We start from the raw sequence: 57671 nt of genomic DNA on the forward strand, positions 1-57671 counted from the left end.
GATGTTGAAGTCGGTCATTCGCTGGCGGCTGCGCGGGGGTCCACCGACGAGGTCCGAGCAGATGGCGGCACTGCACGCGCCGCTTCGCCAGGCCATCGTCCACCTGGTGCTGTGGATTCTGGGCGGCATCATCTTCGTGTTCCTGACCATCACCGAGATGCCCGGACTCGCGATCGCCGTGATCGTGACGGTCTGCATGGCCGCGACCACGACCTTCGGGTTCACCTACATGCTCGGCGAGCGCATTTTGCGTCCGGTCGCCGCCCAGGCCTTGAGCGAGGGCGAATTCGATCGGACCATGGCGCCTGGCGTCGGAACCCGGCTGGCGATGACCTGGGGTCTCGGCACGCTGATGCCCGTCGCAGGCATCATCTTGCTGTGCTCGACGCAGCTCACGACCGATCTCGAGTTCTCCCCCGACTCGCTCGCGTGGGCGATCCTGCTCATCTCGATCATGGCGATCGTGCAGGCCTTTGCGCTGTCGATGCTGACGGCTACCCAGATCTCCGATCCGATCCGCCAACTGCGACGCGCCATCGAGCGGGTGCAGCGCGGCGCCACCGACGTACGCGTCGAGGTGTTCGACGGCAGTGAGATCGGCCGGCTGCAGGTCGGCTTCAACCGCATGATGAAAGAGTCCGACGAGCGTCGTCTGCTGCGTGAGCTGTTCGGTCAGCACGTCGGCGAGGATGTGGCCCGGCGCGCGTTGAAGTTCGGTACCGAGCTGGGCGGCGAAACTCGATTCGTGGCAGTTCTGTTCGTCGACATGGTCGGATCCACCGGTGCCGCGGCCGAGCGCCCGCCGGGTGAAGTGGTCGAACTGCTCAACGAGTTCTTCCGTGTGGTCGTCGACGTCATCGATCGTCACCATGGTTTTGTCAACAAGTTCATGGGTGATGCAGCGCTCGCCATCTTCGGTGCACCACTCGATCGACCCGACGCTCCGACGGCAGCCCTCGCTGCGGCTCGCGAGCTGCGGTTCAAGCTCAACGACATCACCGGCCTCGACGTCGGAATCGGTGTGAGCGCGGGGCTCGCGGTCGCCGGCAACATCGGTGCTGCCGAACGTTTCGAGTACACCGTGATCGGTGATCCGGTCAACGAGGCGTCACGGCTCACCGAGCTCGCGAAACTTCGGCCCAGCCGGGTGCTGGCGTCGACGAGCGCGTTGTACTTCGCCGACGAAGAGGAACAGGCCGAGTGGGAACTCGGAGAGCAAGTCCAACTGCGTGGGCGCCGACGACTGACGCATCTGGCGTGGCCGGAAAAGTATCCAGAGGTCGATCCGGATCAAATTGGTTAGGGTGAGTCGATGGCTCAGCCTGGAAACACCCCACGGCGACTGAGACGACCACGCTCGCCCGTGGCCGAGACCAGTCGGGTCAGAGGGCGCTTCTGGTGGCTGAAGTGGCTGCTCGGGGTGGCTCTGATCGCTCTTCTGATCGTCGAAGGTGCAATTCTGTGGTCCAAGCTCAGTGAGTCCTGGCAAGCCTTGACCGAAATCCATTGGGGTTGGGTGGCCGCGTGCGTCGCGGCGCAACTCATTTCGCTCAGCGGATACGCGTCCGTTCAGCAACGTCTTCTCAATGCCGCCGGTGTGATTGCCGGTCACCTCAAGAACCTCTCGGTCATCTACGCCAGCACCGCGATGGCGCTGACGTTGCCAGCCGGCCAGGTCTTCTCGACCGCATTCACCTACAAGCAGACTCGGAAGTGGGGCGCTACACCAGTTGTCGCGTCTTGGCAGTTGGCGGTGTGTGGAGTGATCGCTGCGGCGAATTTGGCGCTGTTGGGTGCCGCGGGCGCGTTTGCCTTCGGCACCAAGGTCAGCCCTATAACGCTCACGATCTCGATCATCGGCATGGCGGCACTGTTCCTGGCGTTGCGATACATAGCCCAGAATCCCGGCAGTATCGAGCGAATCGGGCATCGAGTCCTAGCCCGCTACAACCGAATTCGCAAGAATCCGCTCGGCCACGGGATGCGACGCTGGTCCGAGATCCTGAAGCAACTGGATACGGTCGAGCTCAGCCGCACCGACTCGGTCATCGCATTCGGGTGGTCGGCCATCCATCGTGTCGCCGATGTCGCTTGTTTGGGTTTCGCATGTTGGGCTGTTGGCGCGGAGCCCTCTTTTGCTGGGCTCCTGATCGCTTTCGCCGCCGCAAAAGCAGTCGGCAGCATTCCGCTGGTTCCCGGCGGGCTGGGTTACGTCGACGCTGCTCTGGTCACCGCGCTGACGATCGCAGGGGCCGGCGGAGCGCAGGCAATCGCGTCGGTGTTCGTGTATCGGATGGTCAGCCTCGTCATGGTCGCTGTCGTCGGTTGGATCGTCTTCTTGATCACTTTCCGTGCAACCCACCACGAAGACCTCGAGATGGACCTCGAGTTCGAACGCCGCGAACAGCCGGGCGTCTAGCGTCGCAACGCTGCCGCCATGTCGTCGAGGTGTGCCCGGCTGATCCGAACGGCTGCCTCCGCGTCGCCGGCTTCGATGGCGTCCACCAACATTCGATGTTCGTCCGCGTCGGGCTGGCTGTGGGGATGCAGGTCCAGAACCGCGATCAACTCGATCAACGCAGCCCGCAGACGCGGTACAAAGGTCTCGAAGAGTTCCGACAGCACGGGATTGTGTGCCGCGTCCACCACTGCTCGGTGGACGGCGATGTCGGCGTCGACGAACGCTGCGTCGCCAGAGTGCGCTGCGGCAGTTCTACCGTCGAGCGCTTGCCGCAGAGCCGCGACGTCAACGGCATCGCGCCGCTGCGCAGCGAGGCGAGCTGCTTCGATCTCGACCGCGTTGCGCACCTCGACGACGTGAAGGATCGCCTCGGCTTCGAGCACTCGGGGCCACTGATCCGGAGGCGTCGTACTCCGTAGGAAGACCCCGGCGCCCTGCCGCGATTCGAGCATGCCGAGGCCCGCGAGAGTCCGCACTGCTTCCCTGATAGTGGACCGCCCGATACCCAACTGCGCAGCAAGAGTGGTTTCACCTGGAAGTTTGGCGCCGACTTCCCATTCACCGCTCACGATCCGCGCGCGTAGCAACTCCGCGGCCTGGTCGGTGAGCAGCCGACGCTCGACGATCGGGGACACGTGAACTCCTCAGGTTGTCTGATAAGTAATTTCGTTCTAGTGTAGCCCGCATGGCTACAGGAGCACTCCTTCTCGACTGCCGCGGCGGGGCCTGAAAGACCGGCACCCCTCCGCGGGGTTTCGCCATGCCGGTCTCTCGACTCGACCGCAGGAGAAACCAAAGATGAGTACTACCCGCGCCAACCGCTGGAACAACCAGAAGCCGTCACCCATGCCGTCCGAGCGCTATCGCGCCGCGTGGGATCGCGTCGACATTCCGACTTTCGAGCGGACGTGGCCGTCCAATCGCACGACCGCGGCGCCCCTGTGGGTGCCCGTCGATCTGCGTGACGGCAACCAAGCCCTCGCAGAACCGATGGACCCCGAACGCAAGCGTCGAATGTTCGAACTGATGGTGGCAATCGGCTACAAGGAAATCGAGGTCGGCTACCCCTCCGCGAGTCAGACCGATTTCGATTTCGTTCGCGACCTGGTGCGCTTCGATCTCGTTCCCGACGACGTCACTATCGTCGTATTCACTGCCGCGCGTACGGATTTGATCGAACGGACGTATCAATCGATCGAGGGGCTGCCTGACGCGGTCGTCCACATGTACACGGCGACTGCGCCGACGTGGAGAAACGTCGTTCTCGGCAAGGAGCGAGAAGAGTTGCACGACATGATTTTCCGCGCCGCGCAAGACGTTGCTCGTGGCGGCGAAGGCCACGACGGCTGGCGATTCGAGTTCTCACCCGAGGTCTTCAACCTCACCGAACCCGACTACATCCTGCAGGTCTGCAACAGTCTCACCGAACTCTGGGACGCCAGTCCCGATCGCCCGGTCATCCACAACCTCCCTGCCACAGTCGAAATCGCCACCCCCAACATCTATGCCGATCAGATCGAATACATGCACCAGAATCTGGCCCGACGCGATTCGGTGATCCTCTCGGTCCACCCGCACAACGACCGCGGCACCGGCGTTGCGTGCGCCGAACTGGCAGTGCTGGCCGGCGCACAGCGCGTCGAGGGATGCCTGTTCGGCAACGGCGAGCGGACGGGCAACGTCGACCTGGTCACACTGGGGCTGAATCTGCATGCACAGGGCGTCGATCCGGAAATCAACTTCTCCGACATCGACAAGATCCGTCGAACGGTGGAGTACTGCAACCGAATTCCCGTCCACGAGCGCCACCCGTACGGCGGCGATCTCGTGTACACGGCATTTTCCGGAACCCACCAGGACGCGATCAAGAAGGGCTTCGCGCATCACTACGAGAGCGCGGAGGCTGCCGGCGTCGATCCGGGATCGGCGCCGTGGGCGGTCCCCTACCTGCCGATCGACCCCGCCGACGTCGGCCGCGACTACCAGGCGGTCATTCGTGTGAACAGCCAGTCGGGCAAGGGCGGAATCGCATATCTGCTGCAGACCGAGTACGGGGTCGAACTCCCCCGGCGCCTGCAGATCGACTTCGCCTCGCGGGTGCAGCTCGAAACCGACGACTCGGGCACCGAAATGACTGCCGACAAACTGTGGAGACTGCTGCTGCGCGAGTACGGGTACAACGGAGGAGTGCGTCGGTACTCACTGGAACACACCGCCGACGGTGATCAGTTGTTCGTTGCCATCGATCGCAACGGGCGCGAGGTCACCGCCGCGGCCAGTGCGTCCGGCCCAGTCGAGGCATTGAGCAAAATCCTGACCGAACAGGGCTCGGCTGTCGAGGTCGTCTCGCTCACCCAGCATTCACTGCCCCGCAACCCGAATTCTTCCGGGAGTGCGAATTCGGCAGTCACCATTGCAGAGTGCGTGGTGAACGGTGAAGGACGCTGGGGCATTGCGGTGCATCAGTCGGTGACAGCGTCGGCGCTTCACGCGGTCTATGGCGCAAGCACAAACACTGTGATGCAGCTCACATGATCTTGCGGAAGGATTTCCCGGGGTCCATAGTTGAAGCTACAAGAACTTGAACATTCAACTACTTATTCAGGAGCTTCCATGACCACCGCAACCTTGCCCGCATTGACCGCCGGAACCTGGGTCATCGACACCGTCCACTCCACTGTCGGATTCTCGGTTCGCCACCTCATGGTTTCCAAGGTTCGTGGAACGTTCGACGAGTTCTCCGGAACGATCACCGTTGCCGAAGACGGAACCCCTGCCGTCGAGGCCGAGATCTCCGTGGACTCCATCAACACCAAGAACGAGCAGCGCGACGGCCACATCAAGTCCGCTGACTTCTTCGACGTCGAGAAGTTCCCGAAGGCCACCTTCAAGTCCACCGCAGTGCGATCCAAGGGCAGCGACTTCGTCCTCGCCGGCGACTTCACGCTCCACGGCGTCACCCGCGAGGTCGAGCTGAACCTCGAGTTCAACGGCGTCAACCCGGGCATGGGCCAGGGCCCCGTCGCCGGATTCGAGGCCACCACCGTCATCAACCGCAAGGACTTCGACATCTCCATCGAGATGCCCCTCGAAGGCGGCGGAGCAGTTGTCGGCGACAAGATCACGATCACCCTCGAGATCGAAGCCGGCCTCCAGGCCTAACAGCACTGTGCGCCTTTATTAACCGCCCGCGGTTAATAAAGGCGCACAGTCGTATGGTGTGAGCGTGAAGAAGTACGCACCATTCCTGCTGATCGACGCCATTCTTGTCATAATCTTCTGCGCGATAGGGCGCCGTACCCACGAAGAAGCCAATGCGCTCGCCGGTCTGGCGAAGACATCCTGGCCCTTCCTGACCGGCCTGGTGATCGGATGGGCTGCCACGTTCGCGCTCTACCGCGACAAGTTCAACGCCGTTCTCCTTGTTCCCACCGGCGTTGTCGTTTGGCTCGGCGCCGTCGTCATCGGGATGATCCTGCGAGTGTTGAGTGGCCAGGGCACCCAGTTCAGCTTCATCGTCGTCGCGACGCTGGTCCTCGGCGCGTTCCTTCTCGGTTGGCGCGCACTCGCTCCGCTGGTAGTGAAAATCCGCACCAAGTCGTAACCAAACTCCACGGCTCGGAACCACCCGAAATGCCCGAGCACGTAGGACACTTTTCGGATGAGCAACACTACGGAGCCCGTCGAACGTAGCGAGAAGGAAGACCGGGGGTTCTTCGGCCAACCCTTTGCGCTGGCGAACCTGTTCGGCGTCGAGATGTGGGAGAGGTTCTCCTTCTACGGGATGCAAGGCATCCTCATCTATTACCTGTACTACAGCGTCAGCGACGGCGGCCTCGGCATCAGCCAGGCGGCAGCGACCAGCATCGTCGGCGCGTACGGCGGCACCGTCTACCTGTCGACGATTCTCGGGGCGTGGGTGGCCGACCGACTGCTCGGCTCCGAGCGCACGCTCTTCTACAGTGCTTCGCTGGTGATGGCCGGCCACATCGCACTGTCGGTTCTTCCCGGCATGTGGGGTGTCGGCGTCGGCCTCGTCATGGTCGCCTTCGGCAGCGGCGGCTTGAAGGCCAATGCGACCTCTCTGGTCGGAGATCTCTATTCCGAACAGGATGTTCGCCGCGACGCCGGATTCTCCATCTTCTACATGGGCATCAACATCGGCGGTCTTGTCGGTCCGCTGCTCACCGGAGCCGTCCAGGACGCCTGGGGATTCCACGCCGGTTTTGCTCTCGCTGCCGTCGGCATGGCGCTCGGCCTGATCCAGTACACGCTGGGCCGCAAGCATCTTCACGGAATCGGTGCCGAACCAGGCAACCCGTTGCCCGCGGACAAGCGCGCACTCTACATCGGGATCGGCATTGCCGCGATCGTCGTCGTCGCGGTCGCCTCCGTCACCGGCTTGATCACGGCGGACAACATGTCCGACGTCGTTGTCGGACTCACGATCGTCGCGTCGGTCGGTTACTTCCTCCTCATGCTCACCAGCAAGAAGGTCACCAAGGTCGAACGCAGTCGAGTCTTTGCGTTCATCCCGATGTTCATCGCGAGCGCGGCCTTCTGGTCGCTGTTTCAGCAGCAGTTCACCACCGTGCCGGTGATCTCAGACAAGCTCCTGGACCGCAATCTCTTCGGTTGGGACTTCCCGCCGACGTGGGTACAGTCGATCAATCCGGTGTTCATCATCATCTTTGCCGGGGTGTTCGCAGCGATGTGGACCAAACTCGGTGACCGTCAGCCGTCGTCGCCGATCAAGTTCGCGCTCGGTACCGGCACGATGGGTCTGGCGTTCCTGGCGTTCATCCCGATCACCGGGGGCGGACCGAACAGTGCACCGCTCCTCGGCCTTGCCGGTGTGCTTCTGCTCTTCACCTTCGCCGAACTCTTCCTGTCCCCCGTCGGCCTTTCCCTTGCAACCAAACTCGCGCCCGAGCATTTCCACACTCAGATGGTGGCGTTGTTCTTCTTGTCCGTTGCATTGGGTTCTTCGATGGCGGGAACCTTGGCCGGTTACTTCGACATCGACGACAGTCGCCCGTTCTTCCTGATCATCGGTTTCTCGTCGATCGGAATCGGAGTGATTCTTGCTCTTGCCTCGCCGTGGATCAAGAAGCTGATGCAGGGCGTGAAGTAGACGGGCTCACTTCACCCACAACCACAGAGCCAACACGAATCCCGCTATCGCTACTGCCACACGCAGTACCGATGGCGGGATTTTCTTGACGACGGGCGGGCCACACCAACCTCCGGCCAACGCGCCGAGCGCCATCGCCAACGCGGCCACCCAATGCACCTGTCCGGAGAAGGCGAAGATGAGTGCAGCCACAAGATTGGCGATGCCGAGAAAGAAACTCTTCAGGATCGTTGCACGCCACACCGTTTCGGAAGTGAGGATGAGCGTCGCAGCCAGGAAGATGACTCCGGCACCGGCACCGAAATAGCCGCCGTAAACCGCGACGGCGAACAGTGCTGCGGAGTAGATTCCGGGGCGGTCACCGCCGCCGGACAACTCACGAATCTTCGGTTGCAGCAGCAGCGCGAGCGAGGCGAACACGACCATCGCCGGCACAACGGATTCGAACGAGCCTTCCGGTGCCAGCCACAGGATGAGGGCACCGATGATGCCACCGGCCGCCGAATAGAGAGACCAGCGAACAAGTTTCGGACCGGTATCGGCAACTTCACGGGACGAGTTCGCCAACGCTCCGACGCCGACGGCCACCAACGCGACGGTATTGGTCATGTTCGCGCTGACCGGTGAGAGCCCGACGCTCAGCAGCGCCGGATACGAAACGATCGATGCAAGACCGGTGACAAAACCGACTAGACCGCTGAAGAATCCCGCTACGACGAGGAAAAGGAAATCGAGCAGGTTCACGAACCAGGAATCTACTCGCGGTGCCCGGTACTACTTGTCGGCAGGCTTGCCGAGTTCCTGGAAGAGCTTGTCCGTCATCTGCATTGCTCGATCGCCGCCGTCGGCGTCTGCGACGAACACTGCGAATGCGAAGTCTCCGCGTGATCCGTAGAACCAGCGATCGTCACCGCTCGCTGCACCGGCCGCCATCATGTCCGGGTACCCAGCCAGTCCGCCGGCGCCTCGCATGGCGTCACGCAGACGATTGTTGACGTCGCCGGGCAATGCCGTCGGCGTGACGTCGGCGGTAGCCGGTTGTCCGAAGACCATCATCGGCATCGGGGCACTGCCGCGGGCGATCGATGCCGCGAGCATCGCCATTCCGAACGGAGTTACCGTCGGCGCGCTCGCGTCGTTGGACGTCTTGTTGGCCATGACGTTGTTCATCGCCTGGTCCACGCCGGGGCGGTTCGCGGCAAGCACTGCTGTCTGCTGTTCGAGTCCCTGAATGTGGAAGCCGTTGCCGAGTCCGAGTTGCTGCCCGGTGTCGGCCAACTGCTCGGCTGACACGGCGCCGGGGTCGACGCCGTTCTGCATCGACGATGCGAGACGGACCAGATCGAGGGCACCGCCGGCCGGGCGCAACCCGGTGAAGGCGATCGGGCCCTGTTCGATGGCCTGATTGTTCTGTGCGGCAGCCAGAATGGCGCCGTCCGACGGGCGGATCGCGACGATGGCCGCAGGAGTACCTGCACTGACGACAGCTTCGATCGCGGCGAGTTGAGCGTGCGAGTCGAGGGTCGCGGCGACGTCGGGGCCGGGAGGTCCCTGGAAGCCGGCTTGCTTGATCGGGAATCCGTTGGGCTCGACCAGATTGACCGCCCAGCCGGCGGTGGCGTCGCGATTGGCCTGCCACACGGTCCGCAGTGGGTCCAGCAACGGCGAGTTGATGCGACGGTCGGAGGCGATCAGCTTGGGTGTCTTGACCACGACGACACCGGGGATCGCAAAATCGCTTTCCAGGTAGGCGTAGTCGGGATCGCGGAGCAGTACGGCGGTGACGGGCTTGCCGGGGTTTGCGGCGAGGTCGGCCAACATCGACTCCGAAGTGACCAACGGTGCGACAGGTTCGAGCACCGTGGCGAGGCGACGAGTGGTGTCGACGGGGTCCGGCATGGTGGCCGGGTCAAGAGTGATCGCGTTGATGGTCTGCTCGTTCATGAGCAGGGTGCCGGTGCTGTCGACTACCTTCGGCGGCGCTGCGTCCGTGCGGGTGTACGAAACGGTGCGACCGTTGCCGAGGTCGGGGACGAGGACCGACGGGTCCCAGGACACACGCCAGCCGACCGACAGATCACGAACCTCACCCTGCGACTGGTAGCTCCAGTCCTTGCCTTCGCCGAAGTTCCAGGACGCGTCGAGTGTGAAGAGTCCGGAGTCGCTACCCAGATCCATGACCTGAGCGACGTCGAAGTCGGTGGACTTGGCGGCCAGTCCGTCGAACATCTGCTGGATCGACGGCCGCGCCGCGTTGGGGTACGACGTGAGCGCCGCGGCAGCTTCGGCGTCGTGGTTGTTGAGGGCGGTGACGAAGTCCTCCACCACCGAGGCGGCGTCGGATTTCTTCTCCCCACCGATGACACACGACGCGAGCGCCACTGTCAGAACGACAGCAGTTATCGACGCAACGACATATTTTCCACGACGGTTGTGCTGTCCTCCGGGCCCCATGCATGTAACTCTTTACTTCTGTCACACGAGTAACAAGCACGGGATGCCTACGAACGTGTCACGGTTGAGCTACGACGGTGTGATCCAACTGCAACGGAAAACAGGTTTCAGCGCAGAAAAGTGCCCGCTACCTGCACTGCAGGCGAAGAGCTGTCCGCACCCGCGATGAATACCGCAAATGCGAGGTCTCCCTTGATTCCGACAAACCACCCATGTGCCGGGCCACCCTCGGTTTCGGCCGTGCCGGTCTTGCCGAGAAGCCCCGGAATGTCCTGCAACGACGTCGCCGTACCGCCGGTGACGGTCTCGCGCATCATCACCCGCAACTGTTCGGTCACCTCCGCGGGAGCCGGTGCAACGGTCTGATCTGCCACGCCGGGCTGTCCCTTGACCAACATCGGCGCGGGTGTCGTTCCGTTGGCGATCGAGGCCGCCACGAGAGCCATCCCGAAGGGCGTGGCGGTCACCGTGCCCTGTCCGATCGCGGACTCGACGCGTTCGGCGGGGGTGTTCGCGTCAGGGACGTTGCCCGTCACCGTCGTGAGTCCGGGGGTGACGTAGTCGACGCCGAGCCCGAACTGCAGCGCCGCTTTGTGCAAAGCATCGGCGGGCAGACCGACGGCCATCCTCGCCATTGTGGTGTTGCACGACTTCGCGAACGCGGTGTGCAGCGGAACCGATCCGAGGTCGAACTCGTCGTCGTTGGGAATCTGACGGCCCTCGATGTTCTCGGTACCCGGGCACGGCAGAACGGTGTCCGGTGTAGCGACGCCGGCTTGCAGGGCCGCGGACGTCGTCACGGTCTTGAACGTCGAACCCGGTGGGTACAGGCCGGTCAGAGCGATCGGGCCCTGTGCGTCGGCGGGGGCGTTCTGGGCCACCGCCAACACCGCTCCGGTCGACGGCTGCAGCGCAACGATCGCCGCCTGTTGTGTCACCCCGGCGAGCGCATTCTCGGCCGCGAGTTGCATCGGTCGGTCGATCGTTGTCGCGATGTTCGGAGCAACCGGCCCGTCTTGGCCGGCGACGGTGGTGACGGTTCCGTTCTGCTTCACCTGCTGTACCGCCCAGCCCGCGGACTTGTCCTGCCCCTCCTGCCACAGATCGGACAACCCACTGAAAGTCGGCGACGCCAGAGTTTTGTCCACCGAGAGCAACCGAGCCTGCGGCGCCAAGCTCACTCCGGGAATCGCCGCCAACCTCTCCTCGATCGGTGCAAGATCCTCGGCCCGCAAAGTGATTGCGGTGACCGGCTTCCCACTTGCCGACGCAAGATCGCCGCTCAGCGATGCCGCCGTGATCGTCGGTGCGACGGGCGAGAGAAGGGCCGCCACGGCTGCCGTGTCCACCGGGGGCACCGCGGCGGAATCGAGATTGACCAGCGTCACCACCTGCTGCTCCATGATCGGCTGGCCCGCCGCGTCCAGCACCGACGGCGGAGCACCGGTGGTGGGTGTGTAGCGCAAGGTCGTCGAGGAGGTCAGGTCCGGAGCCAACAGCGCCGGGTCCCACTGAATCAGCCAGTTGTCCCCGCTTTTCGACGCGTTTCCCTGCGTCGAGTAGTTCCAGTCCTGACCTTCACCGAACTTCCACGCCGCATCGAGTGTGAACGTCCCCGCAGAATCACCGGACTCGGTGGCGTCGGAGACGGTGAATGTTCCCTCGTCCTTGCCCAGCCCGTCGATCAGAGCCGAAATCGCAGTCGACGCCGCCGCCGGATCGGTGGTCAGGGCTGCCGCCGCTTGCACGTCATCGGACGTGAGCGCGGAGGCGAACTCCTCTGCCACTGATTTCGGCTGGTCAGGGCCAGAACTGCAGGCAACTACCGATCCTGCGGCCAATACCCCCAGAGCCACGGCAGCCACGGGACGACGGAAAGTTCGGAAGCTCTGACGAGCGTGTGAAAGGCGCACGACTCCGATCATGCCCGAATTTGTGGCGCCAGTTCGACTATCGGTGTAATCATGTAATCAGTGCAATAACCGCACGCCACACTCCACCAGCTCTCCGAGGAGAACGCCATGAAGAACTCACAAAACTCCGGCGACCGCAGGTTCGGCCGTCCCGGAGGTTGGCAACAGGCGTCGGTTCCCGACGCGAGTGATGCGTCCGACTGGTTTGCCGGTCGACTTCCAGATGACTGGTTCACCGGAACGGCCGACGTCCAGGTCGACCGCGAAGAAATCGTCGTGATCGGTGAACTCCCGGCAGTCGACGGTGGCGAGGCCGCCGCGGACGGAAGGATCTCACGCTTTCGCGAAACCACGCGCGCCGACCGGATGCGCATCGCCGACGAGGCCGAGGCTCGCTACGGGCGCAAGGTCGCCTGGGGTGTACGTCTGGACGAAAAGACCGTCCTGTTCACACATCTCGCAGTTCCGGTGATGACACGACTACGTCAGCCCGAACGCAAGGTTCTCGACACTCTGGTGGACGCGGGTGTTGCTCGTTCGCGAGCGGACGCCCTCATGTGGACAGTCCGGTTGGCGGGCAAGCACAGCGAACAATGGCTCACCGAACTCCGCGAAGCGATGTCGAAGGTCGACGACCTCCGATCCGAGGGTCCGAAAATCTGAAGGCCCGAAAATCTGAGCACCGAACACTGACGAGACCGACAGCACAGAATAATTCGATTGCACGGGACCGTTCGAGTGTACTAACCTGGAACACGAATCATTCCCGACAGAACAGGAAACGGGCCGTTGCTCCTCTAGAGGTTCATCACGCGAAGGCACTCGCACCCATCAGCACTTGCTGAGCCGGGCGCACAGTCCAAGCACCCTCTGGAGTACTCATGACCCAATCCCATCTTTCTCTGTCGCTCTCGGATCTCACCTTCATCTGGCCGGACGGCGAATCAGTCTTTTCCCACACCAATTTTGTATTCCCCAGTGGCCGTGTCGGTCTCGTGGGACTCAACGGATCGGGAAAGTCGACTCTGCTGCGATTGATCGCAGGAGAGCTCTCACCGGAATCCGGATCCGTGACCGCTTCCGGCGAGGTCGGCTACCTCCGTCAGGACATCACACTCGATCCGAGCGTTCGGGTGGATGACATCCTCGGTATCCACGAACTCCGAAACGCTTTGCACCGCATCGAAACCGGCGACGGCTCCGAATCCGACTTTGCGCTCGTGGACAACAACTGGGATATCGAGGAGAGCGCTCTCTCCACCTTGCATCGACTCGGCCTCGAGAAGGTGGTTCCGGATACCGCAGCATTGAGCCGAACTGTCGGCACCCTCTCCGGCGGAGAGACCGTCTTACTCGGCCTGACCGCAACGCTGCTGAAGAATCCACAGGTACTGCTCCTGGACGAGCCGACCAACAACCTGGACCGTGACGCTCGATCACGAGTTCATGCTGCAGTCCAACAGTTTCCGGGAACCGTGCTGATCGTCAGCCACGACCGGGAACTGCTCGACACCGCGGAGTACACGATCGAACTACGTCGGGGGGATCTACGCGTGTTCGGCGGCAACTACTCGCACTACCAGGAGGTCGTGACCGCTGAGCAGGAAAACGCACTCGCCACCGTTCGCGACGCCAAGGCCGATCTGGCAAAGCAGAGCCGCGAGCTGATCGACGCTCGAACGAAACTGGACCGACGTAAGCGCTATGGGCAGAAGATGTTCGAGAACAAGCGGATGCCGCCGATCATCGCGCAGACACGAAAACGTCAGGCCCAAGTTTCGGCGGGAAAGCTGGCCCTCAACCATATCGGGAAGGTGGACGAGGCCAAGTCTGTCCTGTCGGAGGCAGAGGAACTCCTTCGAGACGATCGCGAGATTCGTCTGGATCTGCCTGCTACAGAGGTTCATCCGGGGCAGCAGGTTGCGCGGCTCGACGAGGTGACGTTGCGGAGCGGCCAAGTGGTATCGCTCCAGATCACCGGGCCGGAGCGGATTGCGATAGTGGGACGCAACGGAATCGGCAAGACGACGTTGCTCGATGCACTCGCCGCGTCGACTCCGTTCGTAGCCTCTCGTGCGCTCCCCCAACGTCTCGACGTGTTCGACGAGGACCTCTCGGTGGCGGACAACGTCGCGTTGGCCGCGCCACACGCGACAGCCGAGGAAATTCGCGGGCAGTTGGCACGGTTCCTTTTCCGGGGAACGGATTCCGACGTATCGGCATCCGCACTCTCCGGCGGTGAACGATTGCGTGCGGCGTTAGCCACGATCCTGCTGGCCGAGCCCGCGCCCCAGCTGCTTCTTCTCGACGAGCCGACCAACAACCTGGACCTACCGAGTCTCGCCCACCTCACGCAGGCACTTTCCGATTTTCGCGGCGCCATGGTGGTGGTGAGTCACGATCTGCCGTTCCTTCGCGGCATCGGCATAACGCGGTGGATCAGCATGGACGAGAATGGTATTCGAGACATCGATCCCGAGTAGGCCGACGGTTGACGCTATCGGTGCTCGACGGTCTGGCCTACCGTGGGGCGATGTGCCTTCACCTCGACGCAACCGCCGCGCTGTCGCTCGCAGGTTGGGTTCGCGAAGAACCTACTCGATCGGCCTCTGCCCCAGTTCCGCAACCACTGGTCGGCGGTTGTGACCAACTCGTAGTGTGGGCGAGTTCCTTCTCCGTACTTGCCAGTTCCGACGACCAGGTGTGGTTTCTCTCGGCGGAGAACTATGCCGGTGGCGTTGGCGTCAGCGATGAGGCGTTTCCCTGGAATGCGTTCCGGCACGAGAGCCTGGCGGTCGCTTCCGGGCCGGCGGAACGCGCGGCGATCAACGCCTTCTGGTCCACTCACCTCCCGGTCCTGCTGTCGGTCCGCAATGGGTACGAATACTTGGCGCTCGCACCCGACGGTCAGGTTGTCCGTGGAGGAGAGCCGGAGTTCGAGGAGGTCACCATCGTCGCCGCTGATTTCGAGGCTCTGATTCGGGGCATAGCCGCAGGCGTCAGCACTGCAGACCCCTCCACCGATGCATTGCTTGGAACAGTGGGTACTGCCCCGCCGGGCAGTGACCGGTAGCTCTGGGGGAGGCCGAGTTGACGGCCCGACTGTTCGTGAGAGTCCACGCCATCCGTCGAATGGGACCGGACGACTACTCGAGTTCACGTGCGTAGCAACTGGCACCCATACTGGACGGGTGTTGCACGACGTGAGAAATCCGGTGGACGGTGCGCGGATCACCTATCAGATCGTGGGCGATGGCCCACCCCTGTTGATGGTGCACGGCACAGCGTTGTCGCGCTCCATCTGGCGTGGCTTCGGGTACGTCAAGGCACTTCAGGAGCAATATCGTCTGATCCTCGTCGACATGCGGGGTCACGGACGCAGTGACAAACCACACGACTCCGATTCGTATGCAATGGATCTGGTGGTCGGCGATCTCCTGGAGATCCTCGACACGGAGTCTCCGTTCGAGCCGGCACACGTCCTCGGATACTCGTTCGGCGGACGTTCGGTGATGTCGCTGACAGTCGAGCACTCCGAACGGGTGCGATCGCTGACCGTCGGGGGCGGTAGCAGCCGACCGATGACGGGCGCGTTCGACGCATTGTTCTTCCCGGGTTGCATCGACGTACTCGAAAGCGGCGGTATCGAGGGATTTCTGACCGGTTGGGGCGTGAGGCGCGGCAAACCGGTGGATCCTCAGACCGCGACTGCCTTCCGAATCAATGATGCCATCGCGCTCGCTGCCTACATGCGCCGCGCAGAGAAGGAGCACGGCATCGACGACGCCGTGCTGCAACGGATCACCACACCGGCGTTGTTGTTCGTCGGATCGAGAGATCGCGAGCGCCTGCCGGATACCGAGCATCTCGCGTCGCTGATCCCGGACAGTGCCTTGACTGTGATCGAAGGGGCTGACCACGCAAGCGCAGTCGCAGACTCCGATGCTGTACTGCGTGCGCTCATTCCGTTCCTGAGCCGACAGTAGTCCGCCTTCAACCTCTCGCTACTGCGATGTGAGCACTCTCGACTCCAACGCGGTCACCGGTGGTTGCCGCAAGTCCAAGCGCCTCAACAACTGGGCATTCGCGGCAACGACCACAGTGGATACCGACATCAGGATTGCTCCGACCTCCATCGGCAGCACGAACCCGACGGGCGCCAGTACTCCCGCAGCGAGGGGAACCGAGATCGCGTTGTATCCCGCTGCCCACCAAAGGTTCTGAACCATCTTGCGGTAGGTGGCGCGGGAGAGCTCGATGACCGAGCTCACCGAACGCGGATCATCGCTGGCCAGAACAACTCCCGCCGACGCGATCGCCACGTCGGTTCCGGCACCGATCGCGATGCCCACATCCGCCTGGGCGAGTGCCGGCGCATCGTTGACCCCGTCACCGACCATCGCCACGCGGTGGCCCGCAGCCTGAAGCCGAGATACCTGCGCTCCCTTGTCCTGCGGAAGCACTTCGGCGAAAACTTCGTCGATCCCGAGCCTGCGAGCCACCGAATGGGCCACGGCCTCCGCGTCTCCGGTGACCATGGCCACCCGCACACCGCGAGCATGGAGGGCGTCGACGGCCAATGCTGATTCCGGGCGAATCTCGTCGGCCAATGCCAATGCGCCGATTACCTTCTCGTCACGCACTACATGCAGGACGGTCGACCCGTCACTGAGCCACTCTTCGGTCCCCGGGATCGCGGTGGCCCCGACCGATCGCAGCATCCCCGGTCCGCCGACACCGACGTGTGCACCGGCGACGTCCGCAGCAACCCCGATCCCGTTGTGCGCCTGAAAGTCGGAACCCGAAGTGAATTCGAGCGACAACTCCCGCGCCGCCGCGACGACGGCGCGCCCGAGTGGATGTTCGCTGTCGAACTCGACGGCAGCCGCTGCGCTGAGAACGTCGTCATCGGAATACCCGTCGACACCGCGTACACCGACCACTGCGGGCTCCCCCTTGGTGAGAGTGCCGGTCTTGTCGAAGAGAACGGTGTCTACGTTACGCATCGCCTCGAGGGCCATGCGGTCGGTGATCAAGATCCCAGCCCGAGCCGCCCGTTCCGTCGCGATCGAGACGACCAGTGGAATCGCCAACCCGAGCGCGTGCGGGCAGGCGATCACCAGAACGGTGATCGTCCGGGTGACTGCGCTCTCCGGGGTGCCCCAGATACTCCAGGCGATCGCGGTCAGCACTGCCGCGCCCAGTGCGTACCAGAACAGCAGAGCAGCGGCCTTGTCCGCCAACACCTGCGCGCGACTCGACGAGTTCTGGGCTTGTTCGACCAGGCGCCGGATACCGGCGAGCGCGGTGTCTTCTCCCACGGCGGTGACTCGAAGCCGAAGTGCCGAGTCGGTGGCTACCGTGCCGGCCACCACCTGATCTCCGACAGTCCGGCGGACGGTCTTCGACTCGCCTGTAATCATGGATTCGTCCATGTCGGCGCTTCCCTCGACCACCGTTCCGTCCGAGGGAACACGGGCGCCGGGACGAACTATCACCAGGTCGCCGGTCGCCAGAGCTGCGGTGGGCACGGTTTCCACCGATTCCCCCACCACCCGTTCTGCCTCGTCGGGCAGCAAAGCGGCAAGTGAATCCAAGGCGCTCGATGTCTGACTGAGCGAACGCATCTCGATCCAGTGGCCCAACAACATGATCACGATCAGAAGCGCGAGCTCCCACCAGAAATCGAGAGTGTGATCCACCCAGTGCAGACTCGCAGCCCATGACGCGAAGAAGGCCACGGTGATCGCGAGCGCGATCAACAGCATCATTCCCGGCTGCCGAGAACGGATTTCGGCAACAGCGCCGGTGAGGAACGGCTTGCCACCCCAGAAGTACATCACCGTGCCGAGTACCGGTGAGATCCATTCCACCAGAGAGTTTTCCGGCAGTGTGTACCCGACCAGATCAGCGAACATCGCGTCTACCGCAACGACCGGAACCGCGATGACCAGCATGACTGCAAACAACGTCCGGAACTGTGCGACGTGATCCCCGTGACCACCGTGTGCCCCATGCTCCATCTGGCCATGGCTCATCTCGCTATGGTCCATCTGGCCATGGTCCATCTGACTGTGATCCATGTGGCGGTCATCCCCTCGCGTGTGATTGCAGCACAGCACCGGTCAAGCCATCAGCCTCGAACGTATGCCCAGGTAGCCACCCGAGCAAGGTCACGCGGCCAAGGCCTCCTGTTCAACTCCCCTTCAACATCGCTTCCATCTGAGTGATTTCCGCCTGCTGACCGGCAATGATCGCTTCTGCCATCTTCTCCGCCGACGGGTCGAGCCCGTTGTCGAGTTCGGTCTGGGACATGGTGATGGCACCCTTGTGGTGCTCGATCATCATCGTCAGCCACAACTTGTCGAACTCCGCGCCACTGGCATCGGTGAGGGCGGTCATGTCGTCGGCCGACATCATTCCCGGCATCTCGGCCATCCCGACGCCGTGTCCCGCGTGCGCCGACTCATCCATGCCCTCCATCGAACTCGACGAAGGCTCGGGGCGTCCCCACTCCGTCAACAATTCGGTCATCTGAGCCATCTCCGGGCATTGCGCTGCCTCTATCTGCGCTGCAAGAGAGAGAAGTTCGGCATTGTCGGTTCGACCGTCGACCATTCTGGCCATGTCCAATGCCTGCGCGTGATGCGGGTACATTCCTTCGAGAAACTCGATGTCGGCGGCATTGACACCCGCAGGAATCTCCGACTGTGCTGCGACGCTGGTTGTTTCGGAAGAATGGTTGATGCTCTCCCCGGAGTTGTCCGAGCATCCGGCAATCAACAGTGCTGCCGCTGCCACAACCGGAACGAACCGCGCGGCGCTCTTCCTGACCGTCAAAGACATGTTTTCACTCCCGAGAATTGATTCTGTTCGATATGCACTGCACCACAATTGATTTGACAAGAGTGCTGCACATGCACAGTTGCCACGTTACCGGCGAAAATCCACCGCGAAGCCCGATAACCGGCTCGAACAGGCTTCCTTCATCGAATCTTCACAGTCGAGTGGAAACCACCACGCGACAGCAATGCAGACACGCAGTCGACTAACCTCGGTCTGATGAGCGCCGAACTACGACCTGGCGAGGAACCGGGGCGCGTTCTTGTCGTCGACGACGAGACTGCCCTCGCCAAGGTTGTCGCCAACTATCTGACACGCGAAGGATTCACCGTGCGCCTCGCCCACGACGGGCCGAGCGCAGTACGTTCGGTGCGCGAATTCGAGCCCGCGCTGATCGTGCTCGACCTGATGCTCCCGGGCTTCGACGGTCTGGAAGTCTGCCGGCGGATCCGTACGTTTTCCGACGCGTACGTCCTGATGCTCTCCGCCCGCGGTGACGAGTCGGACAAGGTGACCGGACTGGCAGCTGGCGCAGATGACTACGTGGTCAAACCCTTCGGCCCCCGCGAGTTGGTTGCGCGAGTGAAAGCACTGCTCAGACGGCCACGTGCGTCGAGCATGCTGCCGGAAGCGCTGCCGACGCCACCCGGTCTCGACATCGACGTCCTCGCCCGCACCGTGCATGTCGACAACCGCCCGGTCGATCTCACACCCACCGAGTTCGCGTTGCTCTCCGCCCTCGCTACCCGACCTGACGCCGCCTGGAGTCGAGCAGACATCATCGCCTCGGTGTGGGGGTCGCCCTGGTTCGGGGACCAACACATCGTCGACGTCCATGTCCGTGCATTACGCCGCAAACTCGGCGACGACGCGACCGATCCTCGGTTCATCAGAACCGTCAGGGGCGTCGGATACTCCCTGAGGTCGTCATGAACGCGGTCGTCATGAACGGGGTCGTCATGAAGAAACTCGGGCTACGCGGAAAACTGCTGCTCGCACAGCTTGTCGTCCTGTTCGTTTCCTGCCTCGCCATCGCCGCCGTTGCCATTGCCGTGGCTGCCCCACTCTTTCACAACCACCTCATGATGGCCGGCATCGAAGACTCGAATGTCCGTACCCACACCGAAGAAGCGTTCGCTCAGACCATGACCATCGCACTGTTGTGCGGGATCGCGGTCGCATTGGTGGGTGCAGGCATCGCCGCGGTCTACATCGTCCGACGCATCACGGCCCCGATCACAACGCTCGCGGAGGCGGCGCAAAGCGTCGCCGACGGGAACTTCGACGTGACTATCGACAGGTCTGACGTGGACGCAGATTTCACGCGTCTCGAAACTGCCTTTGCCGACATGGCGGCACGCCTTGATCATTCGGATCGGGTCCGCAAACGCCTGCTTGCCGATCTTGCCCACGAATTACGCACTCCGGTATCGACTTTGGCTGCGTACGTGGACGGCATCGAGGATGGCGTCCTCCCCACGGACAACTCTTCATGGTCGGTCATGCGCGATCAACTCGAAAGACTGCGTCGGCTCTCTTGCGATCTGGCGGACGTCTCCGCGGCCGACGAACACGCTCTCGAACTCGATCGCCGAGATGAGAAGATCGACGACATCGTTTGCAGCGCAACGGCAGCAGCGGCGCCACGTTTCGCCGAGCGTGGAGTCGAATTGACGACCGCTCTGTCTCCGCAACCGATCACGGCCGAGGTCGATCGCCAACGAATCGAACAGATCCTCGCCAATCTGCTCGAAAACGCGTTGCGGCACACTCCGAGCGGAGGTTCGGTGACGGTGACACTCGCACGGGAAGGTGACCACCTCTCGGTGTCCGTCACCGACACCGGTGACGGAATTCCCGCAGACCAACTCGAATCAGTCTTCGACCGTTTCCATCGCGGTGATCGATCCGACGGTTCCGGTTTGGGGCTCACGATTGCGCGCAGCCTCGCGCTCGCACACGGCGGCGATCTGTCGGCGCTCCGAAACGAGCAACCTCTCGGCAGCACGCTGATCCTCACCTTGCCGACAGGTTTCAGGCTGCCGCTTTGAACGGATCGTGCTCGGCGATCAGCTTCTCGAGTCGAGCCTCGTCCACTCGAACCCTGACTGTGGATGCCTCCTGCTGATCACGAATCACCTTTGCCAACGTGAACGTACTGGTGACCAAGAACAGCAAGGACATTCCGAGAAATCCGCGTTGCCACGCATCGATCGGAAGATACGCAATTCCGAGGAGGGTGCCGACAAAACTGACGGCAAAGGCTATTCCGGCCTGAAGATAGAAGGCTGCAGTGGTCTTCGAGGGTGTTGTCGGTGTGCTCATGCTTCGAAGTCTGCTCGCCCATCCCGGCACTCGGATGCGTAGTCCTACTCGAGTGCGCACGGTACTTCCCCGGCAAAAATCAGATGCCGTTACCCATCCTGGTGGATAGTCTCGGTCCGGTATCCGGAGTTGTTCCAGAACAGTCAGACGGCAGGAGTGATCGATGACCCGCAGACATATCGCCATGGTGAGCATTCCGGCACCGGGCCACGTCAATCCGAGCCTGGCGATCATCGCGCGTCTCGTCGCCGCCGGTCACCGCGTCACCTATGCCAACGACGAGTCGATGCGTGAGATCATCGAGGCGACCGGGGCCGAATTCGCACCGTACGTCTCCACGCTGCCCAGCCTCGTCCCTTCTCCCGACGGCGCCGAACCCGAGAAGAGCTGGGACGGGGATCTGATCGATCAGTTGACGATTTTCCAGGACGATTACGAGTCGATGCTGCCGCAGCTACGCCGAATCTACGAAGACGATCGCCCTGACCTCTTTCTCTACGACATCGCCGGCATTCCGGCACGAATACTGGCTCAGCAGTGGGGCGTTCCCATCATCCAGTTGTCGCCGACGTACGTTGCCTGGGACGGTTACGAAGCCGACGCCGCACCGATGTACGACGAAATTCGTTCCGATCCGAGAGGCGTCGACCTGCTCGATCGGGAGACCCGGTTCTTCCGCGCCGAAGGCGTCGAGGTCGATCCACGTGAGTTCACCGGACGCCCACCCCGTGCAATCGTGCTGATCGCAGAATCGATGCAGCCCAACGCCGATCGCGTGAACTGCGACGTCTACACGTTCGTCGGCCCCGCACTCGAACCGAGCAGTCAACCTTGGGTGAACCCGGATCCCGAACGCAAGCTCTTGTTGATCTCGCTGGGTTCAGCATTCACCGATCATCCGGATTTCTACCGCACCTGCGTCGAGGCTTTCGGCCAGATGGACGGCTGGCACGTCGTCCTTCAGATCGGAAAGCAGGTGCAGATCTCAGATCTCGGACCATTGCCCGACAACGTCGAAATACACCGTTGGGTACCGCAGTTCGCGATTCTGCAGCAGGCCGACGCGTTCGTGACCCACGCGGGTATGGGCGGATCCAGCGAGGGACTGGTGACCGGGACACCCATGATCGCAGTGCCGCAAGCCGTCGATCAGTTCGGCAACGCCGACTCGCTCGTCGACGCCGGTGTCGCAGTACGCGTCGACAGCGCTACCGTCACGGCAGTAGAGCTTCGTGAGGCGCTGACTCTGGTGAGCGCCGACGAGTTCCGCCGACGCAGCGCGGAGTTGGCAGAAGAACTCGCAGCGGCGGGCGGTGTGTCCCGTGCCGTCGAATTGATCGAAGCCGCTCTACCCGGCAGCGGGCCCAGATAATGTCTGCTACCAGTGCCAGGCGTCGCCGCCCACGTTCTTGATGGTTCGCTGCAGCACAGTGATGGTGGTGACAAACTCCTCTTCGGTGATTCCCTGCATCCGCTCTTCCTGCAGCATCTGCTGTACCCGCGCGGCGCGATCGAACTGCTCGGAGCCCGCATCAGTCGGGCGAAGGACAGACCCGTCTTCGCGCGCCCACCCCAGTTCGAGGGCAGAGTCGACGGCGTCATCGATCACGTCGGTGGATTCGTTCGGACCGATCGTCCGCAAGAGGACAGCGCGCTCCACCCCTTCAGGGTGCAGCGAAAGTTGGTGCAGGACCCACCACCCCGGCTGGGTGACGCCGATCGCTTCGAGTGCTCCGCGCGTGCGCGCGCGAATCGCTTCACCGGCTCGCGCGGTCCAGAATCCGATCGGCTGGTTGGCCGGTGGCTGCATCGCTTGTTTGTTCATGCACACGACGATAAAACCTCAACGGAAGTTAAGGTCAACCACCAGCGAGGTGAAGTTCTACATATGTTGCGTGATTGCTCTGCCGATAATGCGGGCGGCGTCGGGGAACTCACCCGGGTTCGGTCCGGCGTAGTTGAGCCGCAAGAACTTTCCAGTCGGTTCTGCCGGGAACCAATCGTCACCGGCTCCGACGATGACGCCGGCCGACCGGCAGTCCTGCACTACACGTTCGAGGTTCGTGGGTGTCCGGGAGCCGAAGCCAGAGGTTGAGTCCGCCTTTCGGTACGGCATCGAGGTGAGCGTCCGGCGCATGCTCGCGCAGACTCGAGACGAGGAGGTCGCGTCTGGCCTCGAGTTGGTGACGAAGCCTGCGCAAGTGCGTTCGCCAGGCCGGTTGGGTCACGACGTCGAGCGCTACCGCTTGCAGCATCCCGCTGACGTACATCGAATCTGCCTGTGTATCAGCCAGAATCCGCTCGTACGCCGGACCCCGAGCGATCAATCCGGCAACTCGCACCGATGGGGACACGCTCTTGGTCAGCGCACGAAGGTAGACGACGTGACCGCTGTCGTCTCGTGCAGCGATGGGGCTGGGATCTGCGGTGATTCCGAAGTCGAGCGCCGAACTGTCCTCGATGAGGAATGCGCCGTGCCGACGGACGGTGTCGAGAACCTTGTCAGCCAACGACGGCGACCACAGCGCTCCGGTCGGACTCGCGAAGCTCGGTTGTGCGTAGAACGCACGGGCACCGGTCTGTTCGAATGCACGCGAAAGCTCTTCAGGATCAGGACCGTTGGCGCCGCTGGAAATCGGAATGACCGTGACTCCAGCCTGCGCGGCGGCCAGGATCGCTCCCCAGTAGGTCGGCGATTCCATGAGCAACGGACGCCCCTCCCCCACCAACGCGCGAAAGGACGTCGCAAGCCCACCCTGACTGCCGGGAAGTACAACCACGTCGTTCGGCCCCGGCGGAGTGATCCCGGCAGGAGTGGCGGAACCCAATTCGGAGGCAAACCAGGACTGCAGTTCCGGAAGCCCGGCAGCGAGGGGCCGATTGAACACGGCGTCGGTTCGCGTCGCCCTGGTGAAGGCTGCACGAACCAGACCTTCCGGCAACAGCTCTCGGGCCGGATAGCCGGAATGCAGCGCGATCACGTCGTTGGAGGTGGACTGCAGCGCCATGGGCAACTGCAGACGATAGTTCGGCGATCCGAGCGCCGCTGTCTGCCACCCGTAGTCGTTGGGTCGCACGACGCGCGCTGCGCGCACGAAGGTCCCCACACCGGGACGAGCCTCCACAACCCCCTGAGATACCAGTGTTCGCAGCGCCTTCTGCACGGTGACCGGACTCGCCCCGTGCAGGCTGACGAGCGACCGAGTGGACGGAAGCTTCGCGCCTGGAGGAGCCGTCGCGATCCACTCACGCAAGGCTGCGACAATCCTCGAACTGCTATCATTGGACATGTCGAATCATAGTAGCGCTACTCTTCTTTCGCCGCCAGCGCTATCGCGAATCAATGTCCGTTTCCAGACCGAACCCTGAGGCGCCCTTCTCATCTGAAACACAACTCACCCACCCGAACCGGAGAGGTACGTAACCGCGTGAACACACCCATCGATCAGGCCCGCAAGCTCGAGAATGTCAGGTACGACATCAGAGGGCGAATTCTCGACAAGACCGAAGAACTCGAGGATCAGGGACACACGATCCTGCGACTCAACGTCGGCAATCCGGCCCCCTTCGGGTTCGAAGCTCCGGACGAAATCATGATGGCCATGATCCGCAATCTCCCTACCGCGCAGGGATATTGCGATTCTCGCGGACTGTATTCGGCGCGCACTGCGGTGGTCCAGTACTACCAGACGCGGGGTATCACCGACGTCACCGTCGACGAGATCTATCTCGGAAACGGTGTGTCCGAACTGATCACCCTGACGATGCAGGCCCTCTGCAATCCAGAGGACGAGATCCTGATTCCCGCTCCCGATTATCCCTTGTGGACGGCTTCGGTTTCACTTGCCGGCGGCACGCCCGTGCACTACCTCACCGATGAAAGCCAAGGCTGGGCACCGGACTTCGACGATCTGGAAGCTCGGATCACGCCGCGCACCCGAGGGATTGTCGTCATCAATCCCAACAATCCGACGGGCGCCGTCTACTCGACGGAGGTGCTGCAACGCTTCGTGGATCTAGCGCGCAAACACGATCTGATGCTCTTCGCCGACGAGATCTACGAAAAGATCGTCTACGACGGCCGATCCATGACAAACCTTGCGACGATGACCGGGCGAGACGTTCTGTGTCTGACGTATTCGGGACTGTCCAAGGCCTACCGCGTGTGCGGATTCCGAGCCGGATGGCTGGCCATCACCGGACCACTCGAGCGGGCGTCGAGCTTCATCGAAGGCATCAAATTGCTGGCCAACATGCGAATGTGTGCCAACGTGCCGGCGCAGCACGCTATCCAGACTGCACTCGGCGGACGCCAGTCCATCGAGGACCTGTTGCTTCCACAAGGTCGGCTGACGGCCCAGCGCGATCTCGCACACACCACGCTCAACAGCATCGACGGGATCAGTTGCCAACAGGCCGACGGGGCGCTGTACCTGTTCCCCAAGCTCGACGTCGACAAGTTCGGCATCGTCGACGACGAGAGGTTCGTTCTCGATCTACTGGAATCGGAGAAGATTCTTGTCAGCCACGGTCGCGCGTTCAATTGGATCGAACCCGATCACTTCCGGTTGGTGACTCTCCCCAACACCGACGATCTCTCGACGGCACTCGAGCGACTCGGCAACTTCCTCAGTTCCTACAGCCAGTAGCCCTGGGTACCGGGCCCACATACGACTGAACGCCGACCGGATTTCCGGTCGGCGTTCAGTGGTGAAAATCAGCAGGCGATCAGGCAGTGACGATCGCGTCGAGGGCCGAGTAGAACAAGCCCAATCCGTCGTCACTGGGACCGGTGAGAGCCTCGGTGGCGTGCTCGGGGTGCGGCATCAAACCGACGACCCGGCCGTTGGCCGAGGAGATGCCGGCGATACGACGCTGCGAGCCGTTGGGGTTCTCCTCCGAGTAACGGAAGACGACGCGGCCTTCGCCCTCGAGTTCGTCGAGAACCTTCTCGGACGCCTGGAAGCGACCTTCACCCGACTTGAGGGGGATGAGGATCTGCGCGCCGGCCTCGTATCGCGAGGACCACGCCGTGTTGTTGGCTTCGACCGTCAACCACTCGTCGCGGCAGATGAAGTGCAGACCCTGGTTACGGGTCAGGGCACCGGGCAGCAAACCTGCTTCGCAGAGGATCTGGAAACCGTTGCAGATGCCCAGGACCGGCATGCCGCCCTTGGCTGCTTCCACAACCTTGCCCATCGCGGGAGCAAAACGTGCGATCGCGCCGCAACGAAGGTAATCGCCGTACGAGAATCCGCCGGGCACGATGACCGCGTCGACACCCTTGAGGTCTGCATCGCCGTGCCAGAGTTCGACAGCTTCACCGCCGGCCAGGTTCACTGCCCGAGCCGCGTCGATGTCGTCGAGCGTGCCGGGGAAAGTGATTACTCCGATACGTGCGCTCATGCCTCGACTCGCCTGACGGTCCAATCCTCGATCACCGTGTTGGCCAGCAGGCCTTCGGCGATCTTCTCGAGTTCGGCGTCTTCGACACTGCCGTCGATCTCCAACTCGAACCGCTTGCCCTGACGGACATCGGATACTCCTGCAAAGCCCAGGCGAGACAGTGCCCCGACAATTGCCTGTCCCTGGGGGTCGAGAATCTCGGCCTTGGGCATGACTTCGACGACGACACGGGCCACGTGCTGCTCCTCGGTACTAGTGCGCGAACCCGGAGTGAAACGCTCGGGTGATGGCCAGTTTACCGGGCGGACCCGAGATGGTTCGCATCGAGTGATCGGGGCGTGACGGCCACCACCTGTGAAACCCGCCTGCGAGTCCCTTCGGGGCGGCGCATACTCGAAATCATGCGACTGACACATTTTGGCCATTCCTGTGTGCTCGTGGAGTTGAACGGCTCGAAGATCCTCTTCGATCCCGGCAACTTCTCGCACGGATTCGAAGGCATCACCGGCCTCGACGCCATCCTCGTGACACATCAACACCCCGATCACGCCGACCCTGCGCGGCTGCCCGAACTGGCCGAAGCGAATCCCGACGCCGTGCTCTACAGCGATCCGCAGACGGCTGAAAAGCTCGGTGGGCGCTGGGCCGGCGTCCGGCCGGGCGACCGGTTCAGCATCGGCGACGTCGAGGTGACCGGAACGGGCGGAGAGCACGCAATCATCCATCCGGACCTACCGATGATCGACAACACCGCGTTCCTCCTCGGTGACGCCACCAACCCGGCACGGTTCATGCATCCCGGCGATTCCCTCTACGTCCCCGAACAGAAGGTCGACGTTCTCGCCCTCCCCGCCGCCGCACCGTGGCTCAAGATCTCGGAGGCCATCGACTACCTCCGCGCGGTGGCGCCGCGCGTTGCGGTTCCCATTCATCAAGCGATCATCCGCGACGAGGCCGCAGGCATCTTCTACGGTCGCTACTCGGAAATGGCTGCCGACGGCACCGAGTTCCGAGTTCTCGACGAGGAGTCGAGCGTCGAAGTCGCCTGATTCGGTTCTCACGCACTCACATCGACGATGATCCAGCCGGTGCTCGTGCCACCGGCTGCGTCGGTGAGTGTGTAGAGAATCCTGTCGGTGCCTGCCTTCGTTCCGGCTTCGAACACCACTTCGCCGTTTTCGAGCTTCACGGTGCCACCGAGAAGTGACGTCGCCCCGACGCCGGTCACTTTGATCGAATCTCCGTTGCTGTCATGATCATTCGCGACGGCGTCGACGGTGACTGTGCCGCCTGAGCGGACCCGCGCGGTGTCGAGTGCGGCGTACGGTGGGATCGGGCTTGCCGTGTACCGACCGACGTCGTCGAGTCGAGCCGAGGCAACCTCCGCCGCATCGACGATGGCAGCGAATTCGGTGCCGTCGAAGCGCGAGAGGTCGTTACCGTTCATGATGGTCGATCCCTCGGCGCCGCCGCCGTGGTAGTCGTCGGCATAGAAGTTGTGGCCCAACTCGTGGCGGAGAACGCGGCTGAAGTTGCCGTCGGACTCGGCACCGACATGCGCGTAGCTGTGGTCGAGTTCGAACTTCGAGTAGTAGGCATTTCCGCCACCGGATGCGCACACGACGGTCGCCTGATCGACACTCGACCCGACCTGATCGGACCACAGATCTTCTAACTGCTCGAGATTTTCACAACTGCTCGAGTACGGATCGCCGGCGGAATCTGCCCGCAGGACAACTCGACCGAGGACCGGCCGAATCCCGACGTCTCTGATCCAGATGGCAGCGGTGCGGGCCATTGATTCCTCGGCCCGATCCAGAGCGACGGCGGCACTGCCTGCGCCGTGCGCGGAGTACCACTCGCCACTGAGGTCCAGTCCGACCACGAACTGCTTGACCGTCTTGCCGACCCTTGCGGCCGAGGCCGGCGCAATGGCCGCGGTGGGCCACTTGGGTTTTGCGTCGATCGGCGCCGTGCTGCGACCGACCACCTCGGATCCGACGAACTCTATCGAAACACCACGATCGAAAATCACCTGCCCGCGCAGTGTTCCGGCGGAGTCGACGATGGCCGAGACGATTGCGTCCGGACGCCCTTCCACGCTGCCGATGTACGAACGGGGCGCCGGGATCACCGCATCGGTCAGCTCTCCGTCGCTGTCTTGCACAGCCATCGAGAACTCGGATCCCCGCAGGTTCATCTTGTGAAGGCGCAGTGTGAGTTGCTCACCTTCATCGTCGACGGTTGCGGTGCGGACGCCATCGCTCGATCCGCTCGATCCGCTCGACCCGCCGTCGACACTGCCCGTCGGCAGCGTGTGAACCGCGCCGGTCGGAGCGGCAGACGCGAGCGCCGGAACGAACGCAGCACAGACGACTGCGCCCACAGCCACGGCGACAAGACCCTCGGCCGACTTGGAGAACACTCTCGTGCGCATGGCGAGATCCCAATCCCATCTACTAGCGGCAGATTAACTGCACGCACTCTAGCAGTGGGAGAGCTGGCTGACCCAGCGCTCTAATTAATCGTCCGTTTTATGCGATTTTGACCCACTCTGCACTACTACCAGCAAGGAAGTGGAGAAACGCGAAGAGTCTGCCCGCTCGGACAACCCGGACAGACGACATAGTCTCGTAGCTATCAAATAGTTGCCAACTGCCGAATTCAGGCAGCGCCGAGCTCCTGAGACGGGGAGTTCCACCGATACACCTGCGAGTCGGCTTCGTGGAAGAGGGCAAGGTCGACGGCGTCGAGGACGGCCTGACGTGGGCCCTCGTTTCCCAACTGCTTGGCCGTGATCGACAATCTGACCAGTCCCCCACGTTTGGCGGCACGCCCGGCTCCGAGAACCAATGCGCGACACCACCACGGCTCGGCCTTGAAGCCTTCGCCGATCCCGAAAACCCTTCCCCGTTGCAAGGTTCCGCGGGTCAGATCATGCACTGCCCCGAGGCCTGCCATCGTGCGAAAGCCCGTCTCCGGCAACACCGACATGGCACCGGGCGATGCCACCCAGCGCGGCGGTGCGAACACCCGGGTCCGAAGGCCTGCATGCTCGAGAACGCGGTCCGCAGCGAGTAGTCGCAGTTTCGCTTCGTGCTTCGACAGAGTGGCGAACTCGGCTCGGCGACGCTTGGTCGCGGCCTGGTCGTAGCCGTGCAGAACGATGGCATCGCCGTGCTCGCGACGCTCACGCAGCCAAGCCGTCGTCACCGCGTCGTCGGCCAGTCGGTATTTGTCCTTCAGTCGCGGCGCCACCAGGAGCGACAAGCGGACACCTCGAGTGTCCATCTCGTCTGCGAATCCGGCAGCGAGATAACATGTCTCGTCTCTGATTCCGGATACCGACACGATCAGTTCTGCGGACATACTCCGATAGTGGCAGCTGTGGGTGAACAGCACACTGCCGCCGGATGATCATCCGGCGGCAGTTTTCAGCGCACCTACTGGTTCTTGGAAACCTCTAGTTCTTGGGAAGCGCAGCTTCGATCGCGGCGACAACCTCGGGTGCGTCAGGCTCGGTCCGCGGACGGAAGCGGTTGACGACGGTGCCGTCCGGTCCGATCAGGAACTTCTCGAAGTTCCACTGAATGTCTCCCGCAGCGCCTTCGGCGTCGGCCGCCTTGGTGAGCTCGGCGTACAGCGGATGCTGGTTTTCGCCGTTCACCTCGATCTTCTCGAGAAGCGGGAACGTGACGCCGTAGGTAGTGGAGCAGAACGTCTCGATCTCTTCGGCGGTACCCGGTTCCTGCCCCATGAACTGGTTGCACGGGATACCGATCACGGTCAGACCGCGATCGGCGTACTCGCTGGCCAGCTTCTCGAGCGCCGAGTACTGCGGGGTCAGTCCACACTTGGACGCGACGTTGACCACGAGGACGGCGCGGCCGTCGTATTCACCCAAAGAGGTGGGCACGCCACCGAGGGTGTTGATCGCGATGTTCTGTACTGGAGTTGTCATAGGCTCCAACTTAGCGACTCTCTCGCGCACTGCTCCTTCGCGCACTGCTAATTCGACGCTCCGAGAATGCGATCGAGGTCGTCCAGAACGGTGAGGCCGCCGAGCGGTCCGACGCCGGTGATCCAGTAGGACATGTCCACCAGATGCGGGTTCGGGAAGAATCCGGCGTTGTCTGCGACGGCCTTCGGCATCGTGCCGGCATCGGCCGGTTTCGCGGAGGTGACCAGGATGAGGTCGGCGTTGGCTCCGGCGACGAATTCCGGGGAGAGGTCGACGGAGATCGAGTTCTCCCAGTCGCGTGCGGGAATCGTGAGTCCAGCACATTCGAGAGTGCTTCCGGCAAACGACGTGGGTCCGTACAGCGTCAGAACGTCGTCGCGTGGGCGGATCAGCTGAGCGGTCTTGCCCTCGGTGCTGTGCTTGCTCGCCACTTCCTCGCAGCGTGCCGTGTAGTCACCGAGCAGTTCACCTGCCTGATCGGTCTTGTTCAACGCCTCTGCGACGAACTGGACGTTGTCCTGCCACGGATCGGTCTGAGTTGCCATGTAGACGGTCGGTGCGATGGCAGCGAGCTGCTCGTACATATCGCCGTGCCGCGATTCCGTTCCGATGATCAGGTCCGGGCTCAGTGCGACGATCTTCTCGAGGTTCGGTGCCGCGACGGTTCCGACCATCTCGATCTCCGCCGCTTTCTCACCGAGGTACGCCGGAACGCCGGTCGTCTCGCTGAGTACCGCGGTGCCCACGGGAATCACGCCGAGCGCTACCGACGTGTCGAGCTGAACCGGCTCGAGCACGACAACTCGCTGCGGATCCGTCGGTACGTCGGTAGTTCCGCGGGCGTGGGTGACCGCGTGCACGGTGTCGGCAGACTGACTGCCTGTATCCGTCTTGTCGTCACTGCCACACGCCGTTGTCGTTGCCACTATGGCGGCGAGGACAAAACCACCCAGCACGTACTTCGTCCGCGAGTTACTGCGTTTCATTCACAAACTCCTGTTACCGACTGCTTCCGACCGTCACAGCCACGTGCATTCACCGCGGCTGAGCAAAGGATTCACCATCCAATAGTCTGGTGAGCCTAACCTACGAGACTGGAGCCTCATCATGTCTTCCCTCCCCCGCCACAGCGACGGTGTCCTGGGGAAAGGATCTATGCAGTGCCTTTCGGAATTTGTCGCCAATCCGCAAACCAGTCGACGCCCTCACGCCTGTACACGGCAGTCGTCGACCGCCGGCGAACCTATGGTCGGTCGCGCCGGAATGACACATCTGTGGGTATTGATCGAGCATCCCGGCCCCTGGCCGGCGTCCGCCCCTGACGACGTTCTCCCCGTCGCGCTCACCGAAAAGATCTACGCAGCGCAGGGCCGTATCCGTGTCGTGGTGATCCGGCGGACCCGCAACCGCCGGGTGCTCACCCCGACGTGTGTACTCGCCTGGACGGACGGCACACGCCAATGGATGCGGGAAGGGGCGGTCGACCGATACGAGGACCTGTCGGTACTGCCGTTCGAATCGATGGCCACCGGAGCGGAACCCGACTTCGGCCGCTCCCGCACGGAACCGCTCTTCGCAGTCTGCACGCATGGAAAGAAGGATGCGTGCTGCGCGGAACTCGGCCGCCCGGTCGTTTCGGCGCTGAACGCGGCACAGATCGCAGATGTGTGGGAATGCAGTCACATCGGCGGAGATCGTTTCGCGGCCAACATGATTGCGTGGCCTGCCGCAGTCTATTTCAGCCGACTGGACGGCAACTCCGCAATCGATGCTGCCGAGAAATACCTAGCCGGAGAATTGGAGCTGCTGCACCTGCGCGGCCGGGCGGCACTGTCACAGGCCGCTCAGGCAGCCGAACATGCTGTCCGACGCGCCACCGACATCGTCGCCACGGACGCACTCGAGAGCATCAGCGAGAGTGTCGACGGAGAACACACGACTGTCGATCTTCGGTTGGAGGGGAGAGACTTTCGCGTCGTCGTTCGCTCCGGTCCTCCAGGGCTGCCGTTCCGACATGATTGTGGTGCCGGAGGGACCGTCCAATGGAGCGGATGGACCGTCGAGCACGTTCGCGAGCAACCCCACTGACCACTCGATTTCGACAAGAGTGCCCGGCAGGCCATCGAACCGAGATTTGCGCTGACTGACAACACTTCGAATCAGGTCGCGATGAAGGATCGACGCCCCTGGTGTTTACAGCTTGCATTCTTCCCATGACCACCGCACTGACGCCGAATGCCGTACCCCGGTCTGCTGATCCGATCAAAAGTGAGGTCGACTACGAAACACTGGCAGAGAAATTCCGTCCGATCTTCGCGGACATCGCACAAGGCGTCGTCGAACGCGAACGCGATCACGTGCTTCCCTTCCAACAGATCGACGCGCTCAAGAATGCAGGCTTCGGCGCCGTTCGGGTGCCGACAACACACGGTGGATCGGGTGCGAGCATCCCGCAATTGATCCGCTTACTAGTCGAGCTGTCGAGCGCCGATTCCAATATCACCCAGGCCCTGCGCGGACATTTCGCATTTGTCGAAGACCGACTGGTCGCCGACCCAGGCCCGGAGCGTGACATCTGGCTCCGACGCTTTGCGGAGGGACAGTTGGTCGGCAACGCGTGGACCGAAATCGGCGACGTTGCATTGGGCGAAGCCAACACCAAGGTCTCGCCCGCACCCGATGCCGACCATTTCCTGGCGAACGGGGCAAAGTTCTACAGCACGGGTTCCATCTTCGCCGACTGGATCGACCTGTACTCGCAGCGCACCGACACCGGCGCATTCGTGATCGCGGCGGTCGAGGCGAGACAACCCGGTGTCACACACAGTGACGATTGGAACGGGTTCGGCCAGCAGACGACTGGCTCCGGTTCGTCCGTCTACGAGGACGCAATTGTACAGCCGGAGAACATCTTCGACTTCTCGACGCGATTCAAATACCAGACCGCGTTCTACCAATTGTTCCACCTCGCCACTCTCGCCGGCATCGCCAAGGCTGCTACGATCGAGATCTCTCGTCGAGTTGCCTCTCGCACTCGAACCTTCAGTCACGGCAACGCTCCGAGATACGCGCAGGATTCGCAGATCCAGCAAGTTGTCGGCGAGGTGTCCTCTGCAGCCTTTGCAGCCGAGGCCGTAGCGCTGCACGCAGCACAGTCGTCCCAATGGGCTTACGAAGCCGCATTCTTCGGCTCGCCGGAGGAGGAGAAGGCCGCCAACATCGCAGCCGAAATCGATTCGGGGCGAGGGCAAGTCGCCTCGATCGGACTCGTCGTGCCGGCCACGGCCAAGATCTTCGACGCACTCGGTGCTTCCGGAGTCAGCCGCGACCTCGATCTCGATCGATTCTGGCGCAACGCCCGCACCGTCGCCAGCCACAATCCGGTCGTCTTCAAATCCAAAGTTGTCGGCGACTACGAAATCAACGGAACCGAACCGATTTACGTGTGGGCCATCGGGACCGCACCGACCGAAAAGGATGAACAGGCATGACCGTGACCAGTGAAACCGAAGTCTTCGTCGGCGTTCCCGACACATCCGAGGGCTGGATCGACCGGGCTCGCGAGGTGAGCAACATCCTTGCCGCCGACGCACTCGCCCGCGACCGAGCCGGCGAACCACCGTTCCGAGAAGTTCAGCTGCTCAAGGACAGTGGTCTTGTGACGCTCCTGGGCCCGGTCGAGTTCGGCGGCGGCGGGCAGCGATGGGAGACCGCCTACAAGGTGGTTCGGGAGATCGCCCGCGCCGACGGCTCCATCGGACAACTGCTCGGATACCACTACCTGTGGGCATGGGCAGCCAGATTGGTCGGAACCGATCCGCAGATCTCCGCTGTCGAGGAGCTGTACACGAGCAACCGATTCTTCTTCGGCGGCGCGGTCAACCCTCGAGACACCGACCTCACCGTCGCGGACCGCGGAGACACCCTGGTGTTCAACGGTGTGAAGTCGTTTTCCACCGGCGGCCGAGTCACCGACCTCACGGTGCTCGAAGGAATCATCGACGGAACTGCGACGCATGTGTTCGCAATCGTGCCGACTGCTCAGGACGGCATAGTCTTCCGCGGTGATTGGGACAATCTCGGGCAGCGCCTCACCGATTCCGGCAGTGTCGAGATCAACGACGTCGAGGTCGACTGGGCAAGTGCGGCAGGCTTTGTCGACAAGGAATTCCAACCTCTGGTCTACAACACCCTGAACTTCCCGGCGATCGAGATCGTGTTCGCCAACTTCTACCTCGGGATCGCTCGTGGCGCACTGGACACTGCCGCCGAGTACACCCGAACCCGTACGCGTCCATGGCCGTACGGCGGTGACAACCGCGAAATCGCAACCGACGAGTGGTACCTCCGTGAGGGCTACGGCGACTTGCAATCCAAGCTGTGGGCAGCGGAGGCCTTCGTGGACCAGGTCAGCCGTGAGGCCGACGCCGTGCTCCACGACGCTCGCGAAAACCTCACCGAGCAGGCTCGCGGCGACCTCGCCGTACGCATTGCGGCCGCAAAACTTCGCGCCGCCGACGTCTCCTTGGAGATCAGCAACAAGATCTTCGAACTGACCGGTGCCCGAGCCACGTCCAACGACGTCGGCCTGGACATCTACTGGCGCAACATCCGGACGCATACCCTTCACGATCCGCTCGCGTACAAGCGCCGTGAAGTCGGTAGTCGTTTTCTGACCGGCGAGATTCCCGAACCGACCTGGTACACCTAGCCACGAACAGAAAAAGACCGTCGCACGGTTGGTGCGGCGGTCTCTTTCATCGTTACGACCAGGATCACTGATCGTAGATCGGGTTCCGCGCCTGCAGCGCAGTCAAACGTTCAGCAGAGCGGACGTTTCTAGTGATGGCTCACGAACGACTGTTTGGTGCCGGTCGGAGCCGTTTCGAGCTTGTGCTGCTCTTCTTCGTCCTCGTCGTCGAGCATCGTGGCTTCGTTGAACGGAATCTTCCCGTCGAGTACCTCGACGACGCGTTCCTTGTCGATCGTCTTGGTCCAGGCGCCGACCAGGAGAGTCGCAACCGCATTGCCCGAGAAGTTGGTGATCGCTCGCGCTTCCGACATGAAGCGGTCGATTCCGACGATGAGTCCGACGCCGTCGAGAAGCTCGGGGCGATGGCTCTGCAGTCCGCCTGCCAGCGTGGCCAGACCGGCGCCGCTGACTCCGGCAGCGCCCTTGGAGGCGATGATCATGAACACCAGCAGCGAGAGCTGTTCACCGAAACCGAGTGGCTGTCCCATGGCGTCGGCGATGAAGATCGAGGCCATCGTCAGGTAGATCGCGGTGCCGTCGAGATTGAACGAGTAGCCCGTGGGAACGACGATGCCCACCGTGGTGCGCTCGACGCCTACGTGCTCCATCTTGGCGATCAGACGCGGCAGTGCCGATTCGGAGGACGACGTGGCGAAGATGAGCAGGTACTCACGGGCCAAGTACTTGACCAGCTTGAAGATGCTGAATCCGGTGACCGCGCGCAGCAGCGTTCCGAGAACACCGAAGACGAAGATCAGGCAGGTCAGGTAGAAGCCGATCATCAGCGTGCCGAGCTGGACGACGGCGTTCAAACCGGTCTGGCCGACGACGCTGGCGATGGCACCGAAAGCACCGATCGGGGCGAGCCAGAGGATCATCGTCAGGATCTTGAACACGAGCTTCTGGATGTATCCGACGGCCTTGAGGATCGGTTCACCCGACTTGCCGAGCGACTGGATCGCGAAGCCGACCAGAAGGGCGACGAACAGAGTCTGCAGCACGCTGCCGGCTGTGAGGGAGGACAGCATCGACGTCGGAATGATGGACGCGATGAAGTCCCAGGTACCGCCCGCGCTGTGGGCCTGATCTGCAAGCTTGGCCACGGAGGCCGCATTGGGCGTGATGTTCAGGCCACTGCCCGGGTTGAGCAGGTTGCCGACGCCCAGGCCGATCGCGAGTGCGATGGTGGACATCCCGATGAAGTAGGCGAGTGCGAGGCCGCCGACCTTGCCGACCTTGGCCGCCGCTCGAACCGAGCCGATGCCGAGCACGATGGTGCAGAAGATGACCGGGCTGATCATCATCTTGATCAGGCTGACGAACAACGTGCCGAGTACACCGACGGACTTACCGAACTCGGGTGCGAGCCAACCGACGAGGATGCCGCCGATGACCGCGACGATGACGCTCATGTAGAGCCAATGCGTCTTGTCGCGCTTTGCCTTGGTGCCCTCGGGCTGTGGGGAACCGTCTACTGTCCCTGTTGCCGTGCTGCTCATGGGGTGTCCTTTGGATCGGATATCTGTGAAGTGATCGGGATCACTTCGAGTCGTGGAGAATTCTTGTTGCAAACAGGTGGGCCCGGAAGTTTGTGTTCATTACGTTCAGGAGGCGCTCGATGGTCGAACGAAAGACCGGCCGACGTATGAGCGTCGCCAGGCAGATCCTGCTCCTGCAATTGGCGTTGTTGGCGCTGGTCATCGGTGTGGGGGCCGCGCTCGCAGTTGTCGACGAACGCCGAGACAGCGACGACGCGATCCGCAGGCAGGTGAGCTCGATAGCGCAGACTCTCGCCCTGTCGGATTCGACGGCGGCAGCCCTGACGAGTCCGGACCCGACCGCGATTCTGCAACCACAGACCGAGAAGATCCGACAGGCAACCGGCGTCGATTTCATCGTGGTGATGGCGCCTGATCGCACTCGGTTCACCCACACGAGCCCGGAGCTGATCGGTCAACTCTTCACCGGGAACATCGACCGCGCACTTGCCGGCGTGACCTTCACAGAGACGTACGCCGGGTCGCTGGGGCCGTCGATCCGCGCAGTCACTCCTGTCTACGATTCCGGCGGAACCTTGGTCGGTCTGGTTTCTGCCGGTGTCACCCGCGAGCAGATCACCAAGCAGTTCGCCCAAAGTGTTCCGGTCATCCTGTTCGTTGCCGGCGGCGGTCTTCTTGCCGCCCTCCTGAGTTCACTTCTGGTGAGTCGGCGTATCCGGCGACAGACCCTGGGGATGGCGCCGGATGAACTGCGCACCATGTACGAACACCACGACGCCGTCCTGCACAGCATCGGTGAGGGTCTGGTGGTGATCGGGCGAGGCCGAAGCAGAGATGCGCGAGTGGATATCGTCAACGACGAAGCGCGTCGCCTCCTCGATCTACCGGACGGGCCCGTGCCACTTTCGTCCATCCCCGAGACCATGCGAGTCGACGACGCCTCTCCCGCGAAGGATCAAGTGCACCTCACCGACAAGCGTGTGCTGGTGGTCAACCAACACCCGGTTGAGTGGGAGGGCAACAGAATTGGCACCGTGCTGACAATTCGCGATCACACCGAATTGCAGAACGTACTCGGGGAATTGGATTCGGTACGCAGTTTTGCCGAGTCGCTTCGATCGCAAGCCCACGAGAGTGCAAATCGTCTGCACACGATCATCACGATGGTCGAGTTGGGCCGGAACGAAGACGCAGTGGCCTTCGCCACCAATGAATTGCGAGTGTCCCAACAGTTGATAGATCGTCTGATGAATGCGGTCCACGAGCCGGCGCTCGCCGCACTGCTGCTCGGGAAAATGAGTGAAGCGGCCGAACGCGGGGTCGACCTGACCATCACCGAAGACACCGCGCTCGGTCCGGTTCCTTCGCTCAATGCACGCGAGTTGGTCACGCTGGTCGGCAATCTCGTGGACAATGCTATTGACGCATCGCGCGCGAGCAAGTCTCCGTGGGTGGAAGTGACGGTAATGGAAGAGGATTCGATGATGGTTGTTGCCGTCGCCGACAGCGGCCCGGGAATGACACCCGAAGCACTCGAAAAGGCCAAGGGCCGTGGCTACTCCACAAAATCCGGCTCTCGCGGACTCGGTCTCGCACTGGTCTCTCAAGTGGTGAAACGGCACGGCGGCACGCTCACCAGCGAGCCGGCGATGGGCTCCATGCTGGTTGTCCGTATCCCGCTGCGCGAGGTGGAAGCACCGCGATGATCCGTGTGCTGATAGTCGACGACGAACCGTTGATCGCCCAGGCGCACCGTTCGTACGTCGAGCGTGTGCCGGAATTCGTGGTCCACGGCGTGGTTCATTCCGGGAACGCCGCCGTGCGTGCAGTTACGGCGGCCAACGCCACCGACCAGCCCATCGACCTGGTCCTGCTCGACATCGGGTTGCCCGACGCCAGCGGTCTCGACGTGGCTTCCGCCCTGGGCGGTTTGCGGCCCAGTCCGGACATCATCGCGGTTACCTCGGCGCGCGATCTGGAGGTGGTCCGAAGCGCCGTGGCTCGCGGGATCGTCCTCTATCTTCTCAAGCCGTTCACTTTCGCAGCATTCCGCGACAAGCTCGAGCGCTACCTCGAATATCGTGCAGCGCTTCCCGCTGGAGAGTCTGCGGTCAGTCAACACGACATCGACCGCGCGATGTCCGCGCTACGAACGTCCGACGATCGAGCAGCGGCACCGAAAGGCTTTGCGTCTCAAACACTCGGACTCGTCGCAGCGTCTGTCCGGGATTCTGAGGGACCCGTGACCGCTGCAGAGGTGGCAGCATCGGTCGGCGTGTCCCGGGTGACAGCCTGGCGCTACCTGGAAAAGCTGGCAGACGACGGCATGCTCACCCGGGAGACCGAGTACGGGCGCGCTGGGCGCCCTCAGGTTCGTTACCGCAGAACCTGATTGACACAGAACCTGACAGTCACCGAACCTGATTGACACAGAAGCTAGTTCGCGCCCACGGTGTCCAACACCCAGGCGAACTCGAACGCGACCTCTTTCCACTTCTCGTACCGACCGCTGACACCGCCGTGTCCGGCGCTCATCTCGGTCTTGAGAAGTAGCGGAGCATCACCGGTCTTGGTGGCGCGCAGTTTTGCGACCCACTTGGCCGGCTCCACGTACAGAACACGGGTGTCGTTGATGCTCGTGATCGCAAGAATGGCGGGATAGTCCTTGGCTTCCACGTTCTCGTACGGGCTGTACGAGCGCATGTAGTCGTAGACGTCCTTGTTGTGCAGCGGATCTCCCCATTCGTCCCACTCGATGACCGTCAACGGCAGCGACGGATCGAGAATCGACGTCAACGGGTCGACAAACGGAACATTGGCGAGAATGCCGGCAAACAGTTCCGGAGCGATGTTGGCGACAGCGCCCATCAGCAATCCACCTGCACTACCGCCGTCGGCAACCATCCGGTCGGCCGACGTGACACCGGTGTCGATCAAATGCTTTGCGCAAGAGACAAAATCGGTGAAGGTGTTCTTCTTGGTGAGCGTCTTGCCGTTTTCGTACCAGTGACGGCCCATCTCGCCGCCGCCGCGCACGTGTGCGACGACGAAGACGACACCGCGATCGAGCAACGACAAGCGGGCAACCGAGAACGACGGGTCGATGCTCGCCTCGTAGGAACCGTAGCCGTACAACAGCAGCGGCGCGGGACCTTCCGGCGCACCTACGCGCCTCACGATCGAGAGCGGAATGCGGGTTCCGTCGTCGGCTACTGCCCAGTCGCGACGCTGCTCGTAGTTACTCGCATCGAAGTCTCCGAGAACGGGCTGCGACTTACGCAGTGCCAGTTCACCACTGGCGACGTAGTAGTCGTACACCTGCCCGGGAGTGATGAATGAGGTGAATCCGAGCCGGATGGTGGGCTGCGCCCATTCCGGGTTGGACCCCATGCCGATGCTGAAGAGTTCTTCGTCGAAGTCGATCTCGTGGCGTTCGCCGTAGCCGTCATCCGTCAACGGCCACACGGCAACCCGAGTGAGCGCCTCGCGTCGGTAGCTCAGGACGAGGTGTCCGGCAAAGGCTTCGGCTTCTTCCAGCCGAACGTCCGCGCTGTGCTCGATCAGCGTCGTCATGTTCGTCGGATCCGACACGGGAGCTTCCACCAACACGAAGTTCTCGGCCTTGATGCCGTCGACGACGTCGTTGTGGAGGATCAGGAAGCGGTCCTCTCCCCCGATCACGGCGTGCTCGGCCCCGTACTCGACGCCCTCGCGACGCGGGATGATGACGCGGAAGTCGCCTTCCGGGTTCGCCGATTCCAGCATCCAGCCTTCGCTGGTCACCTTGGAACCGACCCAGATCATGAGGTACTTCTCGCTGCGGGTGGACCCCACCGAAACCCAGTACCGTTCGTCGGGCTCGTGGAACACCGAAACATCTTGACTCTGCGGCGTTCCCAGCTTGTGACGCCACACCGTGTCCGGACGCCAGGAGTCGTCGACCGTCATGTAGAAGACGTGACTGTGGTCGATCGCCCAGGTGGCGCCAGGCGCGGTATCGGGAATCTCGTCGGCGAGCATCTCACCGGTCTCGAGGTTCTTGAACCGCAAGGTGTACCGCTCGTCGCCGACGATGTCCACCGAGTACGCGAGCAACGTGCCGTCCTCGCTGATGGAGAACGCGCCGAGCGAAAAGAACTCGTGCCCTTCGGCTTCGACGTTGCCGTCCATGAGGATCTGCTCGTCGGCCAGCTCGACGCCGGGCGTCAGGTCGGGCGGAGTCCAGTCGTCTTCACCGGCGATGGGGCACCGGCACTGGACGGTGTACGACTTGCCTTCCACGCTGCGCGAGTAGTACCACCACTTACCCATGCGAGTGGGCACCGACATGTCGGTTTCCTGCGTCCGCGACTTGATCTCCTGGAAGATCTTCTCGCGCAATGGCTCGAGCGCGGCCGTCTGCTCGTCGGTGTACGCGTTTTCGGCTTCGAGGTATGCGACTACCTCGGCGTTGTCCTTGTCCCGCAGCCACTCGTAGTCATCGACGAACGTGTGTCCGTGATGGGTACGTTCGGTGGGGACCTTCTTTGCGACCGGCGGGATCAGGCTCATGCGCTGGGACCGACCCAATCGTCGAAGGACAGACCGGAAATGCGCTCGTACGCCTCGATGTAGCGTGCCCGGGTCGCGTCGACGATCTCCTGCGGCAACGGCGGCGGTGTCGTGTCCGAGCTACGGTCCCAGCCGGATTCGGGGCTCGTGAGCCAGTCGCGCACGAACTGCTTGTCGAAACTGGGCTGCACCTTGCCCGCTTCGTAGCCTTCGAGAGGCCAGTAGCGCGACGAGTCGGGGGTGAGCACCTCGTCGGCGAGCACGAGGTTTCCAGCGGAGTCGAGACCGAATTCGAGCTTGGTGTCGGCAAGGATGATTCCGCGATCGGCTGCGAAGTTGGAGGCGCGGGCATAGACGTCGAGAGTGTCCTCGCGAAGCTGCACTGCCAGCTTCTGGCCGACCTTCTCCACTACCTGATCGAAGCTGATGTTCTCGTCGTGATCCCCGAGAGCCGCCTTGGACGCCGGGGTGAAGATCGGGTCGGGCAGACGCGACGCCTCGACGAGGCCCTCGGGCAACGCGACGCCGCACACTGCGCCGGTGTTGTTGTAGTCGACCAAGCCGGAGCCGGTGAGGAAGCCACGAACGACGCATTCGACGGGAACCATGTCGAGGGAGCGCACGACGAGAGCGCGGCCGAGTACCTCTTCCGGGATGCGATCGTCGTCGGGCTCGCCGGCCAGGTGGTTGGTGCCACCGAGGACGTTGAAGAAGAACACGCTCATCGCGGTGAGCACGCGACCCTTGTCCGGGATCGGCGTGCTGAGCACGTGGTCGTAGGCCGAGATCCGATCACTCGCGACAAGCAGCAGATGCTCGTCGTCGATCGTGTAAAGGTCACGGACCTTGCCACCGGCCAGATGAGTGTAGGAATCAAGTGTAGGACGCACCCGGTCACCCTATCGGGCGTTCGCAGTTCGTACAGAACCCCGGTAGCCGGGACAGGTAAGCGTCCTCGCCGATCGGAGAGCTGTCCGCCCTGCTCATCCGGATATGCAGGTGGCCCCTCGCCAGCAGGCGAGAGGCCACCGTCACAGTCGATGAACTACTGGTTTGCGGGAAGCTTCGACAGGCCCTCGTCGATCGAATCCAGCGTCAGAAGAGCCGTCTGATAGGTCGCGGCCAGCGAATGCTGGACCTGGACGACGTTGCCGGCCTTCACTGCGGGCAATTCCTTCCACAGCTCGGAATTGACCAGCTCCTGCAACTGCGGAGACATCGAGCCGTCGGCGTTGAGGCCGTAGACGATCACGTCGACAATTCCGAGATTTTCGCCGATCTTCTCGATGGATACCTGTTCGACGTGGATGTCGGCGGGGTCTGCGGGGGTGCCGGGGAACTGCAGTCCGAGTCCGTCGAAGAGATTGGTCGTGTACGAAGACGCGTACTCGCGTGAGAAGGTGCCGGCCTCCGGCTTGCAGACGTTGCACACGCCGCCGAAGGTCAACGAGCCGAGCTTGTCCTTGTACTTCGCGGCCAGTTCGGCGGTTTTGGCGTCGTAGTCGTCCTTGAACTCGCCGTAGGTGTCGGAGACATTCGCGGCATCGGCGAACTGCTCGCCCAGCACTCGCCAATCAGCAGGAACCGTCGGTCCCAGGAAGACGACGGGAGCGGCCGCCTCGAGCTGCGCCATGTCCAGCTGGCTTTCGACTCGAGCGGGAACACCCATGATGATCAGATCGGGCTCGGCAGCGACGATTCCCTCGTAGTTGAGCTGGGAGACGTTGCCGTCGGGCGCGACCTTCGGCAGAGCTTCGTAAGCGGCCTTGGTCTTGTCGTCCATGTTGCCGAGTTCACGGGTCCACTCGCATACTGCTGCCAGGTTCGCTCCCGCCTGAATCAGCGGCAGAACTGCGTATCCGCAGGCCACGATCCGTTGCGGGTCGCTCGGGATCTCGATGGATCCGTTCTGTGCCTCGAAGACACGGGTCTGCGAGCTCGCGGCTGTCGTCGACGATTCGGACGACGCCTCCTCGGAGTTGCTGCAGCCGGCGACGCCGACCGCCAGCGCAGCTGCTGCGCCGATCACCACTGCGCGGCGAAACCGCGACAGACCTTGAACCCGCATGTTGAACTCCATCTGAACGCACCGGACTGCTCCGGAATTGATTTGGTGAGGCTAACCAATATCAGGGCACTGGACCTTTACACAAACACAGGTCCCGAGGAATGAACTGCGCCTCCCGAGCCGCCCACGCTCACAGCAGCACGCCTCCCACTGAGAGGGAGCAAAGCAAGATTCCTCTCGAATCGGACACGCGAACTCGCTACCTTGCCTTCGCGATACCTCATCGACTCGCCACTCTCTCCGCTCGACGAAGGGCTCACACATGTCCCGATCCACCCGTACCTGCTCACTACGGTCTGCCGCGGCCATTGCGTTGACCAGTAGCTTTCTCATCACCGGTTTCGGCGCCTCGATCGCGCAGGCCGAACCTGGCCCCTCGGCTCCGCTGTTCGGCTCGCTGGATTTCGGATCCAGCAACTTCGGCAGTTCCGAGCAGACCCCAGATGCGCCGCGGCTGACCGGGATCGACAATTTCCGCGACATCGCAGGCACCGGCGCCGGATACTCGGGAACTTTCGGCCTGCCCGTGAACAAGGGAGTCTTCTACCGCGCGAACGCGATCACGCCCAAGGGCGATGACATGAGCAATCTCGAAAAGCTGGGACTGACAAAGGTTTACGATCTGCGCACGGAACCCGAGATCGCCGGTAAGCCCGATGTCTTGCCCGACGGGGTTGCGTACGAGAACATTCCGATCCTGTCCGGGAACATCGCCGAGATGATCGCGAAGATCAAGTCCCCCGAGGACTCACGATCGATGATGCAGGACATGAACCGCGCCTTCGTCACCGGAGCGACGGAGCGAGCCGGGTTCGCGCAGTTGCTCACGGGTCTCGCGGAAACCGAAGGTGCACAGGTCTTCCACTGCACCGCAGGCAAAGACCGCACCGGCTGGACGTCGTTTCTGCTGCTGAGTATCGCCGGTGTCGACCGCTCGGTGATCATGAACGACTACTTGCTGACCAACGAGTACACAGCCGAAGGCATGAAGGCCACGCGCGCGGGCATCGCGGCGAGCCTGGGCGAACAGATGGCCGTCAACATGGAGCCCCTGTTGGGTGTCGAGGCAAGCTATCTCGATGCCGGTCTCGCCCAGTTGGACCAGACCTACGGGTCGGTCGATCGGTACCTGACCGAGGGCCTGGGTCTGAGCCCGGCGACTGTCATGACGCTCAAAGCCAAACTGCTGGGCTGAGTGGCACGGATGCCCCGGGTTCGACGAGGGATCGGACCCGGGGCACGTGTACTTCTCTGCCCGTGCCGCGGCGGATGCGCCGCAGCGTCCCGTGCGTCAGCGCGATACGGCGATCACGTTGTTTCGGTACGCCCAGATGACGATCTGCACACGGGTACGCACCTGCAGCTTCTTGCAGATGTTGCTGATGTGCGACTTCACCGTGCTCTGTTCGAGGCTGAGGGAATCTGCGATGTCGTTGTTTCCCAAGCCTTGTGACAGCAACTGCACCACATCCATTTCACGCGCACTGAGACCGTGATCCGATCCGGAGCGCGCCGTGGACATCGGTGCCGGCTTACGCCTCGCGAACTCCACGATCAGTCTCGACGTCAATCTCGGCGAGAGCACCGAACCACCTTCGGCCACGGTCAACACTGCCGACGAGAGCTCTTCGGGATCGGCGTCTTTGAGCAAGAACCCTGCGGCACCGCTGTCGAGCGCCTCGAAAACGTACTCGTCGAGATCGAACGTGGTGATCACGATGACGCGGGTCCCGGGAAACTCGGCAAGGACCTCCCGGGTCGCAGTCAACCCGTCGCCGTGCGGCATTCGGATATCCATCAGCACGACGTCCGGACGCAGTGCACGCACCTGCTCGTACGCCTCGACTCCCGTCTTGGCATGCCCGACGACGCGAATCTCGGGGTGACCGGAGAGAAACAGCTCGAACCCCTGCCGTACCACCTGCTGGTCGTCTGCAATAAGGACATCGATCATGCGTTGATCCTCCCGTTCACCGGCACCAGTGCCTGCACAGCCCACTCACCTTCCGAATTCGGTCCGGCGTCCAGTTGACCACCCATGAGCGTCGCGCGTTCGCGCATTCCCACAATTCCGAGGTTTTGCCCGTCGGAGGCCGGGCGAGCATTCCCGAGAGTATTGACCACCCGTACCCTCACCGCACCGGCTTCTCGACTCAGACACACCTTGGACTCGCTACCCGGCGCATGGCGAAGGACGTTCGACAACGCCTCCTGCACGATGCGGTAACACGTCAACTGGACTCCGCTGTCCAGGTCGTCGAAGCGGCCGACCTTCTCCAACGAGATCGACGAGATGGTGCGCTTGCAGTCGTCCACCAACTCGTCGATGTCGGAGACCATGGGCGTCGGGAAATCGGGGTCTTCCTCACCCAGGCGAAGTATCCCCACGATCTGCCGCAAGCTGTTGAGGGCCCGCTGACCCTGCTCGATGACGCCCCCCAGAAGGGCTTGTGCTTGTTCGGGATTGCTCGAGAAGAACTTGTCGGCGGCACGAGCCTGGATGATCATGCCGGTCATGTGGTGGGCAGCGACGTCGTGCAGTTCACGTGCCATGTCCTGCCGTTCGGCGACAACGGCATTCGCGATCTTGCGTTCGCGGTCCCGGTGCAGATCCGCTACTGCCTGACTGTTCTCCACTGCTTGTTTTCGCAGGCGCGCGACAATCTTTCCCATGGCTGCGACGACCAGGAAACTCGTGACGGTGTTTGCCGCCGGTTCGAGGAACAAGTGAGGCAACTCCCCCACCTGAACCTCGGCGACCGTCAGCCCGTCCCGTTCGGTGAGATACATCGCCAAGATCACGTCCATCGCCATTCCGAGGACCAGCAGTCCGACCAGGCGCATGCCTGTCACTCGGATGGACACTGCCATGATCGCGAACCAGAAAAGCGGCGTGGCCCCCAGCGATCGACTGCCGAGGAAGAGCATCAATCCGCCGGATCCTGCCAACGTCAGGAGGTAGTACGCGATCGGGTACCGCCGGCGCGCACACGCCACAACGGTCAACACCGTCAGGAAACCCATGATGCCGACGACGGTTCCCGGATCGCTCAGCACTCGATTGCTCGTCTCGGGTTCAGTCTTGAGACTGGCGAGACCGAACACCCACGGCACACTCAGCAGGCCGACGATCACGGCCGCCGTGGCCGGGTTGTTCAGGTTGAAACGTCCCCGCCCTCGCGATGCCAGGGCTTGCCCCGGGGCATTCTGACCAGCCGAGTCGAACATCCACTCCCCATTCCGCATCCGATGATTGACGTTCATGGTGGCATGCGCGCACCACTTGGTCCCACATTCGGCGAACGTGAAGGGAATGTTCGATTCCCGGCTCCTACCAAAGCACTAGTTGAAGGTGAAAGGCCTAGTACTTATGGCTCAGCTGAACTGCTCGACCAACCGGTTCACCATGTTGGTTGCGCTGTAGTAGTCGAGACGGAAGGTGTCCAGACCCACGGCATAGACATGGTGGTCACGAATTGCCGGATGCTGGGCCAACAGGGGAAGTGCCTCGACCGCTTTCACCGCACCGTCGTCGGCGCTGACCAGGATCAGGGTGTTGCCCGCGATACCGTCGTAGAGGTTCTCCGCCGAGACCTGAATGATGTCCTTGCGCTTACCCATGGATTCACTGCTCTTCGCGGACTCGGGAATGTCGGCGACCGTGAAACCCATCGCCGTGAGCAACTTCGCCTGCCCGGACTCGTGCGTCCAGATATTGGCGCCGCTGCCGTCCTCGTAGTAGACGAGCGCGGTGGTCGGCTGCGGGGGAAGTGTGATCTTGGCCTTCGCGGCCTCTACTGCGCTGTCGAACTTCGCGACCGTGGCCGCCGCGTTGTCTTCGAGACCTGTCGCCTTACCCAGCACAGCGGCGACTTCCTGCCAACTACTTCCGCCGTAGTCCACCACGATTGTCGGCGCGATGGCCGTGAACTGTTCGTACAGATCGACGACGGAGTCACCTCCAGTTGCCGAGACGACGATCAGGTCCGGGTTCTGCGCCAGAACGGATTCCGCGTTCGCACCGCCCATCGGCAACACTGCAAGTCCGCGTTCTTCTGCTATGTCGCCCCACTGTGTGAACAACCCCTGCGCATCCGAGACGTCGGTGTTCGGTCCCGTCGATGCGGTAGCCACCACCGGAGCGTCGATCGACAACAGCGTGCCCGTCAGCGTCACACTGGTCGAGACGATCCTCTCCGGCTTCGACGTGATCTCCACCGGCCCCTTCGGCGTTTCCACGGTACGCGGCCAATTACCCTGCGATGCAGCTGAGTCAGCATCGGAATCGGCATCCGCAGAACTACAACCGACGAGGGCGAACCCTGCCACCAAGACTGCGGAGAGCACCTTCAGGGTGCGTGATTTTTTCATTGTGACGCCCACTGGCGGACCACTCCTCGAATTCAAAAGCCCATCAAATTAGGTTAGGCTGTGCTCATGCTAACTCAGGCGGTGACCGAATTGTCCGCTACCCTCGCAGCCTCGCCCGACATCGAGACGTCCTGGAATCGGATAGTGCAACAAGGAACGCCGATCATCGAAAGCATTGATACACAGACTGTTCGAGTTACGTTCCTCTGGCGTCAGCCCGAGGAGACCGAGGTCGAGCGCGTTTACCTGGATGCAAATTCGCTGACCGACCATCACGCAGAACAACTCAGCGTGATGCAGCGACTCGGCGACAGTCCGGTGTGGTTCTACACCGCCGAAGTCTCGAACACCTGGCGTAGCAGTTACAGCATCATCCCGGTACCGAAGTCCGTAGTCGACGAGTTCGACTATCCGGGAGCAGGCAAGGAAGACTCGACCCGCCGCACCCGCTGGTTGGGGTTGCTCGAGCACCGAATTGCCGACCCACTCAATCCGCTTTCCGCAGGTGTGGACACAAGGCGTTCCGTCGCCGAGATGCCCTCGGCGCCGGTCCAGTTCGGTTGGGATGCTCCAGTTTTCAGGAAGTCGATACAGCTCACCTGGGCTAGTTCGACTTTGGACGTCGAGCGGCCGGTGTGGATCTACGAGACCGTGGACGACGGATTGACACCGCTCGAAGAACGGCCGCTCGTGATACTTCTCGACGGGCGTCACTGGGCCGAGGTCATGCCGGCAGGCGCCGCGTTCGATCGTGCGGTCCAGACCGGCAAACTGAAATCCTGCGTTCTGCTGGCCATCGATTCCGTTGACAATCAACGCCGTTCGCAGGAATTGCCGTGCAACCGCGACTACTGGAGTGCAGTCGTCGACGAACTGCTTCCGCAGGTGCGCGCCGTCACACCCTTCTCGTCTGATCGAACGCGAACGGTGGTCTCGGGGCAGAGCTTCGGCGGCCTGGCTTCGATGTTCGCAGCACTCGAATTCCCCGAACACTTCGCGCTGGTCGCCAGCGGGTCCGGTTCGTTCTGGTGGCCAACCGGATTGAAGCGCGGGGAAGACGGCCCGCCGGGTGGAGACATAGCCGCACGGATCGAGCGCGACGGCGTACCGGACGGTTTACGCGTTGTCCTCGAAGTAGGTAAGCACGAGTCCGACATGGTCGGGCACAGCGCAGCGGTCGCACAGGCGCTGGAGGCCGCAGGAGCGCAAGTGTCGTGTCGGATCTTCGACGGCGGCCACGACTGGTTGTGCTGGCGCAGTGTCCTTCTGGACTCCGTTGTCGAACTGATCGGCAGTCCGTGAGACAGACCACGCTCTAGGCCGGCTCGATGTCACCAAGCTTCCAAGTCCGATCGAAATATGGTTCGAGCGGTCCGTAGAAGCGGAAGTACGAGAACCAGTGCTGACCCGCAATGGTCTGAACCCAATTGGGTTCCTTCCCTACCGGAGTTGTAGGTCCGTAGTAGAGATCCACCGAACCGTCCTCGTTGACAACAAGATCGGGATCTCGCGAGCCACGGTCGCCTCGGCCCTGCTGGTTGTCGACAAGGCAGCGTGTGTCGACCGAGTAGACCGTCGCGGACCAGAACAACTTTGCCGGGACATCGGCGGGTACGTGGAGTGTGTAACTCTTTCCTCCGTCCAACCAGTGCCCCTCGGCGTCGGCGTAGCTACCCAGATATGCCTGCCCGAGTCCGGGCGTCGTACTCTTCATCGCCTCGGAGAAGGTGACCGCCTCGTAGAACCACGACGCGCGTTCGTAGAACTCGTCGTAGTTGTCCCCTCGCTGAGCTGAGTTGTCCAGGACAATCGCCAAGTCCCACTGGCGATCCGGCCAGTAGCGCGAACCGGGGAAGCGTTTGACGAACGCATTCGCCTGGGCGAACACCTCCCCCACTTCGACGGCCCGTCGCAAGATCTTTCTCACTCGATCATCCGGGGCGAAGGGCTTGCCCTTCTCAATCCCCAGCTGCCGAAGCCACGCCATCGGGAAGCGGTCGCGCTCTTCGACAGGTTCGTCCTGCACGATGTCGTGCAGGAGTTCCCAGTATCGAAGGTCTCGCGGCTGAATTCCGCTCCAGGGCTTGCCGTCCGGTGAGACCAGACGCGTCGGAGTCGGATTCTCACGATCGGAGTACGGGTACACCCGGACGGCGTCGACCAACGCGTCCGAGCGCGCCGGGTCGGGATCGAGCGTGCGGAAGCCGAACATGATGTGCATCATCGGGGAGTGGACAACGGTGTAATCACCTGTGTCCTCGACACTCTGACCTGGGCCGACTACCAGGGTCTTGCCACCCTTGCCTGCATCGGGGCCCATCTCACCGAGCACCGCGAATTCTCGTTGCCAGAAATCTGCGATGCCCCCGGCGGTCGGCCCTGGCGGCAATTCGATCACCAACGGCCCCGTTGCACCGAGATCGAAAAAGTTCAAGATGTACGGAGTCGTCGCGTTGGCGGTGATCAGGCCTAGTCGGTCACGATATGAGCGGTAGACGACGATATCGGAGGCAGTTGCTCCGAAGATGTTGGTATGCACGTCCATCCACTGAGCCCAGGACACGATGGGTATGGCCCACAAGTACGCCTGCACTGCTGTTTGGAAGTCGAGCTCGTCGAAGACCGTTGCGATGGTTTCGCGAGCGGGAAGCTCTCCGTCCCTCGGGACAAGTCCGGAGGAATACGTCAGTTCGATGTCGGCCATACCCAGATGGTGCTGGGAGAAACCTCGGCGCGAATCACCCACACCGGGTGAACCTCTAGTTTAGTGCGCCTCGAATGACGGCAGCCGTGCTGTCGAGGATTGTCCGATTGGGCGTGCGAGGTAGGGCGCGCAGGCCGAAGCCGTCGCCGCGATTTCGCGGAATGACATGCAGATGAACATGGAAGACTTCCTGCCCCGCAACAGCTCCGTCGGAGAGGTGCAGATTCACTCCGTCGACGGGGAGAGATCCGGTACGCATCGCCGCGGCGATCTTCTGCGCGACGGCGAAGATCCTGGCACCGTCGTCGGGATCGAGCGTGGACAATCCACTGGCGTGGCGCTTCGGCACGACCAGGAGATGGCCGGATGTGAACGGCCGAATATCCATGAAGGCAAGGACATTCGCGTCGTCGTAGACGACGCTGGCCTCGGCCTCACCGGCGATGATGGAACAGAAGATGCAGTCCATGGTCTCCGACCCTGTGCGCCTTTTCGGTAGTGGTGACCACCGAAAAGGCGCACGGGGCGTAGCCCTTACAGAATCGGCGACGGCGCGTACGCCGCAGCTTCGGGGTTGGCGTCAACAAGTTTCTGCACCTCGGCGACAACGGCATCGACCTGAGCCGAAGCAGCACCGACAAAAGCAGCCTTGTCGGCCAGGGCCTCGTCGAGTGCAACGCGGTCGAGCGGCAAACGGTCGTCGGCGGCAAGGCGATCGAGCAGGTCGGGCTCCTTGCCCTCTTCACGCATCGCCAGCGCAACTGCGACGGCATTCTCCTTGATCGCCTCGTGTGCGGTCTCGCGTCCGACGCCGGCGCGGACGGCGGCCATGAGCACGCGCGTCGTGGCGAGGAACGGCAGATACCTGGTCAGTTCCTTCTCGATGACGGCTGGGTAGGCACCCATCTCGATCAGCACGGTCAGGAAGGTCTCGAACATGCCGTCGATCGCGAAGAACGCGTCCGGCAGAGCGACGCGACGCACGACGGAGCAGAAGACGTCGCCCTCGTTCCACTGTGCACCCGCGAGCTCGGCTGCCATGGAGCCATATCCGCGCAGGATCACCTGAAGTCCGTTGACGCGCTCGCACGAGCGGGTGTTCATCTTGTGCGGCATCGCCGAGCTGCCGACCTGGCCGGGCTGGAAGCCTTCGGTGACCAGCTCGTGGCCGGCCATCAGGCGGATCGTGTGTGCGAACGACGACGGGCCCGCGCCGACCTGGACGAGCGCGGAGATGACGTCGTGATCGAGGGAACGCGGGTACACCTGGCCGACGCTGGTCAGTACGTGCGCGAATCCGAGGTGCGCGGCGACCTTCGCTTCGAGCTGATCGAGCTTGGCCGCATCGCCGTCGAGGAGATCGAGCATGTCCTGAGCAGTACCCATCGGACCCTTGATCCCGCGCAGCGGGTAGCGGTCGATCAGCTGGCGCAGACGCGTCAGTGCAACCAGCAGCTCGTCGGCGGCCGAAGCGAAACGCTTGCCCAAGGTGGTGGCCTGAGCTGCGACGTTGTGCGAGCGGCCGGCCATAACGATGGACGAGTACTCGGCAGCGCGCTCACCCAGACGGGCGGCGACGGCGATGCCGTGGTTGTAGACGTGTTCGAGAGAACGCACGATCTGCAGCTGCTCGACGTTCTCGGTGAGGTCGCGGCTGGTCATGCCCTTGTGGACCTGCTCGTGCCCGGCAAGTGCGTTGAATTCCTCGATGCGTGCCTTCACGTCGTGGCGGGTGACCCGCTCGCGGTCCGCGATGGACTCGAGGTCGACGTTGTCGATGACACGCTCGTAGTCGTCGATGGCGTCGGCCGGAATGTCGATGCCCAGCTCTGCCTGCGCACGCAACACCGCCACCCACAATTGACGCTCGAGCACGATCTTGTACTCGGGAGACCACAGAGCAACAAGCTCCGGGCTGGCGTAGCGGTTGGCAAGGACATTCGGGATGCGGCTCACGAGGCCTCAGTCTAACGGTGGCCGAGCAGTGCCGTTACCCCCGATAGAGACCGAGCTAGACCGGCGGCGCCATCACGTCGATCGATTCCAAGAGCATTCCCCTGGCCAACCCCCGTGGGTCCGGGTCGTACTCCCCCAGAGCCGTGATCATCGCACCGTCGACCATCGCGACAAGACGGCGCAATTGCCCCTCGGGAGCCGACCGGCCCGAGCGTCGAAGCGCATCGGTCAACAGGTCGTCGAGCTGGGCTCGTAGGCGCAACTGCACGTCACGAAGTGCGGGATGACGGGCACATGCCACAAATCGTTCGTAGCGCGAGATCAAACGCTCGCGGCTCTCCGGCCGCTTCTCTTCGTCTCCGAGCAGCAGCTCGACCAACAGTTCGACGGTTGATTCCGCGCCCCGCCGACGTTGGGTCACCGCAGCCACTCTGGCGCGCATCGCTTCCATGTCGGCGTTGCCGTTGAGCTCGACGGCACACGCGATCAGATCGTCGAGTGAGTCGAAGTAATAGGTCGTCGAAGCCAGTGGAAGGTCAGCTCTGGTTGCCACCGCTCGGTGACGAACGGCGTCGAACCCGCCCTCCAGCAAAAGTTCAGCAGCGGACGCCACCAGAGCTTGGCGACGTCGTTCGCCCTTGGGCGTAGCTGCAGAAGACACCACGACATCGTGCCAGCAGAGGGCACCTCCGCATGGCGAAACAGCTCGAAGACCCTGCTGTTTGTTACCCGAGCCACTTCTCGAGGCGGGCCAGTGCCTCCTGGATGTCGGCTGTCGCACCTGCGAACGAGAGTCTGACCATCCGGTTTCCGTGGACGGTGTCGAAATCGATTCCAGGTGCCAGCGCGACCCCGGTATCTGTCAGCAACCGGGCACACCACGCGGTGGCGCCCTCGTCGCCACACAGATGGCCGATGTCCGCGTAGACGTAGAACGCACCGTCGGCGGGAGCCAACTCGGTGATGCCCAGTTTCGGCAACCCGGTCAACAACAGTTCACGATTGACGGCGTACCGCTGAACGTGCCCGTCCAACTCGACCTTCGCCTCGTCCGAGAACGCCTCGACGGCGGCGTACTGAGAGATCGCGGGCGGACACACGGTCATGTTCGACGCGAGTCTCTGCAGCGGGCGCCGAAGATAGGTCGGCACCAACATCCACCCGAGTCGCCAACCCGTCATCGAGAAGTACTTGGACACCGAGCCGATCACGACGGATTCGCGTGAGGTCTCCCAGGCGCTCGACGTGTGCTGATCGCCGTATCCGATGCCGTGGTAGATCTCGTCCGAGATCAGAAGAGTTCCGTGCTGCTCGCACCACGTCGCCAATGCAGCGAGCTCCTCGGGCGAGATCACCGTGCCCGTGGGATTTGCCGGGCTCGCGACGATCAGACCGGCAGGCGGCGACGGCAAAGCCTCGAGCATTTCCACTGTCGGCTGGTATCGAGTTGCCGGCCCGCAGTCGAGTTCGACGACGTTGCAGCCGAGAGCGGCAAGGGTATTGCGGTACGCGGGATATCCGGGTCGAGCAACCACCACGGTGTCGCCCTCGTCGAACGCGGCCAGGAAGAGCAAGGTGAACGCCCCGGACGAACCGGTCGTCACCACCACGTCTTCGGCGTCGACGGCGATTCCCGATCGCTCGCTGTGGTAGCGCGCAATAGCCTCGCGTAGCTGCAGGATCCCGAAAGTCTCGGTATACCCGAGTAGTTCGGTGCCCAGAATCTCTCGCGTCGCACGTAGCACCGGTGCCGGCGCGGGCGTCGACGGTTGACCTGCCGCCAAGGTCAGGACGTCACCATGTGTCCGCTGACGTTCGGTCGCGGCCTTCCATACATCCATGACATGGAACGTCTGGATATCTGATCGACGAGATTCTGAGCGCACACTCCGACGGTAGTCGAACCGTGGTGCGGCAAGAAACGACGGCCACCCATTGTGACGATCCGACAGATTCAGGCGCTCAGCATGAGTCGATTCAACGAGACCTGGGCCACGTCCCTCGCGCAACATTGATCAACGACTTCCTTCGATCAAAAGGTGCATCAGATGAAAGCTCGCTCAGTGCCCACTGCGGCTCTGGTCACGATCGGCGTTCTCACGGTTGCCTCGTGCGGAAGCACCTCTGATCCTGGCGGCAATTCTTCCGGCGACTACGCGAAGGACGGCAGTTTCACCACGATCGTGAACACCGATCCCGGCAACCTTCATCCCCTGATCACCAATCTGACTGCCACGCAGGCGATCAACAGCTATACGAACGACTCGTTGTTGGCCATCGACCCCAAAACCCGCGCAGCGGGCTCGTATCTGGCCGAAAAATGGAGCGAGAACGGAACTTCGCTGAACTTCACCCTCAAAAAGGGGATCACGTGTGAAGACGGCACGACCTTCACTGCCCAGACAGCGGCAAACAACATCAACTGGGTCGTCGACACGACCAACGGCTCGCCGTGGTTGGGAGCATCCGTACCCGAAACTGCGGTAGCAACCGCTGATGGTGACGAGCTCACGATCAAGACAACGGAACCCGCGCCCTTCCTCCTCGAGCGCATCGGCGCTCTCAAGATGGCGTGCCAGGCAGCCCTCGACGACCCTGCCAGTGTTCGAGGCAGCAGCAACGGAACCGGACTGTTCAAGATCACCGAAGTAGTGGCCAACGATCACGTCACGCTCGAACGCCGCGACGGATACAACTGGGGGCCGAACGGCGAAACCACGTCGGACACGCTCGGAGTGCCCAAGACGGTCACGATCAAGGTCGTGACCGACGCCGCGACGACGGCGAATCTCGTCCTCACCGGAACGGTCAACGCGGCCCCGGTTGCCGGCGCGGATATCGAACGTGTGGAAGCTTCAGGCCTCGAGTCGATGACGTCCAACACCCTGAGCGGACAGTTCATCTTCAACCACAATGCGGCTCTCCCCACCAAGGACGAAGCCGTACGCACCGCACTCGTGCAAGCGATCGATCTCGACGATTACACGGACATCAACACCGGTGGCAAAGGCTCACGAGCTACGGCACTGGCAGTAGTCGATCCGCGGGCGTGTGACTTCGACAGCGTCACCGGTGTAGTTCCGAAGTTCGACATGGCCGCTGCGAAAAAGACTCTTGCGGACGCCGGTTGGAAGCCCGGATCCGACGGTGTCCTGACCAAGGACGGTCAAGCGCTGCAATTGACGGTCATCTTTGCCAACTACCGCGACACCACCTCTGCAGCAGCAGAATACGCGATGAAGCAGTGGCAGGAGCTCGGTGCGAAGGTAGAGCTTCGTGGTGGTGACAACAACTTCATCATTTCCAACACATTCGCAGCGAAAGACCTGACGTCATGGTCGATCTCGATCGGACTGACCGTCCAGAGCGATACCCCCAGCATCTTCGTTCCGTACTTCGCCGGCCCCACCCCACCGTCGGGTGTCAACTTCGCATCGATCGACAATCAAAAGTACGCCGAACTGGCGGCGAAGGCCTCGGTTCTGCCCGGGCAGGAATCCTGCTCGGTGTGGAAGGAAGCGGAACAAGCACTGTTCACCTCGTCCGACGTCATTCCGGTGTCCACGTCGCCGAACTTCATGTTCTTCAACGGCGCAACGGCCCTGTATGCACCAGTTGGCGGCACCCTGGCCGGCCCTGGCATTCGCGTTCTGAAATAAGCCGGAAGACAAAGCTTTACGTCTGCATCTATTTCTCCGATTCGAAGGATCTACATGACTGACCGTCCATTTGTTCTCGACGACCTCCACCGTGTGGTCACACCCACTGAGACCTCAATCTCTCCCGACGGCACCGTGGTCGTCTTCGTTCGCTCGGAAATTGTTGCCGGAAAGGCAACTACATCGCTCTGGGCGGTGTCCCGCGATTCCCAGGCTCGCCGCCTCACCGCAGGGCCCGCCGATTCTGCCCCTCGGTTCTCTCCGGACGGAACCTCGATTGCCTTCCTGCGTAAGGTCGGCGACTCCGCGCAGCTGCACCTGATCCCGCTCGCCGGTGGCGAGGCCGAAACTCTCACCACATCAGCATCACTCCCCCTCGGCGCCGGTGCAGCAGCCTGGAGCCCGGACGGAAATGCCATCGCGTTCGCCGCTGTGGTCTCACGCTCGGACTCCGCCGATCCGAATGCTCCCATCGTCACCGACCGACTCGGATACAAGGTGGACGGTGCCGGTTGGCTCGGCACCTTCCGTCGCCACCTTCACACCGTCGATCTGGAGACGAAGGCAGTTCGACGGCTCACCGACGGTGATTGGAATGCCGACGTTCCGTCCTGGTCGCCCGACGGCACGGCCCTTGCCTTCACCGCGAATCTCGAACCGGACAGCGATCTGAACCTCACGTTCAGCGCTTACCGCATCCTCGTCGACGATCTGTCGGTTCCCCCGCAGCGACTCGGTCATGCCACCGGAGTGCAGGGCTCCACACTGTGGCATCCGCAGGGAGATTCGGTCGTCGCCATCGGCACTCCCGAGGTCCGTGTCGGAACTGCAGACCTGATCCGGCTGTCCGTCCCCGGCCCAACCGAGACACCGGTCGACGTCACCCTCACAGCTCATCTCGATCGCAACGTGATGCCCGGTGCACCCGGTTACCCCGGCGGCACACCGGCACTGTCGAATACTCGCGACGAAATCGTGTTCTGCCTACGCGATCGTGGATGGACGCATCTGTACGCGGCCGACATCGAAACCGGCACCTCTCGATCCCTCGTCGCCAATCCCAACGAGGTCGTCTCGGCGCTCTCCGTTGCCCGTGACGCCCGCGTCGCCTCCGTCATCGTCACCACGCAGCAGTCCTTCGGCGAGGTCGCACTCGTCGATCTCGACAGCGGCGCGGTCACCACGCTGACGAAATTCACCGCAGAAGCACTCCCCGAGGTGACACTGTTTGCCGCCGAGGAACGCGAGTTCACCATCTCCGACGGCCGCACCGTGCATGGTTGGTTGCTGTCCGCTCCCGAAACCAGTGGTGCCGCACCCCTTCTGCTCGACATTCACGGCGGACCGCACAACGCGTGGACCGGCGTTGCAGATACCTATCACCCCGCCCACCAGGTTCTCGCCGCCCAGGGTTGGCGCATCCTGACCCTCAATCCACGTGGGTCGGACGGGTACGGCGCAGACTTCATGTACGCCGTCAACGGCGCCTGGGGTACCTCCGACCAAGCCGACTTCCTCGAGCCGATCGACGCGCTTGTCGCCGAGGGACTTGTCGACGGGGACCGTCTGGCGATCACCGGGTACAGCTACGGCGGATACAGTACGTGTCACCT

The 57671-nt window shown here is 62.5% G+C and carries 50 protein-coding genes and 1 pseudogene (2 of these 51 running past the window's edge); 24 read left to right on the forward strand and 27 right to left on the reverse strand.

What is annotated here, in order from left to right:
• Together ABIE52_RS16465 and ABIE52_RS16470 are read left to right on the forward strand one after the other, a co-directional pair.
• Positions 1–1303: the 3' portion of an adenylate/guanylate cyclase domain-containing protein gene (locus ABIE52_RS16465; RefSeq protein ID WP_003945952.1), read on the forward strand. Its footprint begins 176 nt before the window's first position; only the last 1303 of its 1479 coding nucleotides appear in the window; the start codon falls outside the window, past its left edge; the stop codon is at positions 1301–1303.
• 9 nt (positions 1304–1312) lie between these two features.
• Positions 1313–2419 carry a lysylphosphatidylglycerol synthase transmembrane domain-containing protein gene (locus ABIE52_RS16470; protein ID WP_192711987.1) on the forward strand — a complete coding sequence of 369 codons (1107 nt, stop codon included), beginning with the start codon at positions 1313–1315 and terminating at the stop codon, positions 2417–2419.
• Here ABIE52_RS16470 and ABIE52_RS16475 read toward each other — a convergent pair.
• A complete protein-coding gene (locus ABIE52_RS16475; protein WP_007734477.1) occupies positions 2416–3096 on the reverse strand; it encodes a FadR/GntR family transcriptional regulator in 681 nt (226 codons plus the stop codon). The genes ABIE52_RS16470 and ABIE52_RS16475 overlap by 4 nt on opposite strands.
• Positions 3097–3259: 163 nt before the next feature.
• Between ABIE52_RS16475 and ABIE52_RS16480 the strand changes: the two genes are divergently transcribed.
• The 4 genes from ABIE52_RS16480 (at position 3260) to ABIE52_RS16495 (ending at position 7595) form a co-directional block, all read left to right on the forward strand.
• Positions 3260–4996 carry a 2-isopropylmalate synthase gene (locus ABIE52_RS16480; protein ID WP_064111939.1) on the forward strand — a complete coding sequence of 579 codons (1737 nt, stop codon included), beginning with the start codon at positions 3260–3262 and terminating at the stop codon, positions 4994–4996.
• A gap of 78 nt (positions 4997–5074) precedes the next feature.
• The gene (locus ABIE52_RS16485; RefSeq protein ID WP_003945643.1) at positions 5075–5623 is read left to right on the forward strand and encodes a YceI family protein; all 549 of its coding nucleotides are present in this window, start codon (positions 5075–5077) and stop codon (positions 5621–5623) included.
• Between the two features lie 64 nt (positions 5624–5687).
• Positions 5688–6065 carry a DUF3054 domain-containing protein gene (locus ABIE52_RS16490; protein ID WP_003945710.1) on the forward strand — a complete coding sequence of 126 codons (378 nt, stop codon included), beginning with the start codon at positions 5688–5690 and terminating at the stop codon, positions 6063–6065.
• Between the two features lie 57 nt (positions 6066–6122).
• Complete coding sequence (locus ABIE52_RS16495; protein ID WP_003945468.1) at positions 6123–7595, forward strand: peptide MFS transporter; 1473 nt, start codon at positions 6123–6125, stop codon at positions 7593–7595.
• 6 nt (positions 7596–7601) lie between these two features.
• Here ABIE52_RS16495 and ABIE52_RS16500 read toward each other — a convergent pair whose 3' ends face one another.
• The 3 genes from ABIE52_RS16500 to ABIE52_RS16510 form a co-directional block, all read right to left on the reverse strand.
• Positions 7602–8339 (reverse strand): sulfite exporter TauE/SafE family protein, encoded by a 738-nt coding sequence (locus ABIE52_RS16500; RefSeq protein ID WP_003945554.1) that lies wholly within the window; start codon positions 8337–8339, stop codon positions 7602–7604.
• Positions 8340–8369: 30 nt separating this feature from the next.
• On the reverse strand, positions 8370–10049 hold the full coding sequence (locus ABIE52_RS16505) for an NTF2-like N-terminal transpeptidase domain-containing protein (protein WP_003945897.1): 1680 nt from the start codon (positions 10047–10049) through the stop codon (positions 8370–8372).
• Between the two features lie 107 nt (positions 10050–10156).
• A complete protein-coding gene (locus ABIE52_RS16510; protein ID WP_192711986.1) occupies positions 10157–11974 on the reverse strand; it encodes a penicillin-binding transpeptidase domain-containing protein in 1818 nt (605 codons plus the stop codon).
• A 96-nt stretch (positions 11975–12070) separates the two neighbouring features.
• On the opposite strand from ABIE52_RS16510, the gene abmR reads away from it, so the two are divergent.
• The 4 genes from abmR (at position 12071) to ABIE52_RS16530 (ending at position 15948) form a co-directional block, all read left to right on the forward strand.
• Positions 12071–12625: an ATP-binding transcription factor AbmR gene (gene abmR, locus ABIE52_RS16515; protein ID WP_003945732.1), complete on the forward strand. Its 555-nt coding sequence runs from the start codon at positions 12071–12073 to the stop codon at positions 12623–12625.
• Between the two features lie 218 nt (positions 12626–12843).
• On the forward strand, positions 12844–14445 hold the full coding sequence (locus ABIE52_RS16520; protein ID WP_192711985.1) for an ABC-F family ATP-binding cassette domain-containing protein: 1602 nt from the start codon (positions 12844–12846) through the stop codon (positions 14443–14445).
• 8 nt (positions 14446–14453) lie between these two features.
• Positions 14454–15035 (forward strand): hypothetical protein, encoded by a 582-nt coding sequence (locus tag ABIE52_RS16525; protein ID WP_228401920.1) that lies wholly within the window; start codon positions 14454–14456, stop codon positions 15033–15035.
• A 142-nt stretch (positions 15036–15177) separates the two neighbouring features.
• Complete coding sequence (locus ABIE52_RS16530; RefSeq protein ID WP_058039300.1) at positions 15178–15948, forward strand: alpha/beta fold hydrolase; 771 nt, start codon at positions 15178–15180, stop codon at positions 15946–15948.
• Between the two features lie 18 nt (positions 15949–15966).
• On the opposite strand, the gene ABIE52_RS16535 is transcribed toward ABIE52_RS16530, so the two are convergent.
• Entirely contained in the window at positions 15967–18015 is a 2049-nt protein-coding gene (locus ABIE52_RS16535) for a heavy metal translocating P-type ATPase (protein WP_354541500.1), read from the reverse strand.
• A 142-nt stretch (positions 18016–18157) separates the two neighbouring features.
• Positions 18158–18808: a DUF305 domain-containing protein gene (locus tag ABIE52_RS16540; protein ID WP_192711983.1), complete on the reverse strand. Its 651-nt coding sequence runs from the start codon at positions 18806–18808 to the stop codon at positions 18158–18160.
• Positions 18809–19024: 216 nt separating this feature from the next.
• Here ABIE52_RS16540 and ABIE52_RS16545 point away from each other — a divergent pair, with 216 nt between their 5' ends.
• Together ABIE52_RS16545 and ABIE52_RS16550 are read left to right on the forward strand one after the other, a co-directional pair.
• Positions 19025–19738, forward strand: coding sequence for a response regulator transcription factor (locus tag ABIE52_RS16545; protein WP_003945526.1), 714 nt, complete (start codon positions 19025–19027; stop codon positions 19736–19738).
• Positions 19735–20856 (forward strand): sensor histidine kinase, encoded by a 1122-nt coding sequence (locus tag ABIE52_RS16550; RefSeq protein WP_003945690.1) that lies wholly within the window; start codon positions 19735–19737, stop codon positions 20854–20856. Before ABIE52_RS16545 ends, ABIE52_RS16550 begins: the two co-directional genes overlap by 4 nt.
• On the opposite strand, the gene ABIE52_RS16555 is transcribed toward ABIE52_RS16550, so the two are convergent.
• Entirely contained in the window at positions 20840–21130 is a 291-nt protein-coding gene (locus ABIE52_RS16555) for a YiaA/YiaB family inner membrane protein (RefSeq protein ID WP_003945505.1), read from the reverse strand. The genes ABIE52_RS16550 and ABIE52_RS16555 overlap by 17 nt on opposite strands.
• Positions 21131–21293: 163 nt before the next feature.
• Between ABIE52_RS16555 and ABIE52_RS16560 the strand changes: the two genes are divergently transcribed.
• Complete coding sequence (locus tag ABIE52_RS16560) at positions 21294–22502, forward strand: macrolide family glycosyltransferase (RefSeq protein ID WP_042920301.1); 1209 nt, start codon at positions 21294–21296, stop codon at positions 22500–22502.
• Positions 22503–22508: 6 nt separating this feature from the next.
• On the opposite strand, the gene ABIE52_RS16565 is transcribed toward ABIE52_RS16560, so the two are convergent.
• Together ABIE52_RS16565 and ABIE52_RS16570 are read right to left on the reverse strand one after the other, a co-directional pair.
• Positions 22509–22955, reverse strand: a complete 447-nt coding sequence (locus tag ABIE52_RS16565; protein WP_037132303.1) for a MarR family winged helix-turn-helix transcriptional regulator — start codon at positions 22953–22955, stop codon at positions 22509–22511.
• Between the two features lie 57 nt (positions 22956–23012).
• Positions 23013–24420 (reverse strand): annotated as a pseudogene (locus tag ABIE52_RS16570) (aminotransferase-like domain-containing protein).
• Between the two features lie 138 nt (positions 24421–24558).
• On the opposite strand from ABIE52_RS16570, the gene ABIE52_RS16575 reads away from it, so the two are divergent.
• The gene (locus tag ABIE52_RS16575) at positions 24559–25779 is read left to right on the forward strand and encodes a pyridoxal phosphate-dependent aminotransferase (RefSeq protein ID WP_003945423.1); all 1221 of its coding nucleotides are present in this window, start codon (positions 24559–24561) and stop codon (positions 25777–25779) included.
• A gap of 79 nt (positions 25780–25858) precedes the next feature.
• On the opposite strand, the gene purQ is transcribed toward ABIE52_RS16575, so the two are convergent.
• Both purQ and purS read right to left on the reverse strand, forming a co-directional pair.
• Entirely contained in the window at positions 25859–26536 is a 678-nt protein-coding gene (purQ, locus tag ABIE52_RS16580; RefSeq protein ID WP_003945887.1) for a phosphoribosylformylglycinamidine synthase subunit PurQ, read from the reverse strand.
• A complete protein-coding gene (gene purS, locus ABIE52_RS16585; protein WP_003945817.1) occupies positions 26533–26772 on the reverse strand; it encodes a phosphoribosylformylglycinamidine synthase subunit PurS in 240 nt (79 codons plus the stop codon). Before purS ends, purQ begins: the two co-directional genes overlap by 4 nt.
• 165 nt (positions 26773–26937) lie before the next feature.
• Here purS and ABIE52_RS16590 point away from each other — a divergent pair, with 165 nt between their 5' ends.
• Positions 26938–27585 (forward strand): MBL fold metallo-hydrolase, encoded by a 648-nt coding sequence (locus ABIE52_RS16590; protein WP_192711982.1) that lies wholly within the window; start codon positions 26938–26940, stop codon positions 27583–27585.
• Positions 27586–27593: 8 nt separating this feature from the next.
• Here ABIE52_RS16590 and ABIE52_RS16595 read toward each other — a convergent pair whose 3' ends face one another.
• The 4 genes from ABIE52_RS16595 to ABIE52_RS16610 all read right to left on the reverse strand — a co-directional run bounded on the left by ABIE52_RS16595 (position 27594) and on the right by ABIE52_RS16610 (position 31483).
• Entirely contained in the window at positions 27594–28973 is a 1380-nt protein-coding gene (locus ABIE52_RS16595; protein ID WP_039973421.1) for an Ig-like domain-containing protein, read from the reverse strand.
• Between the two features lie 227 nt (positions 28974–29200).
• A complete protein-coding gene (locus ABIE52_RS16600; protein WP_007734443.1) occupies positions 29201–29905 on the reverse strand; it encodes a DUF2334 domain-containing protein in 705 nt (234 codons plus the stop codon).
• 94 nt (positions 29906–29999) lie between these two features.
• Positions 30000–30497: a glutathione peroxidase gene (locus ABIE52_RS16605; RefSeq protein WP_003945816.1), complete on the reverse strand. Its 498-nt coding sequence runs from the start codon at positions 30495–30497 to the stop codon at positions 30000–30002.
• A 47-nt stretch (positions 30498–30544) separates the two neighbouring features.
• Positions 30545–31483 (reverse strand): ABC transporter substrate-binding protein, encoded by a 939-nt coding sequence (locus ABIE52_RS16610; protein WP_192711981.1) that lies wholly within the window; start codon positions 31481–31483, stop codon positions 30545–30547.
• Positions 31484–31760: 277 nt separating this feature from the next.
• On the opposite strand from ABIE52_RS16610, the gene ABIE52_RS16615 reads away from it, so the two are divergent.
• From ABIE52_RS16615 to ABIE52_RS16625, 3 genes are all read left to right on the forward strand, one after another.
• The gene (locus ABIE52_RS16615; protein ID WP_354541501.1) at positions 31761–32585 is read left to right on the forward strand and encodes a sucrase ferredoxin; all 825 of its coding nucleotides are present in this window, start codon (positions 31761–31763) and stop codon (positions 32583–32585) included.
• A 125-nt stretch (positions 32586–32710) separates the two neighbouring features.
• Positions 32711–33988, forward strand: a complete 1278-nt coding sequence (locus ABIE52_RS16620) for an acyl-CoA dehydrogenase family protein (RefSeq protein ID WP_192711980.1) — start codon at positions 32711–32713, stop codon at positions 33986–33988.
• Entirely contained in the window at positions 33985–35208 is a 1224-nt protein-coding gene (locus ABIE52_RS16625) for an acyl-CoA dehydrogenase family protein (RefSeq protein ID WP_054188015.1), read from the forward strand. The genes ABIE52_RS16620 and ABIE52_RS16625 overlap by 4 nt, the downstream gene beginning before the upstream one ends.
• Positions 35209–35336: 128 nt before the next feature.
• On the opposite strand, the gene ABIE52_RS16630 is transcribed toward ABIE52_RS16625, so the two are convergent.
• The gene (locus ABIE52_RS16630; protein ID WP_192711979.1) at positions 35337–36749 is read right to left on the reverse strand and encodes a cation:dicarboxylate symporter family transporter; all 1413 of its coding nucleotides are present in this window, start codon (positions 36747–36749) and stop codon (positions 35337–35339) included.
• Positions 36750–36868: 119 nt separating this feature from the next.
• Between ABIE52_RS16630 and ABIE52_RS16635 the strand changes: the two genes are divergently transcribed.
• A complete protein-coding gene (locus tag ABIE52_RS16635; protein WP_192711978.1) occupies positions 36869–38455 on the forward strand; it encodes a sensor histidine kinase in 1587 nt (528 codons plus the stop codon).
• Entirely contained in the window at positions 38452–39141 is a 690-nt protein-coding gene (locus ABIE52_RS16640; RefSeq protein WP_003945570.1) for a response regulator, read from the forward strand. Before ABIE52_RS16635 ends, ABIE52_RS16640 begins: the two co-directional genes overlap by 4 nt.
• 44 nt (positions 39142–39185) lie before the next feature.
• Here ABIE52_RS16640 and ABIE52_RS16645 read toward each other — a convergent pair whose 3' ends face one another.
• The 3 genes from ABIE52_RS16645 to ABIE52_RS16655 form a co-directional block, all read right to left on the reverse strand.
• Entirely contained in the window at positions 39186–41300 is a 2115-nt protein-coding gene (locus tag ABIE52_RS16645; protein WP_192711977.1) for a S9 family peptidase, read from the reverse strand.
• Entirely contained in the window at positions 41297–42190 is an 894-nt protein-coding gene (locus tag ABIE52_RS16650) for a phosphoribosylaminoimidazolesuccinocarboxamide synthase (protein ID WP_003945463.1), read from the reverse strand. Before ABIE52_RS16650 ends, ABIE52_RS16645 begins: the two co-directional genes overlap by 4 nt.
• A gap of 155 nt (positions 42191–42345) precedes the next feature.
• Positions 42346–43380 carry an ABC transporter substrate-binding protein gene (locus ABIE52_RS16655; RefSeq protein WP_192711976.1) on the reverse strand — a complete coding sequence of 345 codons (1035 nt, stop codon included), beginning with the start codon at positions 43378–43380 and terminating at the stop codon, positions 42346–42348.
• 250 nt (positions 43381–43630) lie between these two features.
• Between ABIE52_RS16655 and ABIE52_RS16660 the strand changes: the two genes are divergently transcribed.
• On the forward strand, positions 43631–44563 hold the full coding sequence (locus ABIE52_RS16660) for a tyrosine-protein phosphatase (RefSeq protein ID WP_192711975.1): 933 nt from the start codon (positions 43631–43633) through the stop codon (positions 44561–44563).
• A 96-nt stretch (positions 44564–44659) separates the two neighbouring features.
• Here ABIE52_RS16660 and ABIE52_RS16665 read toward each other — a convergent pair whose 3' ends face one another.
• From ABIE52_RS16665 to fepB, 3 genes are all read right to left on the reverse strand, one after another.
• The gene (locus ABIE52_RS16665; RefSeq protein WP_003945911.1) at positions 44660–45322 is read right to left on the reverse strand and encodes a response regulator transcription factor; all 663 of its coding nucleotides are present in this window, start codon (positions 45320–45322) and stop codon (positions 44660–44662) included.
• Positions 45319–46632 carry a sensor histidine kinase gene (locus ABIE52_RS16670; protein ID WP_354541502.1) on the reverse strand — a complete coding sequence of 438 codons (1314 nt, stop codon included), beginning with the start codon at positions 46630–46632 and terminating at the stop codon, positions 45319–45321. The genes ABIE52_RS16665 and ABIE52_RS16670 overlap by 4 nt, the downstream gene beginning before the upstream one ends.
• Positions 46633–46743: 111 nt before the next feature.
• Positions 46744–47739: a Fe2+-enterobactin ABC transporter substrate-binding protein gene (gene fepB / locus ABIE52_RS16675; protein ID WP_037132295.1), complete on the reverse strand. Its 996-nt coding sequence runs from the start codon at positions 47737–47739 to the stop codon at positions 46744–46746.
• A gap of 66 nt (positions 47740–47805) precedes the next feature.
• On the opposite strand from fepB, the gene fes reads away from it, so the two are divergent.
• Positions 47806–49041, forward strand: a complete 1236-nt coding sequence (gene fes, locus ABIE52_RS16680; RefSeq protein ID WP_192711973.1) for an enterochelin esterase — start codon at positions 47806–47808, stop codon at positions 49039–49041.
• Positions 49042–49054: 13 nt separating this feature from the next.
• Here the strand turns inward: fes and ABIE52_RS16685 are convergent, their stop codons facing one another.
• The 5 genes from ABIE52_RS16685 to ABIE52_RS16705 all read right to left on the reverse strand — a co-directional run bounded on the left by ABIE52_RS16685 (position 49055) and on the right by ABIE52_RS16705 (position 54285).
• Positions 49055–50443 (reverse strand): DUF1254 domain-containing protein, encoded by a 1389-nt coding sequence (locus ABIE52_RS16685; protein ID WP_076948615.1) that lies wholly within the window; start codon positions 50441–50443, stop codon positions 49055–49057.
• 55 nt (positions 50444–50498) lie between these two features.
• Complete coding sequence (locus ABIE52_RS16690; protein ID WP_042920316.1) at positions 50499–50912, reverse strand: HIT family protein; 414 nt, start codon at positions 50910–50912, stop codon at positions 50499–50501.
• 65 nt (positions 50913–50977) lie between these two features.
• Positions 50978–52399 carry an adenylosuccinate lyase gene (gene purB, locus ABIE52_RS16695; protein ID WP_192711972.1) on the reverse strand — a complete coding sequence of 474 codons (1422 nt, stop codon included), beginning with the start codon at positions 52397–52399 and terminating at the stop codon, positions 50978–50980.
• Positions 52400–52454: 55 nt separating this feature from the next.
• The gene (locus ABIE52_RS16700) at positions 52455–53060 is read right to left on the reverse strand and encodes a TetR/AcrR family transcriptional regulator (protein WP_003945736.1); all 606 of its coding nucleotides are present in this window, start codon (positions 53058–53060) and stop codon (positions 52455–52457) included.
• A gap of 64 nt (positions 53061–53124) precedes the next feature.
• Positions 53125–54285: a pyridoxal phosphate-dependent aminotransferase gene (locus tag ABIE52_RS16705; protein WP_037132442.1), complete on the reverse strand. Its 1161-nt coding sequence runs from the start codon at positions 54283–54285 to the stop codon at positions 53125–53127.
• 162 nt (positions 54286–54447) lie between these two features.
• Between ABIE52_RS16705 and ABIE52_RS16710 the strand changes: the two genes are divergently transcribed.
• Together ABIE52_RS16710 and ABIE52_RS16715 are read left to right on the forward strand one after the other, a co-directional pair.
• Entirely contained in the window at positions 54448–56058 is a 1611-nt protein-coding gene (locus ABIE52_RS16710; RefSeq protein ID WP_042452661.1) for an ABC transporter substrate-binding protein, read from the forward strand.
• Positions 56059–56112: 54 nt separating this feature from the next.
• A protein-coding gene (locus tag ABIE52_RS16715; RefSeq protein WP_075832278.1) for a serine hydrolase crosses the window boundary here: on the forward strand, positions 56113–57671 show its 5' end (the start). Its footprint extends 1810 nt past the window's final position; the window shows 1559 of its 3369 coding nt (coding positions 1–1559); it begins with the start codon at positions 56113–56115; its stop codon lies beyond the right edge, outside the window.

Origin of the sequence: Rhodococcus sp. OAS809 (assembly GCF_040546695.1) — a bacterium.
Lineage (GTDB): Bacteria > Actinomycetota > Actinomycetes > Mycobacteriales > Mycobacteriaceae > Rhodococcus_F > Rhodococcus_F qingshengii.

Bases quoted from the DNA above. Each gene is read 5' to 3' on its own strand.
- ABIE52_RS16610 (WP_192711981.1), bottom strand. From the start codon at position 31,483: ATGAAACGCAGTAACTCGCGGACGAAGTACGTGCTGGGTGGTTTTGTC.
- ABIE52_RS16625 (WP_054188015.1), top strand. From the start codon at position 33,985: ATGACCGTGACCAGTGAAACCGAAGTCTTCGTCGGCGTTCCCGACACA.
- purQ (WP_003945887.1), bottom strand. From the start codon at position 26,536: ATGAGCGCACGTATCGGAGTAATCACTTTCCCCGGCACGCTCGACGAC.
- ABIE52_RS16565 (WP_037132303.1), bottom strand. From the start codon at position 22,955: ATGAACAAACAAGCGATGCAGCCACCGGCCAACCAGCCGATCGGATTC.
- ABIE52_RS16655 (WP_192711976.1), bottom strand. From the start codon at position 43,380: ATGGAGTTCAACATGCGGGTTCAAGGTCTGTCGCGGTTTCGCCGCGCA.
- ABIE52_RS16495 (WP_003945468.1), top strand. From the start codon at position 6,123: ATGAGCAACACTACGGAGCCCGTCGAACGTAGCGAGAAGGAAGACCGG.
- ABIE52_RS16670 (WP_354541502.1), bottom strand. From the start codon at position 46,632: ATGAACGTCAATCATCGGATGCGGAATGGGGAGTGGATGTTCGACTCG.
- ABIE52_RS16545 (WP_003945526.1), top strand. From the start codon at position 19,025: ATGAGCGCCGAACTACGACCTGGCGAGGAACCGGGGCGCGTTCTTGTC.
- ABIE52_RS16595 (WP_039973421.1), bottom strand. From the start codon at position 28,973: ATGCGCACGAGAGTGTTCTCCAAGTCGGCCGAGGGTCTTGTCGCCGTG.
- ABIE52_RS16640 (WP_003945570.1), top strand. From the start codon at position 38,452: ATGATCCGTGTGCTGATAGTCGACGACGAACCGTTGATCGCCCAGGCG.
- ABIE52_RS16550 (WP_003945690.1), top strand. From the start codon at position 19,735: ATGAACGCGGTCGTCATGAACGGGGTCGTCATGAAGAAACTCGGGCTA.
- ABIE52_RS16480 (WP_064111939.1), top strand. From the start codon at position 3,260: ATGAGTACTACCCGCGCCAACCGCTGGAACAACCAGAAGCCGTCACCC.
- ABIE52_RS16510 (WP_192711986.1), bottom strand. From the start codon at position 11,974: ATGATCGGAGTCGTGCGCCTTTCACACGCTCGTCAGAGCTTCCGAACT.
- ABIE52_RS16635 (WP_192711978.1), top strand. From the start codon at position 36,869: ATGGTCGAACGAAAGACCGGCCGACGTATGAGCGTCGCCAGGCAGATC.
- ABIE52_RS16505 (WP_003945897.1), bottom strand. From the start codon at position 10,049: ATGGGGCCCGGAGGACAGCACAACCGTCGTGGAAAATATGTCGTTGCG.
- fepB (WP_037132295.1), bottom strand. From the start codon at position 47,739: ATGAAAAAATCACGCACCCTGAAGGTGCTCTCCGCAGTCTTGGTGGCA.
- ABIE52_RS16630 (WP_192711979.1), bottom strand. From the start codon at position 36,749: ATGAGCAGCACGGCAACAGGGACAGTAGACGGTTCCCCACAGCCCGAG.
- ABIE52_RS16710 (WP_042452661.1), top strand. From the start codon at position 54,448: ATGAAAGCTCGCTCAGTGCCCACTGCGGCTCTGGTCACGATCGGCGTT.
- ABIE52_RS16590 (WP_192711982.1), top strand. From the start codon at position 26,938: ATGCGACTGACACATTTTGGCCATTCCTGTGTGCTCGTGGAGTTGAAC.
- ABIE52_RS16540 (WP_192711983.1), bottom strand. From the start codon at position 18,808: ATGTCTTTGACGGTCAGGAAGAGCGCCGCGCGGTTCGTTCCGGTTGTG.
- ABIE52_RS16690 (WP_042920316.1), bottom strand. From the start codon at position 50,912: ATGGACTGCATCTTCTGTTCCATCATCGCCGGTGAGGCCGAGGCCAGC.
- ABIE52_RS16520 (WP_192711985.1), top strand. From the start codon at position 12,844: ATGACCCAATCCCATCTTTCTCTGTCGCTCTCGGATCTCACCTTCATC.
- ABIE52_RS16600 (WP_007734443.1), bottom strand. From the start codon at position 29,905: ATGTCCGCAGAACTGATCGTGTCGGTATCCGGAATCAGAGACGAGACA.
- fes (WP_192711973.1), top strand. From the start codon at position 47,806: ATGCTAACTCAGGCGGTGACCGAATTGTCCGCTACCCTCGCAGCCTCG.
- ABIE52_RS16645 (WP_192711977.1), bottom strand. From the start codon at position 41,300: ATGAGCCTGATCCCGCCGGTCGCAAAGAAGGTCCCCACCGAACGTACC.
- ABIE52_RS16560 (WP_042920301.1), top strand. From the start codon at position 21,294: ATGACCCGCAGACATATCGCCATGGTGAGCATTCCGGCACCGGGCCAC.
- ABIE52_RS16485 (WP_003945643.1), top strand. From the start codon at position 5,075: ATGACCACCGCAACCTTGCCCGCATTGACCGCCGGAACCTGGGTCATC.
- ABIE52_RS16685 (WP_076948615.1), bottom strand. From the start codon at position 50,443: ATGGCCGACATCGAACTGACGTATTCCTCCGGACTTGTCCCGAGGGAC.
- ABIE52_RS16470 (WP_192711987.1), top strand. From the start codon at position 1,313: ATGGCTCAGCCTGGAAACACCCCACGGCGACTGAGACGACCACGCTCG.
- ABIE52_RS16665 (WP_003945911.1), bottom strand. From the start codon at position 45,322: ATGATCGATGTCCTTATTGCAGACGACCAGCAGGTGGTACGGCAGGGG.
- ABIE52_RS16615 (WP_354541501.1), top strand. From the start codon at position 31,761: ATGACACATCTGTGGGTATTGATCGAGCATCCCGGCCCCTGGCCGGCG.
- ABIE52_RS16620 (WP_192711980.1), top strand. From the start codon at position 32,711: ATGACCACCGCACTGACGCCGAATGCCGTACCCCGGTCTGCTGATCCG.
- ABIE52_RS16535 (WP_354541500.1), bottom strand. From the start codon at position 18,015: ATGGACCATAGCGAGATGAGCCATGGCCAGATGGAGCATGGGGCACAC.
- ABIE52_RS16660 (WP_192711975.1), top strand. From the start codon at position 43,631: ATGTCCCGATCCACCCGTACCTGCTCACTACGGTCTGCCGCGGCCATT.
- ABIE52_RS16555 (WP_003945505.1), bottom strand. From the start codon at position 21,130: ATGAGCACACCGACAACACCCTCGAAGACCACTGCAGCCTTCTATCTT.
- abmR (WP_003945732.1), top strand. From the start codon at position 12,071: ATGAAGAACTCACAAAACTCCGGCGACCGCAGGTTCGGCCGTCCCGGA.
- ABIE52_RS16605 (WP_003945816.1), bottom strand. From the start codon at position 30,497: ATGACAACTCCAGTACAGAACATCGCGATCAACACCCTCGGTGGCGTG.